The sequence below is a fragment of the Pseudomonas sp. B28(2017) genome (assembly GCF_002113025.1).
Lineage (GTDB): Bacteria > Pseudomonadota > Gammaproteobacteria > Pseudomonadales > Pseudomonadaceae > Aquipseudomonas.
Genome location: NZ_NEJH01000006.1, coordinates 173,014 through 230,684, shown reverse-complemented (window position 1 = coordinate 230,684; position 57,671 = coordinate 173,014). Strand labels below are relative to the sequence as shown.

Annotated in this window: 44 protein-coding genes and 2 tRNA genes (1 of these 46 running past the window's edge); 11 read left to right on the top strand and 35 right to left on the bottom strand. The window is 60.1% G+C overall.

Translation table 11 applies throughout. The annotated features are described in order from the left end of the window. Nucleotides 1-31 precede the first annotated feature (31 nt). A complete protein-coding gene (locus CAF65_RS17750; RefSeq protein WP_085717446.1) occupies nucleotides 32-1,165 on the top strand; it encodes an AGE family epimerase/isomerase in 1,134 nt (377 codons plus the stop codon). A 45-nt stretch (nucleotides 1,166-1,210) separates the two neighbouring features. Here the strand turns inward: CAF65_RS17750 and CAF65_RS17745 are convergent, their stop codons facing one another. From CAF65_RS17745 to CAF65_RS17700, 9 genes are all read right to left on the bottom strand, one after another. Then, nucleotides 1,211-2,116 (bottom strand): cation diffusion facilitator family transporter, encoded by a 906-nt coding sequence (locus tag CAF65_RS17745; protein ID WP_085717445.1) that lies wholly within the window; start codon nucleotides 2,114-2,116, stop codon nucleotides 1,211-1,213. A 172-nt stretch (nucleotides 2,117-2,288) separates the two neighbouring features. Next, the gene (locus tag CAF65_RS17740) at nucleotides 2,289-3,050 is read right to left on the bottom strand and encodes an SDR family oxidoreductase (protein ID WP_085717444.1); all 762 of its coding nucleotides are present in this window, start codon (nucleotides 3,048-3,050) and stop codon (nucleotides 2,289-2,291) included. Nucleotides 3,051-3,824: 774 nt separating this feature from the next. Continuing rightward, on the bottom strand, nucleotides 3,825-4,541 hold the full coding sequence (locus tag CAF65_RS17730; RefSeq protein WP_085717443.1) for an ABC transporter ATP-binding protein: 717 nt from the start codon (nucleotides 4,539-4,541) through the stop codon (nucleotides 3,825-3,827). After that, the gene (locus CAF65_RS17725; protein ID WP_085717442.1) at nucleotides 4,538-5,410 is read right to left on the bottom strand and encodes an ABC transporter ATP-binding protein; all 873 of its coding nucleotides are present in this window, start codon (nucleotides 5,408-5,410) and stop codon (nucleotides 4,538-4,540) included. Before CAF65_RS17725 ends, CAF65_RS17730 begins: the two co-directional genes overlap by 4 nt. Beyond that, complete coding sequence (gene livM / locus CAF65_RS17720) at nucleotides 5,407-6,693, bottom strand: high-affinity branched-chain amino acid ABC transporter permease LivM (protein WP_085717441.1); 1,287 nt, start codon at nucleotides 6,691-6,693, stop codon at nucleotides 5,407-5,409. The genes CAF65_RS17725 and livM overlap by 4 nt, the downstream gene beginning before the upstream one ends. A gap of 3 nt (nucleotides 6,694-6,696) precedes the next feature. Further along, the gene (locus CAF65_RS17715; RefSeq protein WP_085717440.1) at nucleotides 6,697-7,611 is read right to left on the bottom strand and encodes a branched-chain amino acid ABC transporter permease LivH; all 915 of its coding nucleotides are present in this window, start codon (nucleotides 7,609-7,611) and stop codon (nucleotides 6,697-6,699) included. Nucleotides 7,612-7,855: 244 nt separating this feature from the next. Further along, nucleotides 7,856-8,989, bottom strand: a complete 1,134-nt coding sequence (locus CAF65_RS17710; protein ID WP_085717439.1) for an ABC transporter substrate-binding protein — start codon at nucleotides 8,987-8,989, stop codon at nucleotides 7,856-7,858. Nucleotides 8,990-9,354: 365 nt separating this feature from the next. Beyond that, nucleotides 9,355-10,638, bottom strand: coding sequence for an FAD-binding oxidoreductase (locus tag CAF65_RS17705; protein ID WP_085717438.1), 1,284 nt, complete (start codon nucleotides 10,636-10,638; stop codon nucleotides 9,355-9,357). 154 nt (nucleotides 10,639-10,792) lie between these two features. Beyond that, nucleotides 10,793-12,283, bottom strand: coding sequence for an aldehyde dehydrogenase family protein (locus tag CAF65_RS17700; protein WP_085717437.1), 1,491 nt, complete (start codon nucleotides 12,281-12,283; stop codon nucleotides 10,793-10,795). Between the two features lie 174 nt (nucleotides 12,284-12,457). Here CAF65_RS17700 and CAF65_RS17695 point away from each other — a divergent pair, with 174 nt between their 5' ends. From CAF65_RS17695 to nadE, 3 genes are all read left to right on the top strand, one after another. Then, nucleotides 12,458-13,369 (top strand): LysR family transcriptional regulator, encoded by a 912-nt coding sequence (locus tag CAF65_RS17695; RefSeq protein WP_085717436.1) that lies wholly within the window; start codon nucleotides 12,458-12,460, stop codon nucleotides 13,367-13,369. A 115-nt stretch (nucleotides 13,370-13,484) separates the two neighbouring features. After that, complete coding sequence (gene pncB, locus CAF65_RS17690) at nucleotides 13,485-14,711, top strand: nicotinate phosphoribosyltransferase (RefSeq protein WP_085717435.1); 1,227 nt, start codon at nucleotides 13,485-13,487, stop codon at nucleotides 14,709-14,711. Nucleotides 14,712-14,715: 4 nt separating this feature from the next. Beyond that, nucleotides 14,716-15,543: an ammonia-dependent NAD(+) synthetase gene (nadE, locus tag CAF65_RS17685; protein ID WP_007991175.1), complete on the top strand. Its 828-nt coding sequence runs from the start codon at nucleotides 14,716-14,718 to the stop codon at nucleotides 15,541-15,543. 199 nt (nucleotides 15,544-15,742) lie between these two features. Here nadE and azu read toward each other — a convergent pair whose 3' ends face one another. Continuing rightward, entirely contained in the window at nucleotides 15,743-16,189 is a 447-nt protein-coding gene (gene azu, locus CAF65_RS17680; protein WP_085717434.1) for an azurin, read from the bottom strand. Nucleotides 16,190-16,547: 358 nt separating this feature from the next. Between azu and CAF65_RS17675 the strand changes: the two genes are divergently transcribed. Together CAF65_RS17675 and CAF65_RS17670 are read left to right on the top strand one after the other, a co-directional pair. Further along, nucleotides 16,548-17,135, top strand: coding sequence for a TIGR00730 family Rossman fold protein (locus CAF65_RS17675; RefSeq protein ID WP_085717433.1), 588 nt, complete (start codon nucleotides 16,548-16,550; stop codon nucleotides 17,133-17,135). A 68-nt stretch (nucleotides 17,136-17,203) separates the two neighbouring features. After that, nucleotides 17,204-17,395 (top strand): hypothetical protein, encoded by a 192-nt coding sequence (locus CAF65_RS17670; RefSeq protein ID WP_085717432.1) that lies wholly within the window; start codon nucleotides 17,204-17,206, stop codon nucleotides 17,393-17,395. A 70-nt stretch (nucleotides 17,396-17,465) separates the two neighbouring features. Here the strand turns inward: CAF65_RS17670 and CAF65_RS17665 are convergent, their stop codons facing one another. The 12 genes from CAF65_RS17665 to rnr form a co-directional block, all read right to left on the bottom strand. Next, on the bottom strand, nucleotides 17,466-17,843 hold the full coding sequence (locus CAF65_RS17665) for an NUDIX domain-containing protein (RefSeq protein WP_085717431.1): 378 nt from the start codon (nucleotides 17,841-17,843) through the stop codon (nucleotides 17,466-17,468). A 56-nt stretch (nucleotides 17,844-17,899) separates the two neighbouring features. Further along, entirely contained in the window at nucleotides 17,900-18,790 is an 891-nt protein-coding gene (locus tag CAF65_RS17660; protein ID WP_085717430.1) for a transglutaminase family protein, read from the bottom strand. Then, nucleotides 18,790-21,276, bottom strand: a complete 2,487-nt coding sequence (locus tag CAF65_RS17655) for a circularly permuted type 2 ATP-grasp protein (RefSeq protein ID WP_085717429.1) — start codon at nucleotides 21,274-21,276, stop codon at nucleotides 18,790-18,792. The genes CAF65_RS17660 and CAF65_RS17655 overlap by 1 nt, the downstream gene beginning before the upstream one ends. An 88-nt stretch (nucleotides 21,277-21,364) precedes the next feature. Then, nucleotides 21,365-24,640, bottom strand: a complete 3,276-nt coding sequence (locus CAF65_RS17650) for a DUF2126 domain-containing protein (protein ID WP_085717428.1) — start codon at nucleotides 24,638-24,640, stop codon at nucleotides 21,365-21,367. A 312-nt stretch (nucleotides 24,641-24,952) separates the two neighbouring features. Continuing rightward, complete coding sequence (locus CAF65_RS17645) at nucleotides 24,953-27,256, bottom strand: YgiQ family radical SAM protein (RefSeq protein ID WP_085717427.1); 2,304 nt, start codon at nucleotides 27,254-27,256, stop codon at nucleotides 24,953-24,955. A 147-nt stretch (nucleotides 27,257-27,403) separates the two neighbouring features. Then, nucleotides 27,404-28,801 (bottom strand): replicative DNA helicase, encoded by a 1,398-nt coding sequence (dnaB, locus tag CAF65_RS17640; protein WP_007921486.1) that lies wholly within the window; start codon nucleotides 28,799-28,801, stop codon nucleotides 27,404-27,406. Between the two features lie 123 nt (nucleotides 28,802-28,924). After that, nucleotides 28,925-29,371, bottom strand: a complete 447-nt coding sequence (gene rplI / locus CAF65_RS17635; protein ID WP_007973276.1) for a 50S ribosomal protein L9 — start codon at nucleotides 29,369-29,371, stop codon at nucleotides 28,925-28,927. A 19-nt stretch (nucleotides 29,372-29,390) separates the two neighbouring features. Beyond that, entirely contained in the window at nucleotides 29,391-30,284 is an 894-nt protein-coding gene (locus tag CAF65_RS17630) for a hypothetical protein (RefSeq protein ID WP_085717426.1), read from the bottom strand. Nucleotides 30,285-30,320: 36 nt separating this feature from the next. Beyond that, nucleotides 30,321-30,551, bottom strand: a complete 231-nt coding sequence (gene rpsR / locus CAF65_RS17625; protein ID WP_002551829.1) for a 30S ribosomal protein S18 — start codon at nucleotides 30,549-30,551, stop codon at nucleotides 30,321-30,323. Nucleotides 30,552-30,579: 28 nt separating this feature from the next. Next, nucleotides 30,580-31,002 (bottom strand): 30S ribosomal protein S6, encoded by a 423-nt coding sequence (gene rpsF, locus CAF65_RS17620; protein ID WP_062379020.1) that lies wholly within the window; start codon nucleotides 31,000-31,002, stop codon nucleotides 30,580-30,582. Nucleotides 31,003-31,300: 298 nt separating this feature from the next. Then, on the bottom strand, nucleotides 31,301-32,068 hold the full coding sequence (rlmB, locus tag CAF65_RS17615) for a 23S rRNA (guanosine(2251)-2'-O)-methyltransferase RlmB (RefSeq protein ID WP_085717425.1): 768 nt from the start codon (nucleotides 32,066-32,068) through the stop codon (nucleotides 31,301-31,303). After that, the gene (rnr, locus tag CAF65_RS17610; protein ID WP_085717424.1) at nucleotides 32,065-34,689 is read right to left on the bottom strand and encodes a ribonuclease R; all 2,625 of its coding nucleotides are present in this window, start codon (nucleotides 34,687-34,689) and stop codon (nucleotides 32,065-32,067) included. The genes rlmB and rnr overlap by 4 nt, the downstream gene beginning before the upstream one ends. Nucleotides 34,690-34,913: 224 nt before the next feature. Between rnr and CAF65_RS17605 the strand changes: the two genes are divergently transcribed. From CAF65_RS17605 to CAF65_RS17590, 4 genes are all read left to right on the top strand, one after another. Beyond that, a tRNA-Leu gene (locus CAF65_RS17605) sits at nucleotides 34,914-35,000 on the top strand. Nucleotides 35,001-35,168: 168 nt separating this feature from the next. After that, a tRNA-Leu gene (locus tag CAF65_RS17600) sits at nucleotides 35,169-35,255 on the top strand. Between the two features lie 272 nt (nucleotides 35,256-35,527). After that, nucleotides 35,528-36,538 (top strand): extracellular solute-binding protein, encoded by a 1,011-nt coding sequence (locus CAF65_RS17595; protein ID WP_085717423.1) that lies wholly within the window; start codon nucleotides 35,528-35,530, stop codon nucleotides 36,536-36,538. Continuing rightward, nucleotides 36,538-38,103, top strand: a complete 1,566-nt coding sequence (locus tag CAF65_RS17590; RefSeq protein WP_085717422.1) for an iron ABC transporter permease — start codon at nucleotides 36,538-36,540, stop codon at nucleotides 38,101-38,103. The genes CAF65_RS17595 and CAF65_RS17590 overlap by 1 nt, the downstream gene beginning before the upstream one ends. A 96-nt stretch (nucleotides 38,104-38,199) precedes the next feature. On the opposite strand, the gene CAF65_RS17585 is transcribed toward CAF65_RS17590, so the two are convergent. The 12 genes from CAF65_RS17585 to CAF65_RS17530 all read right to left on the bottom strand — a co-directional run bounded on the left by CAF65_RS17585 (nucleotide 38,200) and on the right by CAF65_RS17530 (nucleotide 53,198). Then, the gene (locus CAF65_RS17585; RefSeq protein WP_085717421.1) at nucleotides 38,200-40,134 is read right to left on the bottom strand and encodes a methyl-accepting chemotaxis protein; all 1,935 of its coding nucleotides are present in this window, start codon (nucleotides 40,132-40,134) and stop codon (nucleotides 38,200-38,202) included. Nucleotides 40,135-40,283: 149 nt separating this feature from the next. After that, nucleotides 40,284-41,576, bottom strand: a complete 1,293-nt coding sequence (locus CAF65_RS17580; protein WP_008016891.1) for an adenylosuccinate synthase — start codon at nucleotides 41,574-41,576, stop codon at nucleotides 40,284-40,286. A 54-nt stretch (nucleotides 41,577-41,630) separates the two neighbouring features. Next, nucleotides 41,631-42,818, bottom strand: coding sequence for an ATP phosphoribosyltransferase regulatory subunit (locus CAF65_RS17575; protein WP_007983998.1), 1,188 nt, complete (start codon nucleotides 42,816-42,818; stop codon nucleotides 41,631-41,633). A gap of 311 nt (nucleotides 42,819-43,129) precedes the next feature. Beyond that, complete coding sequence (gene hflC / locus CAF65_RS17570) at nucleotides 43,130-43,999, bottom strand: protease modulator HflC (RefSeq protein ID WP_085717420.1); 870 nt, start codon at nucleotides 43,997-43,999, stop codon at nucleotides 43,130-43,132. Then, nucleotides 43,999-45,168 carry an FtsH protease activity modulator HflK gene (gene hflK / locus CAF65_RS17565; protein WP_085717419.1) on the bottom strand — a complete coding sequence of 390 codons (1,170 nt, stop codon included), beginning with the start codon at nucleotides 45,166-45,168 and terminating at the stop codon, nucleotides 43,999-44,001. The genes hflC and hflK overlap by 1 nt, the downstream gene beginning before the upstream one ends. A gap of 96 nt (nucleotides 45,169-45,264) precedes the next feature. Continuing rightward, nucleotides 45,265-46,566 (bottom strand): ribosome rescue GTPase HflX, encoded by a 1,302-nt coding sequence (gene hflX, locus CAF65_RS17560; protein ID WP_085717418.1) that lies wholly within the window; start codon nucleotides 46,564-46,566, stop codon nucleotides 45,265-45,267. A 12-nt stretch (nucleotides 46,567-46,578) separates the two neighbouring features. Next, nucleotides 46,579-46,839, bottom strand: coding sequence for an RNA chaperone Hfq (gene hfq, locus CAF65_RS17555; RefSeq protein ID WP_003221112.1), 261 nt, complete (start codon nucleotides 46,837-46,839; stop codon nucleotides 46,579-46,581). Between the two features lie 92 nt (nucleotides 46,840-46,931). Further along, on the bottom strand, nucleotides 46,932-47,903 hold the full coding sequence (gene miaA, locus CAF65_RS17550) for a tRNA (adenosine(37)-N6)-dimethylallyltransferase MiaA (protein ID WP_085717417.1): 972 nt from the start codon (nucleotides 47,901-47,903) through the stop codon (nucleotides 46,932-46,934). Then, the gene (mutL, locus tag CAF65_RS17545) at nucleotides 47,903-49,801 is read right to left on the bottom strand and encodes a DNA mismatch repair endonuclease MutL (RefSeq protein WP_178076714.1); all 1,899 of its coding nucleotides are present in this window, start codon (nucleotides 49,799-49,801) and stop codon (nucleotides 47,903-47,905) included. The genes miaA and mutL overlap by 1 nt, the downstream gene beginning before the upstream one ends. An 8-nt stretch (nucleotides 49,802-49,809) precedes the next feature. Then, nucleotides 49,810-51,240: an N-acetylmuramoyl-L-alanine amidase gene (locus CAF65_RS17540; RefSeq protein WP_085717415.1), complete on the bottom strand. Its 1,431-nt coding sequence runs from the start codon at nucleotides 51,238-51,240 to the stop codon at nucleotides 49,810-49,812. Continuing rightward, complete coding sequence (gene tsaE, locus CAF65_RS17535) at nucleotides 51,241-51,711, bottom strand: tRNA (adenosine(37)-N6)-threonylcarbamoyltransferase complex ATPase subunit type 1 TsaE (protein WP_085717414.1); 471 nt, start codon at nucleotides 51,709-51,711, stop codon at nucleotides 51,241-51,243. Continuing rightward, the gene (locus CAF65_RS17530) at nucleotides 51,699-53,198 is read right to left on the bottom strand and encodes an NAD(P)H-hydrate dehydratase (protein ID WP_085717413.1); all 1,500 of its coding nucleotides are present in this window, start codon (nucleotides 53,196-53,198) and stop codon (nucleotides 51,699-51,701) included. Before CAF65_RS17530 ends, tsaE begins: the two co-directional genes overlap by 13 nt. 63 nt (nucleotides 53,199-53,261) lie before the next feature. On the opposite strand from CAF65_RS17530, the gene queG reads away from it, so the two are divergent. After that, the gene (queG, locus tag CAF65_RS17525; protein ID WP_085717412.1) at nucleotides 53,262-54,332 is read left to right on the top strand and encodes a tRNA epoxyqueuosine(34) reductase QueG; all 1,071 of its coding nucleotides are present in this window, start codon (nucleotides 53,262-53,264) and stop codon (nucleotides 54,330-54,332) included. Between the two features lie 7 nt (nucleotides 54,333-54,339). Here queG and CAF65_RS17520 read toward each other — a convergent pair whose 3' ends face one another. Then, on the bottom strand, nucleotides 54,340-57,671 hold the 3' portion of the coding sequence (locus CAF65_RS17520; protein WP_085717411.1) for an RHS repeat domain-containing protein. The gene runs 1,462 nt beyond the window's last position; the window shows 3,332 of its 4,794 coding nt (coding positions 1,463-4,794); its start codon lies beyond the right edge, outside the window; the stop codon is at nucleotides 54,340-54,342.

Genomic DNA, 57,671 nt, shown 5'->3' with positions numbered 1-57,671 from the left:
GCAATCGCCCCTGCCGTGACGACGCCAGCCAATGCCGCCTGTTTCCCGCTCTGCCTCTCAGCCTGAATTGACCGCCCTGTTCGCCTCGGTGCAACAGCATTTCCTGAACGTCATCGTGCCGCTCTGGCAAGGTCCGGGCTGGAATGCCGACATGGCGTTGCCTTACGAGGCGCTGGATGCCGAACACCAGCCGCTGCCCCCGCAACGCTACCGGGCCATGGCCTGTGCGCGGCAGTTGTACCTGTTTGCCAGCCTGATCGGTCAGGTGCCTGGTGCCCAAGAACGCGCCGCCGCGCTGTTCCGCTCATTGCAGCGCCACTTCCACGATGCCGAGCATGGTGGCTGGTTCTACAGCGTTGATGCACAAGGGGCGCCGCTGGACTCACGCAAAGACCTCTACACCCACGCCTTCATCCTGTTCGCCTGCGCCCATTACTGGGACAAGGTCCGCGAGCCATTGGTCGAGTCGGTACTCAACGCCTCGCTGGAAGTGATTGCCCAGCGTTTCGCCACGGACGACGGTCTGTACGAAGCCACACTCGACCGCGACTGGTCATCGCTGGACAGCGGCCCTTTGCAAAACCCGCTGATGCACCTGGCCGAAGCATTCCTCGCCACCCTCTCGGTGCGTGAAGATCTCGATGTGCAACACGCACTCGTCGAGTTATGCACAGCCATGCACGCGCGCTTCATCGATCCGCAATGGGGTGTGTTGATGGAAAAGCCGCTGGGGTCTGTGGATAACTGGTTTGAACCGGGGCATCAGTTCGAATGGTATTTCCTGCTGGAATCCTCGGCGCTGCTACGCCATTCGACGCTGCATGCCGATCTGGAGCGGGCTTTTGCCTTTACCGAACACGTGGGCGTCGATCAGCAGACTGGTGCGGTGCGGGCGATGCTCGACTTCACAGCGGATGGCGGCATCCGGGACGCCACGCAGCGTATCTGGGCGCAGGCCGAATACCTGCGCGCGTTGACGCTGCGACCGGACAGCGAAGCGGATGTACTGCGCCAGTTGCAGGCGTTGCAGCAGCGCTCGCTGCATGCCGGTGGCTGGTACGAATGCCGTGACGAACAAGGGGAGGTCAGCCGCCGCGACATGCCTTCGACCACGCCCTATCACCTGGCGACCTGCTATCGCGGGTTGGCAGAGTATCTCGGCTGACTGTGTGGCGAGGGGGCAAGCCCCTCGCCACACAGTGGCGTCCCATCACTCAATCCACTTGCGGTCCCCGGTAAAGCTGATGGTCAGCCATCGCGCGGCGTCCGGCTCACCAAGCTTTGTGGAAATTTGCTCGCGCAGACTGTCCAGTTGCCCCACACCGTCCAGCCAGTAATCCTTCGGCAATACGATGTGAATCTCGATGAAACAGGCCCTGCCGTGTTTCTGCACGTAGGAAATGTAATCGTCGAAACCATGCTCGACCTTCGCCACGTCCATGACCTGACGCACCTTGTCGTCCAGTTGATCCGGGACAATTCCCAACACATCGCGCAAGGCCGGCCCGAGGATTTTGAATGCCGGGGGAAGCATGCCCAAGGCCAGCAGAATCAGGATCATCGGATCGACATACACCGCCCACTTGTCGTACCCCTGAGTCTTGAGCAGCAGCGCGATCAGGAAACTCACCAGCAGTCCCGCCGACAGCATCGCGTCCACCAGCCAACTGATGTTGTCGAACTGAATGAGCGATGATTTGAGTGTGCGATTGCGATGGCGGACGTAGAAAAAATAAATCAGTTCAACGACGGTAAACACCGCCGCATAGAGGATTACCAGGCCGAGCTCGACCTCGCGGCCTCCATTGATGATGCCGAACACACCGTTGAGAAACGCATAAACGGCCACCAGGAATATGAAACAACCTTCGATCACCAGCACCATGGGCTCCAGGTGCCAGGAACCGAACTGGAAGCGCTGGTTGCTTTCCTTGGCGATCAGCCGGGCGGTGATCAGCATCAAGACCTTGATGAAGGCTGCGATTAACGAAAAGAAGCCATCGAACAGGATGGATTGGGCGCCTGAAACAAAACCGGTGATGATCCCGGCAAATGTCACGGCGAGCATCAGGAAGGTCGATTGCTTGAGCAGGGACTGCTCGCCTCGATTACTCACTTGATCTCCTCTAATACCTCTAGACCGCCGGGTGTGGCGGGTTGCTTGAGGGAGGAGTCTAGCTGATGTCCTGTTTTGTCTGTTCCGGCCCCTTCGCGAGCAGGCTCGCTCCCACAGATTCAACGCGATCCTTGTGGGAGCGAGCCCGCTCGCGAATAGCCGTTACACGATCTTATGATTTACGGTCGATGGCAAACCCGGCCCAGGTCTGGCTCACCGGCATCAATTCCAGGCTGTTGATGTTGATGTGCGCCGGGGCGTTGAGCACCCAGAAGATGGTTTCGGCGATGTCTTGCGGCTGAATCGCCTCCGCGCCGGCGTAAGTGGCGTTGTAGCGCTCCTGGTCACCGGCAAAACGCACCAGCGAGAACTCGCTCTCGCACAGGCCCGGCTCGATGTTGCTGACCCGTACGCCCGTGCCTTGCAGGTCGCAGCGCAGGTTCAGGGAGAACTGTTTGACGAACGCCTTGGTCGCGCCATACACGTGGCTGCCCGGGTACGGATAGTTGCCGGCGATGGAACCCAGGTTGACGATGCCGGCACCACGACCGTGGGCAATCAGGCGTGGCAACAGCAGACGGGTGCTGTACATCAGGCCTTTGACGTTGGTATCGACCATGGTGTCCCAATCGTCCAGGTCGCACTTGGGCGCCGGATCAACACCCAGGGCCAGTCCGGCGTTGTTGATCAACCCGCGCAGTTTGGCGAAGGATGGCGGCAGATTGGCAATCGCCTCCTCCATGGCCTTGCGATCACGCACATCGAGCACCAGGCCATGGACTTCCGTTTGCTTGGACAGCTCGGCGCACAGCGCATTGAGCCGCTCTTCACGACGGCCCGTCAGCACCAGTTTCCAGCCGGCCTCGGCAAAACGACGGGCACAGGCTTCACCAAAACCGGAGGTCGCGCCGGTAATAAACAGGGTGTTGGACATCGTGTTCTCCTTGCTTCGGCTGATCGCCAGCCATTGGAATAGAAAATCAGCAGGCAGCATGCCCGGCCTTGTTCGCAGCGGCAACCACCACTCAAACTGTTCAAAAAACGCTCAACCCCGACAAGCCCTTGACCTGCGTAGCCTGCAGCCATGTGCCCGCACGTTATCCACAGGCCGGTCCACAGTCTTTGGGGGCAAGTGGAAAAGCTGCAAGCCGCTATCCACAAGGCTTTGCGTGGGGTTTTAAAACTTTTTTGCTTGACCCTCAAGCGCCTGCTGTGTAGCCCTTGGCCATTTTCATGACTGACGGGTCAAACCGGCGATGGCGCCAAGCCAGTAACCACGGCCTTCAGCGAAGTCTTTCCAGAGTTTAATCACAGACTTATCCACAGGCTTATCCACGCTGATTCAGCACACTTTCATCACGAACAAAAAGGTTGACAAAGCGACCTTGAAGTTGCGCAAAACCACCTGATCAAAAAACAACCACATCTCTGCGGACCACGGAATCAAAGGCTTCCAGACAGCTACTCCCACGTTATTCACAGCTGGTTCCACAGCAAACGGGGACAAGTCAAAACCGTGACAAAACAACTATTTGCAGCGGCTTTATGTCGCGCTTCGGGAGCTTGGAAATATTGTTTTCCACAATTTCCCGGAGGCACGCCAAGAACCCTGTGGGAGCAAGCCCGCTCCCACAGGGTTTTGTGGTGTCAGGAGAAATAAAAAAGCCCCGGCGATTGCGCGCCGGGGCTTGTGCATAACCACTGAAACTCAGTGCCCGCCGAGGTAGGCGTTGCGCACATCCTCGTTGACCAGCAGCTCCTTGCCAGTGCCGGTCATGCGGATTTCGCCGTTGACCATCACGTATGCCCGGTCCGACAGACGCAGGGCGTGGTTGGCGTTCTGCTCCACCAGGAAGATGGTCATGCCGGTCTTGGCCAGTTCACGCAGGGTCGCGAAGATCTGCTTCACCACGATCGGCGCCAGGCCCAGGCTCGGCTCATCCAGCAGCAGCAACTTGGGCCGGCTCATCAGGGCCCGGGCGATGGCGAGCATCTGCTGCTCGCCGCCGGACATGGTCATCGCCCGCTGGGTACGCCGCTCTTCGAGCCGCGGGAACAGCTCGAACATGCGTTGCATGTCTTCCTTGGCGTACTTGTCACCGATGGGGATGGTGCCCATCAGCAGGTTTTCCTCGACGGTCATGTCGGGGAACACCCGCCGCCCTTCCGGCGACTGCGCGATGCCGTTGGAGGCGATGTAGTGAGACGACTTGTGGGTAATATCCACGCCTTGATAAAGGATCTGCCCGTCGGCTGCCCGAGGCTGGCCGAAGATCGACATCAGCAGGGTCGACTTGCCGGCACCGTTGGACCCGATCAGGCTGACGGTTTCACCTTCGTTGATGTGCAGCGAAACACCCTTGAGGGCCTGGATCGGGCCGTAGAACACGTCCAGTTCCTTGAGTTGGAGGATGGGTTTGCTCATACCACCTCCTCTTCATCGGCGCCCAGGTAGGCGGCAATCACTTTCGGGTCGTGGCGGATCGCGTCGGGACCTCCCTCGGCGATGACGATGCCGTGGTCCAGCACCACGATGTGGTCGGAAATGCTCATTACCATGCCCATGTCGTGTTCGATCAGCACCACGGTCAGATCGTGCTCGTCGCGCAGCAGCCGGATCATCGCGCTCAGCGCTTCGGTTTCCTGAGGGTTAAGGCCGGCGGCCGGTTCGTCGAGGCAGATGATCTGCGGACGGGTGCACATGGCCCGGGCGATTTCCAGGCGGCGTTGCTGACCGTAGGACAGCTCACCGGCCAGGCGGTTGGCGCAGTCCACCAGATCCACAACTTCCAGCCAGTAGAACGCGTGGTCCAGCGCATCGCTTTCGGCCTTGCGATAACCTTTGGTATTGAGGATGCCGGCGAGCATGCTGCGGTTGACCCACATGTGTTGGGCCACCAGCAGGTTTTCCAGCACCGACATTTCCTTGAACAGGCGAATGTTCTGGAACGTACGCGCCAGCCCGGCACGGTTCACCAGATGAGTGCCGCCGAACGCCTTGTAGAACAGCCGGCTGGCAAAAGCTTTCGGCGAGAAGAAGTCGGTCGGCTTGAACGATTCGCCCAGCAGTTTGATGACGTTGGTCTGTTGGCCGCGCACGTTGAGTTCGATCTTGCCGCCGGAGGCCTTGTAGAACCCCGTCAGGCAGTTGAACACCGTGGTCTTGCCGGCACCGTTGGGGCCGATCAGGGCGAAGATCGAATTGCGTTTGACCTTCAGGCTGACATCGTTCAACGCCTTGATGCCGCCGAAGTGCATCATCAGTTTTTCGACACTGAGTACGACTTCGCTCATGGCGCTACTCCTTTACGCGGGGTCACACCGGTACGGCTGATCCGAATCAGGCCGCGCGGTCGCCAGATCATCATCAACACCATCAGGATGCCGAACAACAGCACGCGGTACTCGGCAAAGCCACGCAGCAGTTCAGGGGCAACGGTCAGCACGAAGGCCGCAATCACCACGCCGATGGTCGAACCCATGCCGCCCAGTACCACGATGGCGAGGATCAGCGCCGATTCGAAGAAGGTGAACGAGGTCGGGTTGACGAAGCCCTGGTAGGTGGCGAAGAACACACCGGCCAGCCCGGCAGTCGAAGCACCGATGGTGAATGCCGAGAGCTTGACCAGTACGTGGTTCAGGCCCATGGAGCGGCAGGCGATTTCGTCTTCACGCAGGGCTTCCCAGGCGCGGCCGACCGGCATGCGGGTCAGGCGATGCTTGATGTACAGCACGGCCAGCACCACCAGGAACAGCACCGCGTAAACGAAGTAGTACTTCACATCCGGGTTGTAGCTGAGGCCGAAGAACTCGTGGAACGGTACGCCGCCATCCTTCGCCCGCTTGCCGAACTCGAGGCCGAAGAAGGTCGGCAGCGGCGCCGGCATGCCGTTCGGGCCGCCAGTCAGGGACAACCAGTTGTTAAGGATCAGGCGAATGATTTCACCGAAGCCCAAGGTCACGATCGCCAGGTAGTCACCGTGCAAACGCAACACCGGGAAACCGAGGATGCAACCGGCCAGGCCGGCGGTAATCGCCGCCAGCGGCAACACGGTCCAGAAGCCCAACCCCAGGTATTGGTAGCCGAGCGCCAGGCCGTAGGCGCCGATGGCGTAGAACGCCACGTAACCCAGGTCGAGCAGGCCGGCCAGGCCGACCACGATGTTCAGCCCCAGCCCCAGCAGTACGTAGATCAGCCCGAGGATGACCACGCCCAGCAGATAGGAGTTGGAGAAAAACGGGAACACCACGGCAATCGCAATGACCAGCGGGATGACCCAGCGCAGCCGCGACTTGTAGTCCGGTGCCCGCACGTGTACGCCGGAACCGGTGACTTCAAAGCCTTCGAGGATTTTCAGGCCCTTGGGGGTTTGCAGGAACAGGCTCAAGGCAAACCGGCCGCCCATGACGATGGCAATGATCCAGGCGACCCGGGTTGGCTCCAGGTTGAAACCGTAGCCGTCGAGCACGACGCCAACGATCGGCCCGAACACGATCAGGGCAATGAGGCCGGAGAGAATCGCGTCAACCAGGCTTTTTTTGATATCGATTGTTTTATGAGTGGTTGTTGAAGACATCGCTTACACCTTCGACACAAGAGGACGGCCGAGAAGGCCTTGGGGCCGAAAGACCAGAACGAGGACCAGCAGCGAGAAGCTGAAAACGTCCTTGTAGTCCGAGTTGACCAGGCCCGAGAACAGCGACTCGGAGATGCCGAGGATGATCCCGCCGAGCATGGCGCCAGGCAGCGAGCCGATCCCGCCGAGTACCGCTGCGGTGAAGGCCTTGATGCCAATGACGAAGCCTGCGTAGAAGTCGAAAGTGCCATAGTTCATGGTGATCAGCACGCCGGCCAGGGCCGCCATGGCTGCACCGATGATGAACACGTAGGAGATCACCCGGTCGGTGTTGATCCCCAGGATCGAGGCCATCTTGCGGTCTTGCTGGGTGGCGCGGCACATGCGACCGAGCTTGGTGTACTTGATGACGTAGGTCAGCAGGCCCATCCCGACAAAGGCGGCGACCAGAATGAAGATCTTGGTGTAGGTGAGCTGCACGAAGCCGCTCCCGACATCGATTCGCCATGCACCGGTCAGCAGGGTCGGAACGCCCTGTTGGCGAGCGCCCTGGGAGATCTGTGCATAGTTTTGCAGGATCAGCGAGATCCCAATGGCACTGATCAGCGGTGCCAGTCGGGTGGAGTTGCGCAGCGGCTTGTAGGCGATGCGCTCGATGACCCAGCCATACACCCCCGTCACGACGATGGTGAAGACCAGTGTGCCGAGCATCAGCAGCGGGAAGGATTCAATACCGAAGTAAGCCAGCAGAGCCAGACTGATTGCCGCGAGGTAAGCGGAAATCATGTAAACCTCGCCGTGGGCGAAGTTGATCATGCCGATGATGCCATAGACCATTGTGTAGCCGATGGCGATCAGGCCATAGACCGACCCGAGGGTCAGGCCGTTGACCATTTGCTGCAGGAAAATACCATCCATAACGCAATCTCACGCAATGAGAACCTGCACAGGCGGCTGTGCGGTTCTTCTAAGAAAAATACAGATATACGTCGGAGCAATGTCAGCCACGATCAGCTCGACCACCACCGCTCCCCCTTGTAGGAGCGAGCCTGCTCGCGATAGCGGTTGAACATTCAACACATGTGTTGTCTGCCAGTCCGTCATCGCGAGCAGGCTCGCTCCCACAGTGAGACCTGTGGGGCTCAGCCGATCAAGTCAGCCCTTACTTCTGTTTTTCCAGCTGGTGGTATTTGCCGTCCTTGTCCCACTGGTAAACCACGTAGTCGGAGATTTTCAGGTCGCCCTTGCTGTCCCAGGTCTTCTCGCCCATGACAGTCTTGACCGGGTTGGCTTTCAGCCACTTGGCAGCGTCTTCGCCCTTGTTGGACTTGGCGCCATTGAAGGCTGCGGCCAGGGCTTGAACCGAAGCGTAGGCATACAGGGTGTAGCCTTCAGGCTCGTAGCCAGTCTTGCGGAACGTGTCCACCACGGCCTTGCTGTCCGGCAGCAGACGCGGGTCGGCGCCGAAGGTCATCAACACGCCGTCGACGTATTGCGGGCCACCAGCAGTGGTCACCAATTCGTCGGTCACGATGCCGTCGTCGGACATGAATTTCACGTCTTTGAGGCCTTCGGTGCGCAGTTGTTTAACCAGTGGACCGGCTTCCGGGTGCAAACCACCGAAGTAGACCACGTCGGCACCGGCCGCACGGATCTTGGTCACGATGGCGCTGAAGTCTTTCTCGCCGCGGGTCAGGCCTTCATACAGCACCGGCGTGACGCCGCGCTTGATCAGTTGTGCCTTGGTGGCATCCGCCAAGCCCTGACCGTAGGTGTCCTTGTCGTGCAGCACGACAACCTTTTTACCCTTGAGCACATCGACGATGTAGTCGCCGGCGACAATACCCTGCTGGTCGTCACGTCCGCACATACGGAACATGGCACTCAGCCCACGCTCGGTGACCTGCGGATTGGTGGAACCCGGAGTGATCGCAATGATCCCTGCCTCGTCGTAGATTTCTGAGGCGGGAATGGTGTTGGAAGAGCAGAAGTGACCGACTACACCGGCGACTTTCTGGTTGGTCAGGTCCTTGGCGACCGTCACAGCCTGTTTCGGTTCGCAGGCGTCATCGCCCTTGACCAGTACGATTTTTTCCCCGTTCACGCCGCCCGCTGCGTTCACCGCATCGGCTGCTGCCTGTGCACCCTTCATGTACTGCTCGCCAAATGCCGCGTTGGCGCCTGTCATCGGGCCCGCCACACCGATTTTCACGTCAGCTTGTGCAAATGCAGAAACACCCAGCGCAGTTGCCACTGCGAGAGCCAGAAAGCCTTTCTTGTAAAACGTATGGGACATGAGGTGGTGCTCCATGGTTTTTTTTAATTGGCACTGCGACTTCACTGAATGCTCAGAGCAAGGGCCGTGCCATCGGTTTTTTATTCTGAGAAAAGTCGCTGCTTTCTTGTTATTTGGACTGTTTCGGGCCCATTTTCATTGGGCGTGCAACCGTCTAAACCGCGGAAGGTAAAACCATTATTTTTTTGAGGCGCAACCCGCCTGCGCCATCATTGCAACCGCAGCATTAAACGACGTGCAACCAGCCTGTAACAACGTGCGTCACCGAAGTGCACACTGCTGGTGCGGGGACTGCTACAACCCGCACCATTGACAGGCTAGCTGCAGATCGAAAAAGCGCCGCTTCCCGCTGCAAAAATCAACATTCAGATCACGATCCGCAAGCACTGGCCTGCGTGATACAGCGAGAATCCCGCCTCATACAAACAGCTGCGCAAGCCCACCCCGGCCAGTGGCTGCATGGGGGCAAAGGGGATCGGTAGCGCTTGAGGATTTCCGTTACACAAGTAGTCGGCAAAGGCCTTGCCGACCACCGTCCCCGTGGTCACGCCCCGCCCGTTGTAACCGGTGACGGCCACCAGACCGGGCGCCGGTTCGAACAGGCGCATCAAATGATCGGGGGTGAAGGCGATGCGACCGGTCCAGGTGCATTCCCACTCCACAGGCTTGAGGTACGGGAAATAGTGTCGCTGTACCCGATCGGCCCAGGCCTTGAGAAACCACGCCGGCTTCTGATTGCCATTACCGAGGCTACCCAGCAGCAACCTTCCGTCTTTATCACGACGGATGCTGCTCAGGACCTGGCGGGTATCCCAGGAACCCTGGCCGCCGGGAAGAATCTGCCGGGCGGCCTCTTCGGTCAGCGGGACCGAGGCCACCTGATAGTAATAACCGGGGAAGAAATTGCGCCGCAGCTCCGTCCAGTCGCCTTCGGTGTAAGCATTGGAGGCAATCACCACTTTCTCGGCCATGACCGACCCTTGGGCGGTTTGCACTGACCAGCGCTGCCCTTGGCGTTCGAGCCGGATGACCGGAGAATGATCGAATAATTGACCGCCGAGGCCGATGGCCGCTTTGGCCAGCCCCGTGGTGTAGGCCATCGGGTTAAGCGTGCCGGCACGGCGATCGAGCAGCGCAGCGGCGATCTTTTTGGTGCCCGTGGCTTGCTCGCAAGCCTGACCGGTCAACAATTCTACCGGTGCCCCCCGGCGCTTCCATTGCTCTTCACGACTTCGCAAGTCGGCCTCGCCACGGGCGTTATGCGCCATGTGCAGCGTGCCTTCGCGACGTAACTGGCAATCGATGTTGTATTTGTCCACAAGGCTGAACACCAGGGATGGCGCCGCGCCCAGCATGCGGTTGAGCTGGCTGCCGACTTCCGTGCCAAACCCGGCTTCAATCTCGTCCGGGGGAATCCACATCCCGGCATTGACCAGCCCGACGTTGCGCCCCGAACCACCGTGGCCAGCGCGATGGGCCTCCAGCACACAAACTGTCTTGCCCTGCTCCAGCAGATGCACCGCCGCCGACAAACCGGTAAAACCGGCGCCGATGACACAGACATCCACCGTGACCTCACCCTTGAGGGCCGAATTGTCCGGCCTTTGCGGCGTCAGTTTTTCCCACAGACACTCTTCGCGTAACGGCATTGCCAGACTCCAACAGAAACCTAACAAACACATTCATTCAATGTGGGAGCGAGCCTGCTCGCGAATACGGCTTGTCAGTCACATTGATGCCGGATGTGCCGACGCCTTCGCGAGCAGGCTCGCTCCCACAGGGATATCACTTCGACCCTGTTCCTTAATCGAACGTAATCCCCTGCGCCAACGGCAACTCCAGCGAATAGTTCACGGTGTTGGTCTGGCGGCGCATGTAGCCGCGCCATGCATCGGAGCCGGACTCACGACCACCGCCGGTTTCTTTCTCGCCGCCGAATGCGCCGCCGATTTCCGCGCCGCTCGGGCCGATATTGACGTTGGCGATGCCGCAGTCGCTGCCGACGGCCGACATGAACTGCTCGGCTTCACGCACATCAGTGGTGAAGATGCACGAGGACAGGCCTTGTGGAACGGCGTTGTTCAGGCGCAGGGCTTCCTGGAAATCGCTGTAACCGACCACGTAGAGGATCGGGGCGAAGGTTTCGTGGCAGACCACGTCGCTCTGCTCCGGCATTTCGACGATGGCCGGCGACACGTAGTAGGCATTCGGGAATTGGTCTTGCAGTTGGCGCTCACCGCCAAACACCCGGCCGCCTTCGCTCAAGGCCTGCTCCAGCGCATCCTGCATGTTGTCGAAGCTTTGCTTGTCGATCAGCGGGCCGACCAGATTGCCTTCCAGCGGATGACCGATACGTACTTTCGAGTACGCGGCTTTCAGGCGGGTGACGATTTCTTCTTTCACCGATTCATGCGCAATCAGGCGACGCAGGGTGGTGCAGCGCTGACCGGCGGTGCCGACGGCGCTGAACAGGATCGCGCGAACGGCCATGTCCAGGTCGGCGCTCGGGCCGAGGATCATCGCGTTGTTACCGCCCAATTCGAGAATGCTGCGGGCAAAGCGAGCGGCCACTTTCGGTGCCACTTCGCGGCCCATGCGAGTGCTGCCGGTGGCACTGATCAGGGCCACACGCGGGTCATCCACCAGCGCTTCACCGGCGTCGCGGCCACCGATGACCACCTGGCACAGGTGCGCAGGTGCATCACTGAAGTTTTTCAGAACACGGTCGAACAGTGCCTGACAGGCCAATGCGGTGAGCGGAGTCTTTTCCGATGGTTTCCACACCACAGGGTTGCCACACACCAGCGCCAGCGTGGTGTTCCAGGCCCAGACCGCGACCGGGAAGTTGAAGGCGCTGATCACCCCGACGACGCCCAATGGATGCCAGGTTTCGCGCATGTGGTGGCCAGGACGCTCGGAGGCGATGGTCAAACCGTACAGTTGACGGGACAGGCCGACGGCGAAGTCGCAGATGTCGATCATTTCCTGAACTTCACCCAGGCCTTCCTGAGTGATCTTGCCGGCCTCCCAGGAGACCAGCTCGCCGAGGTCGGCCTTGTATTCGCGCAACACTTCGCCAAATTGGCGCACCAGTTCGCCACGGCGCGGTGCCGGGACTTTGCGCCACAGTTCGAACGCATGATCTGCGCGACTGATGTGTTGCTCGACTTCAGCGGCACCTTCCCAGTTCACGGAGGCGATGCGACTGCCGTCGATGGGCGAATGCACCGGCACTTTGCCGTTCTGGTACAGGGCCGGGTTCACACCAAGACGATCAAGCAATGCGGCAACCATGGGTCACTCCTCAAGCAAAAGACAGAACACGTGCAGTCGGAAAATCACGACTGATCAGGCACGTAGTTTTAGCTGCCCGGAGGTGACTCAACAAACGACCTTTAAGAGAGATATCATTCCGTTTATTCATGCTGTGCATTGCTGGCAATAAGAAACAAGAACCAAGGACCGCCCATGCTGAATAAACGCTACTTGCCATCGATCGCTGCGTTGCAGTGCTTCGAAGCCGTCACCCGGCACTTGAGCTTCACCCGGGCCGCCGAAGAATTGAACCTGACCCAAAGCGCCGTGAGCAAACAGGTCGCGCAACTCGAAGAGTTGTTGCAACACCTGTTGTTTCGCCGGGTGCGCCGCCGCCTGCAGATGACGCCGGCCGGCGATCTGTACCTGGTTGAGGTGCGCAAAATCCTCACCCAGGTCGAGATGTCGACCCATTACCTGCGTTCCTACGGTGGTGAAACAGAAGTCCTGCGGGTTTCGACGCCCCCCACCTTCGGCGCGCGCTGGCTGGTGCCGCGCCTGAAAGGCTGGCGCCTGCGGCACCCGTCGATCCACCTGGATCTGTGCAGCGAGCAGGAAGCCGACGATCTGCTGCAAGGCCGCAGCGACCTGGCGTTCTACTTCGGCCAAGGCTCGCGGCCCGGTACCGAATGCCTGAAGCTGTTCGGCGAAGAGCTTGTTCCTGTATGTGCCCCCGGCAGCCTGCCGGACACGCCATTTACCGACCCGACGCAACTGACCGACCTGGTCCTGCTGCAAAACGCTTCCCGCCCCCAGGCCTGGCATGACTGGTTCGACCACCAGGGTTACCACACCGAGCACAGCTACCACGGCCCGCGTTTCGAAACCTTCTATATGTGCATCCGCGCCGCCCAGGTTGGCTGCGGCGTGGCGCTACTGCCACGGTTTCTGGTGGAGGAGGAACTGGCCGACGGCAAGCTGGTCATTCCCTGGCAGCATGCAATGCCCAGCAGTGATGCCTATTACCTGGCGTACCCGGAGCACTCGGCGGAGGTCCCCAAGGTGCGAGACTTCGTGAAGTGGATGCTGGAGCAGATAGACAGCCCGGAGGCTCCACATATTTAGAGTTGCCCCCCCACAAGGATCTGCGACTATCCAAAAAACTGCTGGCAATCCTTGTCATTGATATGCGCCACTAGCGCCATTGATCAATACCGCTGCAACGCTGGAGATTCCCGTTATGAGCGAGAGTGTGTTTGCCGATCGCATCGTGCAGAACCTGCTCGACACCGACTTCTACAAACTGACGATGATGCAGGCGGTGCTGCACAACTACCCGAACGTCGAAGTCGAATGGGAGTTTCGTTGCCGTAACAGCGAGGACTTGCGCCCCTACCTGGCGGAAATCCGTTTCCAGATCGAGCGCCTGGCCGAACTGAGCCTGAGCGCCGATCAATTGAGCTTTCTGGAGCGCATCAGCTTCCTGAAGCCGGATTTCCTGCGTTTTCTCGGGTTGTTCCGCTTCAACCTGCGCTACATCCACACCGGTATCGAAAACGGTCAGCTGTTTATCCGCCTGCGGGGCCCCTGGCTGCATGTGATCCTGTTCGAAGTGCCGCTACTGGCGCTGGTCAGCGAGGTGCGCAACCGCTATCGCTACCGCGAAGTCGTGCTGGAGCAGGCCCGCGAGCAGCTCTACCGCAAGTTCGACTGGCTGAGCGCCAACGCCAGCAGTGATGAATTGTCTGAATTGCAGGTGGCCGATTTCGGCACGCGCCGTCGTTTCTCGTATCGCGTGCAGGAAGAAGTAGTGAATGTGCTCAAGCACGATTTTCCCGGACGCTTCGTCGGCACCAGCAATGTGCATCTGTCCCGGGAACTGGACATGAAACCGCTGGGCACCATGGCCCACGAATGGATCATGGCGCACCAGCAACTCGGCCCACGGCTGATTGACAGCCAGATCGCCGCACTTGATTGCTGGGTTCGGGAATACCGTGGCCTGTTGGGGATCGCCCTGACCGATTGCATCACCATGGATGCCTTCCTCGGCGATTTCGATCTGTTTTTCGCCAAGCTTTTCGATGGATTGCGCCACGACTCGGGCGATCCGGTGGTCTGGGCGGAAAAAGCCATTGCCCACTATCACAAGCTCGGCATCGACCCGATGAGCAAGACACTGACCTTTTCCGACAGCCTGACCCTGCCCAAGGCCCTGGAGATATTCCGGGCGCTGCGCGGTCGGATCAATGTCAGCTTCGGCATCGGCACCAACCTGACCTGTGATATTCCGGGTGTCGAACCGATGAGCATCGTGCTTAAAATGACCGCCTGCAACGACCAGCCGGTGGCGAAGGTCTCCGACGAGCCTGGCAAGACGCACTGCAAAGACCCGAACTTCGTCGCTTACTTGCGACACGTTTTCCAAGTACCTGCCGCCCTTTCAAGTACATCAAGCAAGGAGTGAATTCATGCAAGCCGTACAGCGTGAGATTGCTGAACAGCTCAAGGTCCAGCCGCCATTCGCCGACGAGGCCGCCCTCGAGGCCGAAGTCGCCCGGCGGGTGACCTTCATTCAGGACTGCCTGGTCAACTCCGGGCTCAAGACCCTGGTATTGGGCATCAGTGGCGGTGTCGACTCCCTGACCGCTGGTCTGCTGGCCCAACGTGCCGTCCGTGAGCTGCGCCAGCGCAGCGGTGATGCCGCCTACAAATTCATCGCCGTGCGCCTGCCCTACGAAACCCAGTTCGATGAGCACGACGCCCAGGCTTCAGTGGATTTCATCAAGCCGGACGAGCGCCACACCGTGAACATCGGTCCGGCGGTCAAATCCCTGGCCAATGAAGTGGCGGCCTTTGAAGGCAAACATGCGGTGTCGGTGGATTTCGTGCTCGGCAACACCAAGGCACGCATGCGCATGGTCGCCCAGTACACCATCGCCGGCGCGACCCATGGCCTGGTGATCGGCACCGATCACGCGGCGGAAGCGGTAATGGGGTTCTTCACCAAATTCGGTGACGGCGCCTGCGACCTGGCGCCACTGAGTGGCCTGGTGAAAAACCAGGTCCGCGCCATCGCCCGCAGCTTCGGTGCGCCGGAGTCGCTGGTGGAGAAAGTCCCGACCGCCGACCTTGAAGACCTGTCGCCCGGCAAACCGGACGAAGCCTCCCACGGCGTGACCTATGCCGAGATCGATGCGTTCCTGCACGGCAACCCGGTGCGCGAGGAAGCGTTCAAGATCATTTGCGACACCTACAACAAGACCCATCACAAGCGTGTGATGCCGTTTGCGCCTTGATTGGTGATTGAATGAAAAAGCCCGCTGAGGAGTGATTCTCAGCGGGCTTTTCTTTGGCCAACAGCTCTATCAATGCTGATGCCCCCTTCGCGAGCAGGCTCGCTCCCAAAGGGTTTCAGGTGTTCACAAGATTTGTGTCCGACATAGAACCTTGTGGGAGCGAGCCTGCTCGCGAAGAACGGTGACGCGGTGTGCCTGATTACTTCAGGGTCACGGTACCTTTCATCATCGAGATGTGGCCCGGGAACGAGCAGAAGAAACCGTATTTTTCAGCGGCGTCGAGCTTCGACACGTCGAAGGTCACCGAATCGGTTTCATTGGCGCCAATGATCTTGGTGTGGGCGATCACGCGGGCGTCGCCTTCCTTCAGGTAGTTCTTGTCGATGCCGGCGCTCAGGCCGTCGGTGGCGATCGGCTGCATGTCGGCTTCTTTGCTCAGCACCCAGTTATGGCCCATGACGTTTTTCGGCAGGTTGCCGGAGTGCTTGAGTTCCACGGTAAACGTCTTGCAGCTCTTGTCGATTTCAATGGCCTTCGTGTCGAAAGACATCTGGTCGGTGGAGTCGATGGTGACTTTGCACTCTGCAGCCATCAATTGGCTGCTGGCCAGTGTCAGCAGGGATACCGCAACAAGTTTGGCAAACATGGTGAATCTCCAAGGCAGGGTTAGCAGAAATGCGAATGGACAGAAGACTGCCTGAAAACTTCGCAAGTTCATATGACTTGAATCAAAAATTGTATACAACTTTCAGGCTATAGGCACGATGCAAACAATCTACCGGCCAAGCGTCTGGTCCGGCCCTATCATCAGGCCGTCCCCTTCTCTTTCCCCCAAAAAAGCCGGAGCACTGATCATGTCCATCAACAGCCTGCTGTGCAGTTTACTCGCCGCCTACGCGTGCGGCGCCAGCGGTACGTACGAAACGCCGAAACACGAAGTCTAGCCCTTGGAGTGCCGTGCGCCTGCCTTTACTCTGTGGCCCTGATCGACCGAGGAGCAAGGCATGTCTTTAACATCCGTTTGTGTTTTTTGTGGTGCCAGCACCGGCACCAACCCGGCTTACCGCGAAGCAGCCGTGGCCCTTGGCCGGGCTTTGGCCGAACGCAAGCTGACCCTGGTGTACGGCGGTGGCGCCGTGGGCCTGATGGGTATTGTCGCCGATGCGGCCCTGGCGGCCGGCGGTGAAGTGATCGGCATCATCCCGCAAAGCCTCAAGGACAAGGAAATCGGCCACAGCGGCCTGACTCGCCTGGAGGTCGTCGATGGCATGCACGCGCGCAAGGCCCGGATGGCCGAGCTCAGCGATGCCTTTATCGCGCTGCCCGGTGGCCTTGGCACCCTCGAAGAACTGTTCGAAGTCTGGACCTGGGGCCAGCTCGGCTACCACGGCAAACCGCTGGGTTTGCTGGAAGTGAACGGTTTCTACAGCAAATTGACGTCTTTTCTCGATCACATCGTCGGCGAAGGCTTCGTTCGCGGGCAGCACCGTGACATGCTGCAAGTGAGCGAATCGCCGCAAACCCTGCTCGATGCCCTGGATGCATGGCTGCCGTCCATAGCGCCAAAATGGGCCGAGCAAAAACCCAGCTAACGGCTCGGCACCGATACAGGGCAGAATATGCGCCGCTCAACCTCACCTTCGACCCCAGAGGATCGCCCATGGCCAAACCTAATTATTCCTTCGCCAAACGTCAGAGAGACTTGGCCAAGGAGCAGAAGAAAGAGGAAAAGCTGCAGCGCAAGAAAGCGATGGCTGAAGAAGATGCAGCGGCACTGAACCCGGATGCAGAAGGTGAAGTGGCGGCACAAAGTGATGTTGATGCACCGAAAGACCAGGTGCCCGACGCCTGAGACCCTCAGGGTCGGATGACTGATCGGCCCACCGGTTCTGTGTCCAGGGTCAGCAGCACCTTGCTGACCCTCACAGGCCCAACGCCTTGTTAATCGAATCGCGATAACCTTTGGGCAAATTGACTGGTAACCGCGCCGGATCAAACAACCCTATCTCCTTGTGTTCATGACTGATCTTTGGCACAAACGCGCCCAGCAACTGGCAGCGGTAAGTCGAGATGAACACGTGTTTACCGGGGATTACCTCGAACAAGTAAGAATCCAGCGGCTCTCCTACCATCACGCCAACATCCAACTCCTCAGCAATTTCCCGTGCCAGACAGTCCGGTGCCGTTTCGCCCAGCTCGATTCGGCCGCCGGGTAACTCCCATTCGTCTCGCTCGTTGAGCATCAGCACGATCAGGCCGTCGGGAGATTGCAGTACGCCTTTGATTGAAATCGGGTACATCAGGCTTCCTCCTTTTCGCTGACGCCAACCAATCCCGCTCCATAGAGGGATTTCGATTAATCCAGCGGCATCACGGTGACACGGACCTCCGGATCATGGTTGCCACCGCCCAGAATCACCCCGCGCAGCGGTGAGACATCGGAAAAATCCCGGCCCCAGGCCAGGGTGATGTGCTCCAGTGCCGGTTGCACGTTGTTGGTCGGATCGAAATCGACCCATCCCAACACAGGGCAGAACACCGACACCCAGGCATGGGACGCATCGGCGCCGATCAATCGAGGTTGCCCCGGTGGTGGCTGGGTCAAAAGATAGCCGCTGATATAGCGCGCCGCCAGCCCACGGGAGCGCACGCAGGCGAGCATCAGGTGAGCGAAGTCCTGGCACACCCCGCGCCGTCGCTCCAGCACTTCCACCAGCGGCGTTGCCACTTGGGTGGCTTCGGCGTCGAAGGTGAATTCATTGAAGATTTTTTCCATCAATGCTTGCACACCCAGCAGCAGTGGTCGGCCCGCTGGAAAGCAGCTTTCTGAAAACTCCACGAAGTTGCGCTTTAAATGCACGTAGGGCGATTGAAACCGATAACGACAGGCATCCAGCGTCTGAGCTGAAAGTGGCTGACTGCTGTAGGTCAGCGCGTTGCGGGTGTCTTCCCAGGCTGGCGAACGATTGAAATCCAGGGCTGGCCGAGGCAGCACCTCGACCGTCAGGCTGGCGTTGACCAACAACTCATCGTGGGGACGCTCGAACGACAGCCGCGTGAGCGGATTGCCGAATACATCCAGTTCATCCCGGCGCGACGTCGGGTCAGGACTGATTTGCAACCGCTGCTCGGTACAACGCTGCCACGCGCAAGCACGAGGCCACAGATGCGCCAGTTGCTGGGCCAGGGAGACCGGACTGTCATAATGATAGTGGGTGTCGTGAAAAATCTGGTAATGGGCGCTCATCAGACGGACACCGTGCGCTGGCTGACATCATCGACATGGGCAAAATGGCGCAACGCCAGGCGATCGGACACTTGTCCACTGGCGTCCGCGATGGATTGCAGCAGATCGGCCAACCCTGCGAGCGCAGCACGTACGCTGGCTTCACCGAACAACGGGTTTTCCAGGCAACCGAGGTCGAACCGCACCAGCCTCTCCACCAATTGTGGCAACCCGGCTTCTCGCGGAGCACCGAAATCATCGTTCAGGTGCTTGAGGGTGCGGGTCACCAGTTTCAACTGGAACAGCACCGCGTGGGGGTTCTGCTCGTCCAGCAGCAGGAGGTCGAGCACCGGGATCAATTGCGCCACCGCCAGATAACGCGAGCGGTAGGTGATACTGCTGTTGCCCAGTTCCAGCAACCATTCAAGCCCGGCCTGATCGAAAGCCCCGGCGCCCCGCAGGAACGCCGCCAGGCTGCCGCTGAGAAATTGCAGTCGCTCGATCCGCCGGCCAATCATCAGGAAACGCCAGCCTTCGTCCCGGGTCATGTCGTCCAGGGCAAAGCCGGACAGCGCCGCCAGGGACATCACCAGACGGTTGAGGAAATCCAGCAACTCGCCGAAATCCGGCTCTTCGGTTTCCAGCTCCATGGCTTCACGCTGCAATTCCACCAACGCCTGCCAGTTTTCCCGCGAGAGCTTGCCGCGCACCTGCGAAGCCGCCCACTGCAAGCGTTGCAGGTTGGAACGCAGGCTGAACGGCCAGTCATCGCCGAGTAGCGCCGCCAACAGGCGTTCCGGCAACTCGCCCTCATCGGGCAACAGCATCAGCCGCTCGCCCAGATCCACCGCCGCCTGCAGGGCTTGCGGGTCGTCGCCATCGACATAGCGCGCCAGCATGATGCGCAGCAAACGGGCACTGTCGTCGCAACGTTCGCAGTAACGACCAAACCAGAACAGGTTTTCCACCACCCGCGACGGCAGGTACGGATCGCGTCGCACCAGGTCATGCACACCGATGTTGCGTTGGGCCTTCCATTGTTCGCCGCTGGGCGCACGATCGCCCAGCACCCAAGTGTCCTTGCTGGCGCCGCCGCGCTGCATCGACACCACTTCTGCATCGGCTTCGGCGGCGACCCGGGTCAAGCCACCGGGCAGCACTCGATATCCCTCGCGGCTGGCGACCGCATACACGCGCATGCCGATGGCACGGGGTTGCAACTGACCGTCTTCGGCTTGCCAGATCGGCGCCTGGGACAATTGCGCAAGTTCTTGCGCCACATAAGCGTATGGCCGTGCCTGCATGCGCTCGGCGAGCTCCTGGCGCTGTTTTTCACTCAAGTCACGGCCAAATACCGGTGCAAAGCTCTGGGACGGAAACGCCGGTTTGATCAGCAGCTCCGGCAGCTTTTCCAGGGCCTGGGCCAATACCGGCGCCTCGCCGCACCACCAGGTGGCGATGGACGGCAGAATCAGCTCTTCGCCGAACAGCAATTGATTGATCTTCGGCAGGAAACCCAACAAACCTGGCGACTCCAGCACTCCGCTGCCCAGAGCGTTGGTCACCAGCACCCGCCCCTGCCGCACAGCCTCAAGCAGCCCCGGCACACCAAGGGCCGAGTCGGTACGCAGCTCCAGCGGGTCGCAGAAATCATCGTCGAGCCGGCGCATGATCGCGTGGACCCGACGCAGGCCACTGAGGGTCTTCAGGTAGACCGTGGCGTCGCGCACCGTCAGGTCGCCGCCCTCCACCAGTGGGTAGCCAAGCTGACGCGCGAGGTACAGATGTTCAAAATAGCTTTCGTTGAAACGCCCCGGCGTCAGCAGCACGACCAACGGCGCATCCCCGTCACTCGGGGCCTGACGAGCCAACGTTTCCTGCAGGGTGCGGAAGAACCCGGCCAGGTGCTGCACTTTCAAATCGCGGTACAACTCGGGAAAGGCCCTGGACACAATCGTGCGGTTTTCCAGTGCATACCCGGCACCCGAAGGCGCCTGGGTACGATCCGCCGTGACCCACCAGCGGCCATCGGGCGTGCGCGCCAGATCCACGGCATACAGATGCAGAAAGGCTCCGTCAGGCGGGCTGATGCCCTGACAAGGCCAAAGGAAATTATTGTGACCGAACACCAGCTCTGCCGGCAGCAACCCCTCGGCAATCAGACGCTGCGAGCCGTACAGGTCAGCCAGCACAGCGTTGAGCAACCTGGCCCGTTGCGCGATGCCGGCCGCCAGGCGCTCCCACTCATCGGCGGCAATGATATGCGGCAGCAGGTCCAGCTCCCATGGCCGGTCAGCGCCCTTGGGATCGGCATAAACGTTATAGGTCACGCCGTTTTCCTGAATCTGCCGGGTCAGCAGGGCCTGACGCTGCACCAATTGCGCCGGTGTGCTGCGTTGCAGCTGCTCGAACAACCGGCGCCAGTGCGGGCGCACGGCGCCACTGTCGTCGAGCAGTTCATGAAAGGTGCCCGCCGTCAGCGGGTAGCGGTCTAGCAGGTCAGGCATGGAAAGCTCGGCAGACAGCAGTGAACGGTCAGACTAACGCAGGCTCGTGACGCCCGGATATACGAAAAATCCGAGCGTCGCGCACGATTCAGAAACGTCGCAAATCGAGCGTCATCGGCAGCTCGTCGTTAATGTCCATGTTGGGTACAGGAAGCGTCCCTGGCGTGTGTCCGATGCGGAAGAAACGCGCCATGCGCCGGCTCTCGGCCTCATTGGCATTGACTGGCAAGCTGTCGTAATTGCGCCCGCCCGGATGAGCGACGTGGTACTGGCAGCCGCCCAGCGAACGCTGCATCCAGGTATCGAGCAGGTCAAATACCAGTGGCGCATGGACCGGGATGGTCGGTTGCAGGCAGTTGGCCGGTTGCCAGGCCCGAAAGCGCACGCCGGCCACGAACTCGCCGACCCGCCCCGTGGGGTGCAATGGCACCGGGATGCCATTGCAGGTCAGCAGATAACGCTGGGGCGGCAAGCCGCTGAGCTTGACCTGCAAGCGCTCCAGCGACGAATCCACGTAACGCACCGTACCGCCCATGACGCCCTCTTCGCCCAGTACGTGCCAAGGCTCGAGCGCCTGGCGCAGTTCCAGCGCAATACCACTGACGACGTAATCACCAACCTTGGGAAAGCGGAACTCCAGATGTGCGGCGAACCATTCGGCCCGCACCGGATAACCGGCGGCGTTGAGGTCAACGATGACATCGGCGAAGTCTTGCTCGATAAAGTGCGGCAACAGGAAGCGATCGTGCAGATCCGTACCCCAGCGCGCCAGTTTCTGCGGTGCATAGGGCTCGCGCCAGAACCGCGCCACCAACGCCCGCAGCAACAATTGTTGCGCCAGACTCATGCGGGCATGGGGCGGCATCTCGAACGCACGCAGCTCCAGCAACCCGAGGCGTCCGCTGGCACCGTCCGGCGAATAGAGCTTGTCGATGCAGAACTCGGCGCGGTGGGTGTTGCCGGTCACATCGATCAGCAGGTTGCGCAGCAGTCGATCCACTAGCCATGGTGGGCACTCCTCGCCCGCCCCAGGCATTTGCGCGAAGGCAATTTCCAGTTCGTACAAGGCATCGTTGCGTGCTTCGTCGACACGAGGCGCTTGGGACGTCGGGCCGATGAACAATCCGGAAAACAGGTAGGACAGCGAGGGATGGTTGTGCCAGTAGCTGATCAGGCTGCGCAGCAGATCCGGGCGGCGCAGAAACGGTGAGTCCCCCGGGGTCGCGCCACCGAGCACGAAATGGTTACCGCCACCCGTACCGGTGTGTCGGCCGTCGATCATGAATTTCTCGGTGGTCAGCCGGGTCTGGCGCGCTTCTTCGTAGAGGAATTCGGTGCGTTCGACCAATTCATCCCAGGTTGCGGAGGGCTGCACGTTGACCTCGATCACCCCCGGATCCGGCGTGATACGGAAGTTGCTCAGGCGTGGATCGCTCGGCGGCTCATAGCCCTCCAGCAATACCGGGCACATCAGCTCTTCAGCGGTGGCTTCGATGGCAGCGACCAGTTCGAGGTAATCCTCGACCCGCTCCAGCGGTGGCATGAACAAGTACAAACGGCCTTCCCGCGCCTCGGCGCAGAAGGCGGTGCGGGTCAGCCAGTCGGCGGATTCGTCGATCTTCGGTACGCGCTCCTGCACCTCGGCAGTCTCACCCTGGCTTTGCAGTTGCGCGGTGTCGGGCAACGGCGGGAAATCCTGATTCGGGTCTTGCGGATGAATGAACGGATATTCCGCCGCTTTCACCCAAGGCTGCGAACCCAGCGGTAAGCGATAACCCAGCGGCGAGTCCCCCGGCACCAATCGGCAGTGCTCGTCGCGCAGATACCAGCGGCCGCTCTGCCACTGATCGCCCTTGGCGGTGCGCGCCAGCGGAAGGACCTGGCCGACGACCTTGTCCAGGCCCTGACTGAAAACCTTGCGCAGACGCGCACGTTCCAAAGGCTCTTCCAGGCGCGAATCTTCGGCGCTGACGTTTTGCGGCAACATCCCTTCGCGCCAGAGGTAATAAAAATTGTCTTCGTAGGCTGGAAACACAAAACGTGTCGGAATGCTCAAGCGCTCGGCCACGCTGGCCAGAAAACGCCCGGCCAGTGCGCCATCGGCACCGTAGTCTTCCTGCTCATCGGCGATCAGCGCGCTGTTGTGCCAAATCGGCACGCCGTCACGGCGCCAATGGCAATTGAGCGACCAACGCGGCAATTGCTCGCCGGGGTACCACTTGCCCTGCCCGAAATGCACCAGCCCCTTGGGCGCGTAGTGTTTACGCAGGCGCTGGAACAGTTCGGCGGACAGCCGCCGTTTATCCGGCCCCAGTGCCGCGGTGTTCCACTCGGCGCCGTCCGGGTCATCAATGGACACAAAGGTCGGCTCGCCGCCCATGGTCAGGCGCACATCGCCTTCCAGCAAATCGGCATCGATCTGTCGGCCCAGGGCTTGAATCGCCAGCCACTGGTCGTCTGTGTAGGGCTTGGTGACCCGTGGTGCTTCCCAAACCCGTTCCACGGACATTTCATGGCTGAATTCGCACTCGCACGGTTCCACCAGGCCACTGATCGGCGCCGCAGAGGACGGATCGGGACTACAGGCCAACGGTACATGTCCTTCACCGGCAAACAGCCCGGAGGTCGCATCCAGGCCGATCCAGCCGGCACCGGGCAAGTACACCTCGCACCAGGCGTGCAGGTCAGTGAAATCCACTTCGGTGCCGGACGGCCCGTCGAGACTTTTGACGTCGGCGGTCAGCTGGATCAGGTAGCCCGACACGAAACGCGCCGCCAATCCGAGGTTGCGCAGCAGTTGCACCAACAACCAGGCAGAATCGCGGCACGAACCGGAGGCCTGTTCGAGGGTATGTTCAGGTGTTTGTACGCCGGGCTCCATGCGAATCAGGTAGTCGATGTCTTCGCTCAGGCGCTGGTTGAGCGCGACGAGAAAATCCACGGAGGGCAACGGCGTGCGGTCGATGCCGTCCAGATAGGCCTTGAGCTTCGGCGTCAGGGGTAAGGTTTCCAGGTACGGCGCCAGTTCCTTGCGCTCGTCAGCGGCATAGGTAAAGGGGATTTTTTCCGCATAGGGCTCAAGGAAGAAATCGAACGGATTGAATATCGCCATCTCCGCCAGCAGGTCGACTTCGATCCGCAGCTCTTCAGTCTTCTCCGGGAACACCAGCCGCGCCAGGTAATTGCCTTGAGGGTCCTGCTGCCAGTTGATGAAGTGCTGCTCGGGCGAGACTTTCAGCGCATAGGACAGAATCCGCGTGCGGCTGTGAGCGGCGGGCCGCAGGCGAACAATCTGCGGGCCGAGCTCGACAGCGCGGTCATAGCGGTAATGCGTGACATGGTGCAATGCGACATGAATCGACACGGCGTGCCTCCTGCGAGCCTTGAGCGTTCTGGAAAGCGCGCAAGACTTATGCCATCCAGCAACGCTGGCGCTTTCTGCGGTTGCCTGAGGCAGTACAGCACCAAAATCGGGCGATGGGAGAGTTTGGTTTGTGGGAGCTGCACGTATTTGTGGCGGCGAGATCAACCAGGGAAGTTTCTGGTGACCGAACCGGCCTGCTCGCGAAGAGGCCAGTTGCCACAACTCACTATCAGGCTTTGATACAGTTTTAACTCTTCCAGAAACGCAAAACGCCAACCCGAAGGTTGGCGTTTTGTTCAGCTCAAGCGCGGCTTAGCGCGGCACGACCGGCTTGCGAGCCGGCTTCGGCCCCTTGCCCTTGGCCGCTTCCTTGCGCTCCTTGGCCGCCTGCTGGTTGCGGGCAAACGCCGCAGCCTTGGCCTGTTCACGCTTGTCCCACGGGTTGCCGCCATCACTGGCGCGCGGTGGCAGGCCTGTGTGCTGGGTGAGGATCTTGGTGGTCTTTTCCTTGGCCACTTTATGGCTGCCGGCCGGCGTCGAATTCTTGCGGCGGGCGCTCTGGTAGCTGTCGGTCGACGGCTGGTGCAAAGGAATCAGCTGGTTCTTGCCCGGCCCGATCAGGTCGGCGCGGCCCATGCGGGTCAGTGCCTCACGCAGCATCGGCCAGCCTTTCGGGTCGTGATAACGCAAGAACGCCTTGTGCAGACGACGCTGCTCTTCGCTCTTGACGATGGTCACCGCGTCACTCTTGTAGGTGACCTTGCGCAGCGGGTTCTTGCCCGAGTGGTACATAGCAGTGGCGGTGGCCATCGGCGACGGGTAGAACGCCTGCACCTGGTCGGCACGGAAACCGTTGCCCTTGAGCCACAGGGCCAGGTTCATCATGTCTTCGTCGGTGGTGCCCGGGTGGGCGGCGATGAAGTACGGAATCAGGTACTGCTCTTTCCCGGCTTCCTTCGAATACTTCTCGAACATGCGCTTGAACTTGTCATAGCTGCCGATGCCCGGTTTCATCATCTGGTTGAGCGGACCTTCCTCGGTGTGTTCCGGGGCGATCTTCAGGTAGCCACCGACGTGGTGGGTCACCAGTTCCTTGACGTACTCCGGCGACTCGACCGCCAGGTCATAGCGCAGGCCGGAAGCGATCAGGATCTTCTTCACACCCGGCAATTCACGGGCACTGCGGTACAGCTGGATCAGCGCCGAGTGGTCGGTGTTCAGGTTCGGGCAGATGCCAGGGAACACGCACGATGGCTTGCGGCACGCGGATTCGATTTCCGGGCTCTTGCAGGCAATGCGGTACATGTTCGCGGTCGGGCCGCCGAGATCGGAGATCACTCCGGTAAAACCCGGGACCTTGTCACGAATTTCTTCGATTTCGCGAATGATCGACTCGTGGGAACGGTTCTGGATGATCCGGCCTTCGTGCTCGGTGATCGAGCAGAAGGTGCAGCCGCCAAAGCAGCCACGCATGATGTTCACCGAGAAACGGATCATTTCGTAGGCCGGGATCTTTTCCTTGCCGTACGCCGGATGCGGAATGCGCTGATAAGGCATGCCGAACACGTAGTCCATTTCTTCGGTGGTCATCGGAATCGGTGGCGGGTTGAACCAGACGTCCACTTCGCCGTGCTTCTGGACCAAAGCGCGGGCATTGCCCGGGTTGGTTTCCAGGTGCAGCACGCGGTTGGCATGGGCGTAGAGCACTGCGTCGTTACGGACCTTTTCCACCGACGGCAGACGGATCACAGTCTTGTCGCGGGTCATTTTCGGGCTGGCCAGGATCTGCACGACCTTGGCTTCCTGCGGATCTTCGACCGGGCCTTTCTCCTGCTCGATGGCGCAGGCGGCGGTGTCTTGGGTGTTGACGTACGGGTTGATGATCTTGTCGATCTTGCCCGGACGGTCGATACGCGTGGAGTCGACTTCGTACCAGCCTTGCGGCGTGTCACGACGGATGAACGCAGTACCGCGCACGTCGGTGATGTCTTCGATCTTGTGACCGTAGGACAGGCGCTGGGCCACCTCGACGATGGCCCGCTCGGCGTTGCCGTACAGCAGGATGTCGGCGCTGGCGTCGATCAGGATCGAGTTGCGCACACGGTCCTGCCAGTAATCGTAATGCGCGATACGGCGCAGGGACGCTTCGATACCGCCAAGCACGATCGGCACGTGCTTGTAGGCTTCCTTGCAGCGCTGACTATAAACCAGGCTGGCGCGGTCCGGACGCTTGCCGGCCAGGCCGCCCGGCGTGTAGGCATCGTCGGAACGGATTTTCTTGTCGGCGGTGTAGCGGTTGATCATCGAGTCCATGTTGCCGGCCGCGACACCGAAGAACAGGTTCGGCTCGCCGAGCTTCATGAAGTCGTCTTTGGACTGCCAGTTCGGCTGGGCAATGATCCCGACGCGGAAGCCCTGGGACTCCAGCAGCCGGCCGATGATCGCCATGCCGAACGACGGATGGTCGACGTAGGCATCACCGGTGACGATGATGATGTCGCAGGAATCCCAGCCGAGCTGATCCATCTCCTCCCTGCTCATGGGCAGGAACGGCGCTGGCCCGAAACATTCGGCCCAGTACTTGGGATAGTCAAATAACGGCTTGGCTGCTTGCATGTCGATAACCGGTGTTGGCTTTCATTGAATTTCGCGGGCGCGGAATATAGCACAAATTTTGACCAATTCCGACGACCATGGTCGGAAATCGGCGGTGCCCCTATCGCGGGCAAGCTCGCGAAGTGACCAGCTCAGATGACAAATATCTTATTCGTCATCATCGAAGTTGTAGCTGCCCGGCGCCAGATTCTCGAATCGGGTGTATTTACCGATGAAGGCCAGCCGGATAAAGCCGATCGGGCCGTTCCGCTGCTTGCCGATGATGATCTCGGCAATGCCCTTGTGCTCGGTTTCCGGGTGATACACCTCGTCGCGATAAACGAACATGATCACGTCGGCGTCCTGCTCGATCGCTCCGGATTCCCGCAAGTCGGAGTTCACCGGGCGCTTGTTCGGCCGCTGCTCCAGGGAACGGTTGAGCTGCGAGAGCGCCACCACCGGACAGTTGAATTCCTTGGCCAGGGCTTTCAGGGACCGGGAGATCTCGGAAATCTCGTTGGTCCGGTTGTCACCGCTGGAGCCCGGAATCTGCATCAGCTGCAGGTAGTCGATCATGATCAGGGCAATATCGCCATGTTCACGCACCAGGCGGCGGGTCCGGGCGCGCATCTCCGAAGGGCTGATGCCGGCGGTATCGTCGATGAACAACTTGCGGTCGTTGAGCAGGTTGACGGCCGAGGTCAGGCGCGGCCAATCGTCGTCTTCCAGCTGACCGGAACGAACCTTGGTCTGATCGATGCGGCCGAGGGACGACAACATACGCATGATCAGCGATTCACCTGGCATTTCCAGCGAGTAAACCAGAACGGCCTTATCGCTGCGCAGCACGGCGTTTTCCACCAGGTTCATCGCAAAGGTGGTCTTACCCATGGACGGACGGCCGGCAACAATGATCAGGTCGGCCGGTTGCAGGCCGCTGGTCTTCTCGTCGAGGTCGGTATAGCCGGTAGACAGGCCGGTGATCGCGTTATCGGTGTTGAACAGGGTGTCGATGCGGTCGATGGCCTTGGTCAGCAGTTCGTTCACACCCACCGGGCCGCCGGTTTTTGGCCGGGCCTCGGCGATCTGGAAGATCTGCCGTTCAGCTTCATCGAGGATTTCTTCAGCCGTGCGGCCTTCGGGGTTGAAGGCGCTGTCGGCGATTTCGGTGCTGATGCCGATCAACTGGCGCAAAGTCGCACGCTGGCGGACGATCTGCGCATAAGCCTTGATGTTGGCGACGGACGGCGTGTTTTTCGCCAGCTCACCGAGGTAACCGAGGCCGCCGACTTGCGAAGTCTGACCTTCCTTGTCCAGTTGTTCGGACAGGGTCACGACGTCGATCGGCATGTTCTGATCGGCCAGCTTGGCAATCGCACGGAAGATCAGGCGGTGGTCATGTCGATAGAAATCGCCGTCGGAGACTTGATCGAGCACGCGTTCCCAGGCGTTGTTGTCCAGCATCAGACCACCGAGCACAGCCTGTTCGGCCTCGATGGAGTGCGGCGGCACCTTCAGGGCGGCGGTTTGCAGATCGTATTGCTCGGGAGCGGAGATATCGTTCATGGCCACTTGTGTTTTGGGTAATGAAAAGCAGGGGGTTCAGAAAGACAAAGGGCACGACCTGTAAACAGGATCGTGCCCGATGTTACCGGCAAGCACCCAAGGGTGCCAGCCGACAAGTGCTGCTTAAGCTGCTACCACGACAACGCGTACGGTGGCTTCAACTTCGGCGTGCAGGTGCACGGCTACGTCGAATTCGCCTACGTTGCGGATGGTGCCGTTCGGCAGACGAACTTCGCTCTTCTGCACTTCAACGCCGGAGGCGGTCAGTGCGTCAGCGATGTCGTGAGTACCGATCGAACCGAACAGCTTGCCTTCGTCGCCAGCGGTGGCAGTGATGGTCACTTCCAGCTCGGCCAGTTGGGCAGCGCGGCTTTCAGCCGATGCTTTGCGATCTGCTGCAGCTTTTTCCAGCTCGGCACGACGCTCTTCGAACGCAGCCAGGTTGGCTGGGGTCGCAGCGGTAGCTTTGCCGTAAGGCAGCAGGTAGTTACGACCGTAACCAGCCTTAACGTTCACTTTGTCACCCAGGTTGCCCAGGTTGGTGACTTTTTCCAGAAGGATCAGTTGCATGTGAAAATCCTCTTAACTTTTAACCTTCACCGTTCGCGTTATCGGCATCTTTCGGTGCCGAACGACCGCGAAAATCAATCAGGCTGTCGACGATGGCCAGGACCACCAGCAACGGATAGATCAGCTGCATGAACAGCAACAGCGTGACGTACAACCCCACCAGCCAGAACCTGGCCAGTCGCTTCTGCGCCACCAGCCCGTGAATCAGGGCCAGCCCGGCGAACACCAGCGGTACGCTGCACAATGGCGTCAACATGGCCATCTGCGGACCGATGTTCGGCCCCAGAAGCATGCACGCCAGCAGCAACATCGCCGGCAACAGCGGGAAGCGGATGGCGCGAAACTCGCGACCAAAACCGCCCGGGTTGTACAACAACGCCTGCCAGTAGCGCCCGACAAGCAGGCTCAGCAAGCTGACGATTTGCAACAACGCCGCAATCAGGCCGGTCAGGACCGGTGCAATCAGGGACGCGAAACGCGCTTGTTCGTCTACCGACATCTTCTGGTAGACGTCACCGAGCAGCGACGGCATGACTTTGATCAAAGCCTGCGCCAGCATCTCGATCTGGGGAGCAAAAGCTGTCCCCAACACCACTGAAAACACCACTCCCATCGCTATGCTGACCAGCAGCACGCGGTTCCAGGACTCGCTTGCGCGCAAAACCAACGCAAGGCTCGCAGACCCCAGCAGCACCAGAAGTGCCCGTGGGTCGTCGGAGTACAGCCACCAGGCCAATGCCGGCAGCAGTCCCGGAGCAAGAACGCCCAGGGCGTCCCTCAATCCGCGCCGCAGGAGCACAAGGCATCCGGCGGCAGCACCCAACCAATACAACAACGGCATCGCCGCGCATCCAGCCACTACGAGAGTGGCCTGCATACGGCCGCGCATGATGAACTCAGCTATGGCCCGCATGCATTCAATCCTTTGCTACGAGTCGACTGCCCGGTCTCAGCGGCCGTGGCTGTCGGTGTAGGCCAGCAGGGCCAGGAAGCGGGCGCGCTTGATAGCGGTGGCCAGCTGACGCTGATAACGAGCTTTGGTACCGGTGATGCGGCTTGGAACGATTTTGCCGGTCTCGGATACGTAGGCTTTCAGAGTGTTGAGATCTTTGTAATCGATCTCTTTCACGTCTTCAGCGGTGAAGCGGCAGAATTTACGACGACGGAAGAAACGTGCCATGTAATTGGCTCCTCAAAAGGTCCGTGGATTACTCGTCAGCGTTATCGCTGTTGTCGCTGTCATCACTGTCAACGCCTTCAGCGTCGGAGTGCTCAGGACGGTCGCGACGCTCACGGCGCTCACTGCGGTTTTCTTCAGCCTTGAGCATCTCGGACTGGCCGGTAACGGCTTCGTCGCGACGGATGACCAGGTTACGGATCACTGCATCGTTGTAGCGGAAGTTGTCTTCCAGCTCGGCCAGGGCCTTGCCAGTGCACTCAACGTTCAGCATCACGTAGTGAGCCTTGTGAACATTGTTGATTGCGTAGGCCAGTTGACGACGGCCCCAATCTTCCAGACGGTGGATTTTGCCGCCGTCTTCTTCGATCAGCTTGGTGTAACGCTCAACCATGCCGCCGACTTGCTCGCTTTGATCCGGGTGGACCAAAAAGATGATTTCGTAATGACGCATGAATGCTCCTTACGGGTTGTAGCCTGCCGCTCAAAAGCGGTCAGACAAGGAGTGAATGACACTTATGGACTTGCGTGGGTAAGGCACATGAATGCCTGCCGTCACAGCAAGGGGCGCAATTGTAGAGAAGGGGCGAGGGAGGCGCAAGGTAATTGGTGATTATTTGAACAGCCCTCGACACCGCAGGAGCGAGCCTGTTCGCGAAGGTCATCAACGATAACGCGGGAGAAGCTGATGCTCCGCGGTGATCTTGAGTCCTTCGCGAGCAAGCTCGCTCCTGCAGTGGATCGTGTGCCAATCAGGTTTTCTTGGCGGCAGCCGCGGCTTTCGCACCACGCTGACGCTGCGCCTCGAACAGGCACACGCCAGTCGCCACCGACACGTTGAGGCTGCTGACACTGCCGGCCATCGGCAGATGCACCAGGTAGTCACAATGCTCGCGGGTCAGGCGGCGCATGCCCTTGCCTTCGGCCCCCATGATCAGGATGGTCGGGCCGGTGAGGTCCTGGTCATACAGACTGACCTCAGCCTCCCCCGCCGTACCGACAACCCACAAGCCACGCTGCTGGAGCTTTTCCAGGGTGCGCGCCAGGTTGGTCACGGCAACCAGCGGAATCACTTCCGCCGCACCGCAGGCAACCTTTCGCACGACCGGCGTCAGGGTCGCGGACTTGTCCTTCGGCACGATCACCGCCAGCGCGCCCGCCGCATCGGCAGAACGCAGACAGGCACCGAGGTTGTGCGGATCGGTCACGCCGTCGAGCACCAGCAACAACGGTGCGCCTTCAGTGCGATCAAGCAGCTCGTCGAGCATCGCCTCGCCCCAGACCTGGCTAGGACTTACATCCGCCACCACGCCCTGGTGCACGCCTTCAACCCAGGCGTCCATTTCACGACGCTCGGCCTGACCGACCTGGACACGGTTTTCGTTGGCCAGTTCGATCAACGTCTGCACCCGCGGATCACCGCGACCTTCGGCCAGCCAGATCTGCTTCACGCGTTTCGGGTGATGACGCAACAACGCTTCTACGGCGTGTACGCCGTAGATCTTTTCCAACTGACTCATGGCTTGGCCTTAGGTTTACGCGCCCCGCCAGTCTTGGCTGGAGCCGAGCCCGCTTTTGGCGGACCTTTACGATGTTTGCTCGGTTTGGCTGGTTTGCCGCCGACAGCCTTGTCAGGCGCCGACCGACTGGTCTTTCCCCCAGACGCCGCTTTACCGCCGCTTTTCGCACCGGCCAGCAACGCCTGTTTCATTTCACGGCTCTTGCGCACTTCGGCGTTTTTCGCCGCCGCATCGCTTGGACGATAGGCCTCGACAGCCATTTCCTTGGCAGGACGACGACCGGTTTTCGCCGGGGCCGGTTCTGCTTCGGTCTTAGTCGCAGGCACTGCTTCGGTGCCACGTTTCTTGCGGCCGATCGGCGCGCTGATGGTTTTTTCAGCCATCTCGAAATCGATCTTGCGTTCGTCGAGGTCGACGCGCATGACCCGCACTTCCACAGTGTCACCCAGGCGGAAACTGCGACCGGTACGCTCACCGGCCAGGCGGTGGTGCACAGGATCGAAGTGGTAGTAATCGCCCGGCAGCGCGGTGACGTGCACCAGGCCTTCGACATAAATGTCTGTAAGCTCGACAAACAGACCAAAACCGGTCACCGCGGTGATCACGCCCGGGAACGATTCGCCCACGCGATCCTTCATGAACTCGCACTTGAGCCAGTTCACCACGTCGCGGGTCGCCTCGTCGGCGCGGCGCTCGCTCATCGAGCACTGCTCGCCGAGCTGCTCCAGGGCCGCTTCGTCGTACGGATAGATGCGCGCCTTCGGAATGGTCATCGCACCGGCACGACGAACGTGCGGGGTATCCTGCTTCGAATGGATCACGCTGCGAATCGCCCGGTGCGTGAGCAAGTCCGGGTAGCGGCGGATCGGCGAAGTGAAGTGTGTGTACGCCTCGTAATTCAGACCGAAGTGGCCCTGGTTATCGGCGCTGTACACCGCCTGACTCAACGAACGCAGCATGACGGTCTGGATCAGGTGGAAATCCGGACGATCCTTGATACCGGCCAGCAGTGCCTGGTAATCCTTAGGCGACGGACCATCCTTGCCCTTGTGCAGGGACAGGCCGAGTTCGCCGAGGAACGCGCGCAGCTTTTCCAGGCGCTCCGGTGGCGGACCATCGTGAACGCGGTACAGCGCAGGGATTTCGTGCTTTTTCAGGAACTCGGCGGTGGCCACGTTGGCCGCCAGCATGCATTCCTCGATCAGCTTGTGCGCATCGTTGCGCACGGTCGGACGGATTTCGGCGATTTTGCGCTCGGAACCGAAGATGATCCGGGTTTCCTGGGTTTCGAAATCAATCGCGCCACGCACATGGCGAGCGGCCAGCAATACCTTGTACAGCGAGTAGAGCTGCTTGAGATGCGGCACCACGTCGGTGTACTCACCGCGAAGCTTGCGCCCCTCGGTGGCTTTCGGCGTTTCCAGCATCGCGCTGACTTTGTTGTAGGTCAGGCGGGCATGGGAATGGATCACCGCTTCGTAGAAGCAGTAGTCGGTCATCTCGCCGGATTTGGAGATGGTCATCTCGCAAACCATGGCCAGGCGGTCGACTTGCGGGTTCAGCGAGCACAAACCGTTGGACAACTGCTCAGGCAGCATCGGAATCACGCGCTCGGGGAAGTACACCGAGTTGCCGCGAACCTGCGCTTCGGCATCCAGCGCCGAACCGAGCTTCACGTAGCTGGATACGTCGGCAATCGCCACGTACAGCTTCCAGCCGCCGGAGAACAGACGCAGCTTGCCCGGGCGGGCTTCGCAGTAGACCGCGTCATCGAAGTCGCGGGCATCTTCGCCGTCGATGGTGACGAACGGCAGATGACGCAGGTCGATGCGCTTCTCTTTGTCTTTCTCTTCGACTTCCGGCTTGAGCTTACCGGCTTCCTTGAGCACGGCCTCAGGCCAGACGTGAGGAATGTCATAAGTACGCAGGGCAACGTCGATCTCCATGCCCGGCGCCATGTAGTTGCCCACGACTTCGACCACGTCGCCTTGCGGCTGGAAGCGTGGTGTCGGCCAGTGAGTGATCTTCACTTCGACGAACTGACCGATCTGCGCGTTGGCGTTACGACCCGGTGTGACCAGCACTTCCTGCTGGATCTTCGGGTTGTCGGCAACCACGAAACCGATACCGCCTTCCTCGAAGTAGCGACCAACGATGCTTTCGTGAGCGCGGGACACCACTTCGACGATCATGCCTTCGCGGCGACCGCGACGGTCCAGGCCGGAAACACGAGCCAGGGCACGGTCACCATCGAACACCAGACGCATCTGCGCCGGGCTCATGAACAGGTCGTCACTGCCGTCGTCCGGCACCAGGAAGCCGAAGCCGTCGCGGTGACCGCTGATGCGACCCAGGATCAGGTCAAGCTTGTCCACCGGCGCGTAAGTGCCGCGACGGGTATAGATGAGTTGAGCATCGCGCTCCATGGCGCGCAGGCGGCGGCGCAGGGCTTCGATCTGGTCTTCCGTGGTCAGACCAAACTCTTCAACCAGTTGCTCGCGGTTAGCAGGCGAACCTCGATCAGCAAGGTGCTGAAGGATCAGTTCGCGGCTAGGAATGGGGTTTTCATATTTTTCCGCTTCACGAGCGGCCTCGGGATCGAGGGACTGCCAATCGGCCATTAGAGAGTTTTCACCTTGTCTATATGCGGGTTAGTTTGGCATAGGCGTAATGAAACGGGAAATTTCAAGCTAAGACGACCCATCTAAAGCCCTGTATCGACACCTCAAAGCTGAATTGCAGACCGCTGGTGAATTTTTTCAGGTTTTTTTGAGGCCGGGGGTTTACAGTTAAAAAGACGCTCCGTATAGTGCGCGCCATCGACGACGCAGACGTTGCCGATAATGCCCAGATGGTGAAATTGGTAGACACGCCAGCTTCAGGTGCTGGTGACCTTACGGTCGTGGAAGTTCGAGTCTTCTTCTGGGCACCAATTTCGAGCTTGAGATTAGATCAATTTCAAGGCTCACACAAAAACCCGCGAAAGCGGGTTTTTTGCATTTTGGACCCCTGATTTATTAATTTTAAAATCAGGGGTTTACAGATCAAAACGCTCTCCGTATAGTGCGCCACATCAACAGCGGCAACGCTGAAGATGAATGCCCAGATGGTGAAATTGGTAGACACGCCAGCTTCAGGTGCTGGTGGCCTTACGGCCGTGGAAGTTCGAGTCTTCTTCTGGGCACCAATTCAAATTCAAGGTTACGGCCTTGAATTTCACAAAAACCCGCGAAAGCGGGTTTTTGCGTTTCTGGCTTCGGCTTATCTGTAGGAGCGAGCATGCTCGCGATAGTCGTCAACGATAACGCTGGCTGTCTGACGCCCCGCGATGACCCTGCCTCCATCGCGAGCATGCTCGCTCCTACGGAAAACAGAGCGATCACGCAAGGCGCATTTGAGAACAAATATCGTTTATCATTGTTGCAAGTTTTTGCAATGCGACAGTGAGGAACCCTGCGAATGATGTTTCGAAATACCCTGCGCCGAAGCCTGACCATTACCCTGCTCGGCCTGGCAGTCGCCACGCCCCTCACCCAAGCCGCCGACCCGGTTTCCCTGACTCTCTACAACGGCCAACACAAGGAAGTCGGCGACGCGGTCGCCAAAGCCTTCGAAGCCAAGACCGGCATCCACGTCAATGTGCGCAAAGGCAGCAGCAATCAGCTCGCCAGTCAGATAGTCGAAGAGGGCGATCGCTCTCCCGCCGACGTCATCTACACCGAAGAATCGCCGCCACTGAACAAACTCGGCGAACAAGGCCTGCTGGCCAAGGCGGATGACGCCACGCTGGCCGTTCTGCCCAAGGAATACGTGGCCGGTAACGGCACCTGGATTGGCGTGACTGCCCGGGTGCGCGTCGTCGCCTTCAACCCCAGGCTGATCGATGAAAAGGACTTGCCCACCTCGGTGATGGAGTTCTCCAACCCCAAATGGCAAGGCAAAGTCGGCTTCGTGCCTACCAGTGGCGCCTTCCAGGAACAGGCCGTTGCGATTATCAAGGTGCACGGCATGGACGCCGCCGAAGAATGGCTGACCGGACTGCGCGCATTCGGCAAGACCTACAGCAACAACATGGTTGCACTGAAATCCGTGGAAAATGGCGAAGTGGCCACCGTGCTGGTCAACAACTACTACTGGTTCGCCCTGCAGCGTGAAAAAGGCCAACTCGATTCGAAACTGCATTACTTCAGCGGCGGCGATGTCGGCGGGCTCATCACCGTTTCCAGTGCTGCAGCCCTCAAATCCAGCAAACACCCCAAAGAAGCACAGCAATTGCTCGCCTACATGGCCAGCGAGGAAGGCCAGCGCGTGATCACCCAGACCACCGCCGAATACCCTCTACACAAAGGCATGGAATCTGATCGCGGGCTCAAGCCATTCAGCGAACTGCAAGCGCCGAACGTGACACCAGCCGACCTCGGCAATGCCGAAGAAGCCCTGGACCTGGAACGTGACGTTGGCTTGAACTGATGGGCGCATCGCTATCTGTCACCAGCCTGCGCAGCAACAACGCGCCCCGCCGCAAGCGCCCTCCCATCGGGTTGGTGTTGCCGGTATTGCTGCTGGTCGTACTCAGCTTCCTGCCGCTGGCCTATGTCGGACTCAAGGCCTGGCAAGCAGGCTGGGCCGAAGCCTTGCATCTGCTATGGCGGCCCTACGTTTTCGGCCTGTTGCGCAACACCCTTGCATTGATGCTGGGCGTCACCCTCGCCTGCGGCGCGATCGGCCTGTCACTGGCGTGGTTGCTCGAACGCAGCAATCTTGCGGGACGCAGGCTTTGGGGCGTGATCCTGTGCCTGCCGTTTGCCGTACCAGCCTTTGTCAGCAGCTTCACCTGGGTTTCACTGAGCGCCCATTTTGAAGGACTCGGCGGGGCGATCCTGGTGATGAGCCTGTCCAAGTACCCGCTGATTTTTCTGCCTGTGGCGGCCACCCTGCGCAACCTTGATCCTTCCCTTGAAGAATCAGCCCGCACCCTGGGCCAGAATCGCTGGGGTGTGTTTTTCCGCATCACCCTGCCCCTGCTCTGGCCATCGCTGCTGGCGGGTTCGTTACTGATTGCGCTGCACATGCTGGTGGAATTCGGCGCCTTGTCGATCATCGGCCTGCAAACCTTTACCACAGCGATCTATCAACAGTTCGAGCTGGAGTTCAGCAATGCCAACGCGGCGATGCTCTCCGCCGTACTGCTGATGTTGTGCCTGGCGCTGCTGTGGCTGGAGCTGCGCGTGCGCGGCAATGGTCGACACGTGCGCACCGGCCAGGGTGCGGCGCGACACGCGGAACAGGTTCAACTGGGGCCGTGGGCAGTGGCGGGACAGCTTTATTGCCTGCTGCTGGCAATCATTGGCAGCGGGATTCCGCTGGGCATGCTGGCTTACTGGTTGGCGGTGGGATCATCGGCAGCCTTTCCCATGGCGGCGATCGGCGAAGCATTGCTGTCATCCCTCGCACTGTCGCTGGGTGGCGCCGGGTTTTGCCTGGTGCTGGCGGTGCCGGTCGGCCTGCTGGTCGTACGCTACAAAGGCCGACTGGCGATCTGGGCCGAGCGCTTGCCGTATCTGTTGCACGCACTGCCGGGGCTGGTCATTGCCCTGACCCTGGTGTATTTCGCCCTGCACTACGTGCCGATGCTTTACCAGACTTCGGCATTGCTGCTGATCGCCTACGCCCTGCTGTTTCTGCCGCTGGCCCAGGCGCCGATCCGCACCGCCCTGAACAAGGCGGCGCCGCAACTTGAGGAGGCAGCCCGCACACTCGGAGCCTCGTCATTCAGTGCTTTCTGTCGAGTGACACTGCCGATTATCTTTCCGGCGCTGGGCGCGGCCTTTGCGCTGGTATTCCTGGATGCAATGAAGGAACTGACGGCGACACTGTTGTTGAGTCCCACCGGGCTGAACACCCTGGCAACGGAGGTATGGGCACATACCGCGAATGTGGAATTTGCGGCGGCGGCGCCTTATGCGGCGCTGTTGATTCTGGTGTCGGGGTTGCCGGTTTATCTACTGACGACCCGGATGTACCTGAGTCGCTGAGACCGCTTTCGCGAGCAGGCTCGCTCCCACAGGAAAACGCATTCCATTGTGGGAGCGAGCCTGCTCGCGATGACGTCAGACCATTCAACACAAACCCTAAGCCCTGAACTGCCCCAGGCTCGCCTTCAACTGCGCTGCCAGGCCATCGAGAACTTTGCCGCTCGCCGTGGTCTCCACCACAGCCTGCGCCGCCTTCTCGGCCTGGGCGTGAATGGTCTGGACCCGCCCTCGCACGGCCTGCGCGCCCTGCGCCTGATGCGCCGCAGCCTGGGTAGCCAAACCGATCGCCGCATGGACCTGCTCGACGGATGCCTGCACCGACTGCTGCAACCGGGCACTGTCGCGCAGTACCAGCAAACCTTCACTGGCCTGGCGCCCGGCCTGACCAATCGCCGCCACCGCCTCACGCGCACCTTGCTGCAACGCAACGATGTGCGCCTGAATATCGCCGGTGGAGCTCTGCGTCTTGCTCGCCAGCGCCCGTACCTCATCCGCCACCACCGCAAACCCGCGCCCGGTCTCACCGGCACGTGCCGCTTCAATAGCCGCGTTCAGCGCCAGCAGGTTGGTCTGCTCGGCGATGCCGTGAATCACCGTCAACACCACTTCAATCTGCTCACTTTGTTGTGCCAGGCGCTCAATCACTTGCGCACCGGTGTTGACCTGCCCCGCCAGCTCTTCGATCAGGCTGCCGACTTTCGCCGAGGTCCGGGTGTTTTCATCGGTAGCCTGACGTATGTCCACGACCTGCTTCAGCGCCGCCTGCATGGCGTGGCTTTCCGACTGCGCTTCATCAGCCATCTGCGACAAGGCACGCAAACTCTCCGCCACCTCGTCGCGCTGCATGCCTGCCGCCGCATCCGCACCGGCATTGCGCAAGGTCATGGCGCCAATTTCCACACCGGTACGCTGGGCCACATCGCCCGCCTCGCGCACGATCGGCTGCAACTTATCCACAAAGCGATTGACCGCCGAGGCCATGTCGCCGATCTCATCCTTGCTGTTGATCTGCACACGCTTGGTCAGATCGCCCTCGCCCGCCGCCAGGTCATCCATGGCAACGATCAGCATTTTCAGGCGATTGACCACCCGGCGACCGAGCACCACCGCCAATAACAACAGGACACCGAAACCCACCACCGCCAGACACACACCGATGCGCCAGCGCAAGGTCGCAGCTGCTTCCTGTACGGTGCCGGTGGTGTTGGCTTTCATTTCAGCCGCTGTTGACTGAGCCGACTGCAGACGCGAGCGCATGGCGGCTGCGCTGTCGGCGGCCGCGCCTTTAAGGCTGTCGCCCACCAGTTGATCGCTGCTGGCGATCAAGGCCGAGAAGCGCTTGTCGAGGGCCGCGAGATCAGTCTCCACCGAAGCAGTCGAGACCCCCATCAGGACCTTGCCGATTTCCACGCCATTGGGGTTGATCGAAGCCTCGACGTAGAAGACCGAAGGGTCGCTTTTCGCCGCCTCCAGCACCTTGTCGAGCGCCCGCTCACCCTGGCCTTTTTCCAGCAGAGCCTTGTTGATCGGGTTTTCCCGGTTGAGGTAGCGCGTCAGGTGCTGGCCGGTGGCGTCGTCATACACCACGAACAGCACATTGGGATTGCGCTGGGCCCGACGGGCGAACTCGGACAGTGTCGGAACGTCGTTGTCCCACATGGCACGGGGCGCGACTGAAGCCAGAAGCTGCGCCATATCGCTGGCGGAGTCCTTCAGGTCCTTTTCCAGAGTCGAACGCAATTGCGCCTGCTCTTGCTCAAGACGCGAGGACAAGCCGGCCGTGAGGCGTTGACGAGTGCTGGTAGAAAGGCTGTCCAGACTGGACGTGACTTCGCGCCCTGCCTGCTCGAGCTCAGCGGAGAGCTTTTGACTGTCCGCGCCCAGGCGCATGCCGAGATCGGCTTCCAGTGCAGTCACCGTGCTCCTGGTCAGAGCAACAGCCACCAGCACCTGCACCAAAAGGGCGATACCAAGGGTAACGAACACGGGCCGCAACAAACGGCTTTGTAACAATGAGAGAACGGCCGACATCTGAAATCCCTCTGCTTTGGCGCCATTAAATTGATAGCACGCCGGAAGCAATGCTTTTTTAATGTTCACAGCAAAGGTCATGCCGTTCGACAGGCATAAACGACAAAGGGCCCGATTATGGGCCCTTTGTGTTTCACATCAATGACTTATCAAGCGAACGGATGACGCAGAACGATGGTTTCGTTGCGGTCAGGACCTGTCGAAATAATGTCGATCGGCGCGCCGACCAACTCTTCGACGCGCTTGATGTAGTTACGCGCAGCCTGCGGCAGCTCTTCCAGAGTCTTGGCGCCGAGGGTGGATTCTTTCCAGCCCGGCATCTCTTCGTACACTGGCTCCAGGCCGATGTAGCTGTCGGCATCGGTCGGTGCGTCGATTACTGCACCGTCAGCGTTCTTGTAGCCGACGCAGATGTTGATGGTTTCCAGGCCGTCCAGAACGTCGAGCTTGGTCAGGCACAGGCCCGAGATGCTGTTGACGTCGATGGCGCGGCGCAGGATGACGGCATCGAACCAGCCGCAACGACGGGCACGGCCGGTGGTCGCACCGAACTCGTGGCCACGCTTGGCCAGGAATGCACCCACATCGTCGAACAGCTCAGTCGGGAACGGACCCGAGCCAACACGGGTGGTGTAGGCCTTGGTGATGCCGAGGATGTAATCCAGGAACATCGGACCCACGCCCGAACCGGTAGCGATACCGCCAGCGGTGGTGTTGGAGCTTGTGACGTACGGGTAGGTACCGTGGTCGATGTCCAGCAGGGAGCCCTGGGCGCCTTCGAACATGATGTCTTTGCCGGCGCGGCGCAGGTTGTGCAGCTCGGCAGTGACGTCCAGCATCATCGGCTTGAGCAGCTCGGCGTATTCCATGCACTCGTCCAGAGTCTTCTGGAAGTCGATGGCTGGCTCTTTGTAGTAATTGACCAGTACGAAGTTGTGGTAATCCAGCAACTCGCCCAGCTTGGCGGCGAAACGCTCGCGGTGGAACAGGTCACCGATGCGCAGGCCGCGACGTGCAACCTTGTCTTCGTACGCCGGGCCGATGCCGCGACCGGTGGTGCCGATCTTCAGCTCGCCACGGGCCTTTTCACGGGCCTGATCCAGCGCTACGTGGTAGGACAGGATCAGCGGGCAGGAAGGGCTGATACGCAGGCGCTCGCGCACCGGTACGCCTTTCTCTTCCAGCTTGACGATTTCACGCATCAGGGCGTCAGGTGCAACCACCACGCCATTGCCGATCAGGCACTGAACGCCTTCGCGCAGCACGCCCGACGGAATCAGGTGCAAGACGGTCTTTTCACCGTCGATCACCAGGGTGTGTCCAGCGTTGTGGCCACCTTGGTAGCGCACTACGGCGGCAGCATGTTCGGTCAGCAGATCAACGATCTTGCCTTTGCCCTCATCACCCCATTGGGTGCCCAGGACTACGACATTCTTACCCATAACACTTGTCCTCATTCGCGCAAACTTGGTGCCGGCGGCAGCCGGCAGGAAAACTCAAGAAGCCAGTGGCGATACTTGCCAAAGCCCGTTCTGCTGAATCAATTGCCGGTCGCAGTCCGCTTCACGGGCGGCGGCCAAAGGTTGTCCAGGCAAGGCCTGAACGACACGCTGACCCTCACTGCGCAACTGGCAAACCTGCTGCCAGAGTGCTGCATCCGTACTGTCAGGCATCCAGATACCGCCAGACGGTAGCTCGATCTCAGCACGCCCCAGGGTCACCAGGGTTTTCAAATCGGTGGAAAAGCCGGTTGCTGGACGGGCGCGACCGAAGTCGGCACCGATGTCGTCGTAACGACCGCCCTGGGCAATGGACTGGCCAACACCCGGTACGAACACGGCGAACACCACACCGGTGTGGTAGTGATAACCGCGCAGTTCGCCCAGGTCGAAATACAGCGGCAGCTCAGGAAAACGCACGGACAGCCGCTCGGCGATCGCCAGCAAGTCGTCCAGCGCTGCCGTCACCTGCGCCGGCGCCTTGGCCAGACGCTCACGGGCCGCAGCCAGCACTTCACGGCCGCCACACAGGTCGACCAACGCGCGCAACATGCCCGACAGATCGGCAGGCAAGCCCTCGGTCAAGGTAATGACCTCATCGATGGCCTTGCGTTGCAATGCGTCGAACAACTGTTGTTCGACTTCACCGGACAAACCGGCGGCGCGGGCCAGGCCGCGATAGATGCCGACATGGCCGAGGTCCATGTGCACATCCGGCACATCGGCCAGTTGCAGCATGGCCAGCATCAGACTGATGACCTCGACATCGCTGCTCGGGCTACCATCGCCATATAGCTCGGCACCCAGTTGAATCGGGCTGCGCGAGGACGACAAGGCACGAGGTTGAGCATGCAGCACGCTACCGGCATAGCAAAGACGGCTCGGACCTTCGCGGCGCAGGGTGTGCGCATCGATGCGCGCCACTTGCGGCGTGATGTCGGCACGGAAACCCATCTGCCGACCCGACTGCGGGTCGATGACCTTGAAGGTCCGCAGGTCCAGGTCCTGGCCCGCGCCAGTCAGCAGGGATTCCAGGTACTCGATATGGGGAGTCACGACAAACTCGTAACCCCAGCTCTGGAACAGATCCAACACCTGACGACGCGCGACTTCAATACGCGCCGCTTCCGGTGGCAGTACTTCTTCGATGCCATCTGGCAGAAGCCAGCGGTCTACCGTTGCCATTACGCCTTCCCCTATATCCGGGCGACCAGCCTGTCGGCGAGCCTTGAGTGAAGCAGAAAATGATCGGCTTATGCACAAATCCACGCGCATGAGCGACGGAGCGAAAAGCCCTTCTACCGGCTTCGCCAATCACTTTCCTCGAAAAACTGTCGAGCCAATCGGCCCGGCGTCCGCTTAAAAACAGCAATCAAACATGCAGACGCAAAAAAGCCGGGAATTTCCCGGCTGCCGCATCATACACACGTTTTCCCAAAGGATCACCCCGCCAGAGGTTTTAGCCGCCCGGCGGGAGGATCCAGGTCAACGCCGTATCATGGCTTGGCTTTTTCCAGGTAGTGGAAGAAGTCGCTGCTTGGGTCGAGGACCATGACGTCGGATTTGTTCGCAAAGCTTTCACGGTAGGCGCGCAGGCTACGGTAGAACGCGTAGAACTCCTGATCCTGGCCGTAGGCCTTGGAATAGATCGCAGCAGCCTGGGCATCGCCGTCACCGCGAACCTCTTCGGATTCACGATAGGCTTCAGCCAGCAACACGCGGCGTTGACGATCAGCGTCGGCACGGATGCCTTCGGCCAGTTCGTTACCCTTGGCGCGGTGCTCGCGGGCTTCACGCTCACGCTCGGTGCTCATACGCTCGAACACGCTGCGGTTCACTTCTTTCGGCAGGTCGATGGCCTTGACCCGAACATCGACAACTTCGATGCCCAGTTCTTTTTCAGCCATCTTGTTCAACGAAGCAGTAATGTCCGCCATCAGCGCATCACGCTCACCAGAGACCACTTCGTGCAACGTGCGCTTACCGAACTGGTCACGCAGGCCCGACTCCAGACGACGGGACAGGCGCTCGTCGGCGATCTGCTTGAGGCCGGAAGTCGCGGTGTAGTAACGCTCTGCGTCCTTCACGCGCCACTTGGCGAAGGCATCGACCATCACGGCTTTCTTTTCCAGCGTCAGGAAGCGTTGTGTCGGTGCATCCAGCGTCATCAGACGTGCGTCGAATTTGCGCACCTGGTTGACGTAAGGCACTTTCACGTGCAGGCCTGGCTGAACATCGGTCTGGACCACGCGACCGAACTGCAGCAACACCGCACGCTCGGTCTGAGCCACGATGTAGAAGCAGTTCCAGGCAGCGATCGCCACGACGACGCCGACAATAAGGGCGATCAGCGATTTATTGCTCATCAGCGACTCTCCCTGGTACGTGCTTGCTGCTGCGGATCTGCTGCCGCACGCGTATTCGCTTCATTGCTGACGGCTGCCGCACTGCTCATCGGAGTGCTGGTGCTGCGACCACTTTCGACCATCTTGTCCAGCGGCAGGTACAACAGGTTGTTCTGGCCATTCTTGTTGCCGGTCACGAGAACCTTGCTGGTGCTGCTGAAGACTTCCTGCATGGTATCCAGGTACAGACGCTGGCGAGTGACTTCAGGAGCCTTGCGGTACTCGGCGACCAGTTTGGTGAAGCGATCGGCCTCACCCTTGGCGCGCGAGACGGTTTCGTCACGATAACCGTTGGCATCCTCAAGGATGCGCTGGGCCTGACCACGAGCTTCCGGCACGACGCCGTTGGCATAGGTTTCGGCCTGGTTGCGCGAACGCTGCTCGTCTTCCCGGGCACGGATCACGTCATCGAAGGCTTCCTGGACTTCGCGCGGTGCCGCTGCGCTCTGAACGTTGACCTGGGTAACGGTGATACCGGTGCGGTAGGTGTCCATGAAGCGTTGCAGACGCTCCTTGATTTCGCTGGCCATCAATTCACGACCTTCAGTCAGTACCTGGTCCATCGCGGTGGAACCCACCACATGGCGCAAGGCGCTGTCGGTCGCGTGCTGCAGGCTGATTTCCGGCTGATCGACGCTCAGCACGAAGTCCTGCAGGTTGCTGATCCTGTACTGCACGGTCAGTGGCACTTCGACGATGTTCTCGTCTTCAGTCAGCATCTGGCCCTGCTTGGTGTAGGCACGCTCACGCGTGACGTTTTCCATGTACTTCCTGTCGATCGGCGGGAAGTAGATGTTCAGGCCAGGACCCACGGTTTCGTAGTACTTGCCGAAGCGCAGCACCACGGCTTGCTCCTGCTCGTCAACGACATAAACCGCGCTGTACAGCCAAACGGCGGCCAGCACGACCAGGCCGATGCCGAGCAGGCCGCCAAAGCCGCCACTCTTGCCCGGACCACCGCCGTCGTCACCACGTTTCTTACCACCACCGAACAAACCGTTCAGGCTTTCCTGCAGCTTTCGGAAGGCCTCGTCGAGATCTGGTGGTCCCTTGCGGTCGCCGTTGTTACGACGCTTGCCACCCCAAGGATCCTGATTATTCGAGTTGCCACCCGGCTCATTCCAAGCCATAGCGCTCTCCATCTGATAAAGCAAAGACGCACCCACGGCGCGCCGACCAATGCTACAGAATGCCTGTCACCGCGACACAACCGCTTTCTCAGGCTTTTATTGCAAAGTGTGTTGCTCGATGAATTCCATCGGCTGCAAACCTTCGCGGCTCACCAGCCGATTCAATTCGGCCCGTGGCAAACGAACGGCCAGTAAACTGATGCCTTCGTCATCGTGTTCTTCTTTCTGTACCGCACCGAGTTCGAAAAACTGCGCACGCAGTCGAGCAAATCGGTTCGGCAATCGCAAGGTGCCAACAAACAATTCATCGCCAAGCAACTCGGCCATGGCCTGCTTGAGCAGGTCCAGCCCTGTACCGTCTTTCGCCGAAAGCCAGACCCGCTGCGGCTTGCCATCGGCATCACGCTGGATCTGCGGCTCCACGCCTTCGAGCAAATCGAGTTTGTTATAGACCTCCAGGATCGGCAAGTCTTGCGCCCCGATCTCTCCGAGCACCACCATGACCTGTTCAATCTGGGCCATGCGCTCGGGTTCATGGGAGTCGATCACATGCAGCAGCAGGTCGGAGTTGCTCGACTCTTCGAGCGTAGCCCGAAATGCTTCAACCAGTTTGTGCGGCAAGTGGCGAATGAAGCCCACGGTGTCTGCCAGCACGATCGGGCCAAGGTCCTCGAGTTCGAGTCGGCGCAGCGTCGGGTCGAGGGTGGCGAAGAGCTGGTCAGCGGCGAAAACGTCGGAATCAGTCACCGAGTTGAACAGCGTCGATTTGCCGGCGTTGGTATAACCCACCAGCGAAACCGTCGGAATGTCAGCCCGTTTGCGGCCACGGCGCGATTGCTCGCGTTGACTGCGGACCTTTTCCAGGCGCCCCTTGATCTGCCGCAGGCGAATCCGCAACAGGCGCCGGTCGGTTTCCAGCTGGGTTTCACCGGGACCGCGCAGGCCGATACCGCCTTTCTGCCGTTCAAGGTGAGTCCAGCCGCGAACCAGCCGCGTACTCATGTGCTCAAGCTGAGCCAGTTCGACCTGGAGCTTGCCTTCATGGGTACGGGCGCGCTGGGCGAAAATATCGAGAATCAGACCTGTGCGGTCGATCACGCGACACTCGAAAACACGTTCGAGGTTACGTTCCTGACTGGGCGTGAGAATGTGATTGAAAATCACCAGTTCTACCTGCTCGGCTTTGACCAGGTCGCGCAACTCCTCGACCTTGCCGCTGCCAATCAGGTATTTGGCAGTTGGCCGATTACGCGGCACGTTGAAAAACGCGACGGTCTCGGCGCCAGCCGACATTGCCAACTCCTGAAACTCCTGCGGATCTTCGCGCGCCTCAGGGTCCTGACCATCCAAGTGAACGAGAATGGCTCGCTCACCACCACCGTGGCGCTCAAAGAACAAAGGAGACTCCTATCAGGCGTTACCTGGCTCAGCGTCACCTGCGTCGGATTCGGTTGCGCTAGGCAGACGAATTGGACGAACCGGCACCACTGTAGAGATCGCGTGTTTGTAGACCATCTGGCTGACGGTGTTTTTCAGCAGGATAACGAACTGGTCGAAGGACTCGATCGTGCCTTGCAGTTTGATACCGTTGACCAGGTAGATGGACACCCCAACTTTCTCTTTACGTAAAGTATTCAAGTAAGGGTCTTGTAGCGAATGCCCTTTTGACATGTGCCGCACTCCTTTAAGGATTCAATATAAAAATAGGTAAACAGATGGCTTTGGCCGTCACACCCCCAAGGATAGACGGCAATTGCAAGGACTCAGCTCAATATGGAGATGGCCCCAAGGTATTTCAAGGCGCGCGGCAGATTGTCGCAATCCAGACTATCCAGCCAATGCAGATCAGTCCAGCTGCGCAGCCAGGTGAACTGGCGTTTCGCCAATTGGCGCGTGGCAATGATTCCACGCTCCTGCATCTCGGCTGACGTCAGCTTGCCATCCAGGTAGTCCCAGACTTGGCGGTAGCCTACTGCACGTATAGACGGCAACCCGGTATGCAGGTCACTTCTCTTACGCAGGGCTACGACCTCGTCAATGAATCCCTGTTCCAACATTAAAGTGAATCTTTGTTTAATTCGCTCGTGCAGTACCTGGCGATTTGCCGGAGCAATGGCCAAGTTCGCAACAGTATAGGGCAATTGTTGCTGTCCCGAAGCGGCTGCTTCGGTACTTTGCACAGATTGTCGCAAACGCAGGGCAGTCATGCTTTGACCGCTGACACGATAAACTTCCAGTGCTCGACTCAACCGCTGGGGATCGTTCGGATGTATTCGAGCCGCAGACTCCGGATCAATCACCGCCAATTGTTCGTGCAAGGCTTGCCAGCCAAGGCGTGCAGCCTCTTCTTCAATTTGCGCACGAACGTCGGAATCGGCGGCCGGCATATCCGCCAGGCCTTCAACCAAAGCCTTGTAATAGAGCATGGTGCCGCCCACCAGCAACGGAATTTTTCCACGCGAGGTGATATCGGCCATGGCTTCCAGTGCGTCACGACGGAAATCCGCCGCCGAATAGCTCTCGGCCGGGTCGAGAATATCGATCAGACGATGCGGATATTGCGCCAACAGTTCCTTGGAAGGCTTGGCGGTGCCAATGTCCATGCCACGGTAGACCAGCGCCGAGTCGACGCTGATCAACTCGCAGGGCAGGACTTTGGTGAGTTCGATGGCCAGGTCGGTCTTGCCGGCGGCGGTCGGCCCCATCAGGAAAATCGCAGGTGGGAACTGGTTCATCAACGACCGCGCAAGAACAGTTTGTCCAGATCGTCCAGGCCCATCTGGGTCCAGGTCGGTCGGCCATGGTTGCATTGACCGCTGCGCTCGGTGTTTTCCATGTCACGCAGCAGACCGTTCATTTCCGGCAGGGCCAAACGCCGATTCGCCCGGACCGCACCGTGGCAAGCCATGGTCCCGAGCAATTCGTTCAGGTGTGCCTGAATGCGGTCGCTGGTGCCGAACTCCATCAAGTCGGCCAGGACGTCGGCGACCAGCCGGTTGGCTTCGGCCTGCTTTAGCAGTGCCGGAATCTGCCGGATCGCCAGGGTTTCGGGGCCCAGGCGCTGCAATTCAAAGCCAAGGCGCTGGAACCAGGCGACGTGCTCCTCGGCGCAATCGGCTTCACGCTGGCTGACAGCCAGGGACTCCGGCACCAGCAACGGCTGGCCACTCAGGCCCTCGCTGGCCATCGCCACCTTCAAACGTTCATACATGATCCGCTCGTGGGCGGCGTGCATATCCACCAGCACCAGGCCTTGAGCGTTTTCCGCAAGAATGTAGATGCCCTTGAGTTGTGCCAGCGCATAACCCAGCGGCGGGATGTCGTCTTGCCCGGCCGGTAGCGCGATGGCATTGGCCTCGGGCAGCGGCGCAAAAAACTCGCGATAGGCGGCCTGCGCCTCGGCGACAGGCACACCGGACTGCGGACGCGGCGTGTATTGATACTGATAACCCGCGCCAGAACCCGAACCCGCCGGCGTATTGAACGACGGCCGGGCCTGAGGCTGCTCCAGCAGCGCATTGGCGGCCAGGCGCATTTCGCCCTGAGGTCCGAATTCACCGGCTTCAAGGCCGGTAGGCCGGACAATGGCCGTGGCAACCGGCGTCGCCAGATGATCGTCGGGCCGCACATCGCCCAAGGCGCGGTGCAAGGTGCCATAGAGGAAATCGTGGACCATGCGTCCTTCACGGAAGCGCACTTCATGCTTGGTCGGGTGTACGTTGACGTCGACGCCAGTCGGATCGACTTCGAAAAACAGTACAAAGGTCGGGTGCCGACCGTTGAACAGCACGTCGCGATAGGCCTGGCGCACGGCGTGGGCCACCAGTTTGTCGCGTACGGCACGGCCATTGACGAAGAAATACTGCAAATCGGCCTGGCTGCGGTTGAAGGTCGGCAATCCGACCCAGCCCCATAGGCGCAGGCCGTTGCGCTCGATTTCGATCGGCAATGCCTGCTCCAGGAAGCCCGGCCCGCAGATCGCCGCAACGCGTCGGGCACGGGCCGCATCGTCATGGGCCTCGTGCAGGCTGAGGATGGTCTTGCCATTATGGCGCAGATGGAACGCCACATCGAAGCGCGCCAGGGCCAGGCGCCTGATCACTTCCTGCAGGTGATCGAATTCGGTCTTTTCGCTTTTGAGAAACTTGCGCCGCGCCGGCGTATTGAAGAACAGGTCGCGCACTTCAACCGACGTGCCCACCGGGTGGGCCGCTGGCTGCACGCGGGGCGCCATGTCACGCCCCTCGGTCTCGACCTGCCACGCCTGATCGGCGTCACGGGTACGGGAGGTCAGGGTCAGGCGCGCGACGGAGCTGATCGATGCCAGGGCCTCACCACGAAACCCCAGGCTCATGACCTGTTCGAGGTCTTCCAGATTACGGATCTTGCTGGTGGCGTGACGGGCCAGGGCCAGCGGCAGGTCATCGGCGGAAATGCCGCTGCCATCGTCACGTACCCGCAGCAGCTTGACGCCGCCCTGCTCCACATCGACATCGATACGCCTGGCGCCGGAGTCGAGGCTGTTTTCCAGCAGCTCCTTGATCACCGAAGCCGGGCGTTCGACCACCTCACCCGCCGCTATCTGGTTCGCCAGTCGCGGGCTGAGCAGCTCGATTCGAGCGCCACTGCTCACGACCTGATTCATTCTTTGGCCGCCAATTCAGTGCCCGGAATAGTCAGGTGCTGACCGATCTTGAGCTCATCGCTCGACAGGTTGTTGGCGCTGCGCAGGGTCGCGGGTGACACCTGATAGCGCACGGCGATCATCGCCAGGGTCTCGCCCGGGTTGACACGGTGGTCACGTGGGCCTTGTACGATCTTGCCGGAGTCGCGCAGCCAGGCAATGTAGGTGCCCGGTGGCGGGTTCTGCTGGAAGAACTGGCGCACGCCGCTGCTGATCGAACGTGCCAGCGCCTGCTGGTGATTCGACGCGGCAAGTTTCGAGGCTTCGTTGGCGTTGGAGATAAATCCGGTTTCCACCAGGATCGACGGAATATCCGGCGACTTCAGCACCATGAACCCGGCCTGTTCGACCCGCTGTTTGTGCAGAGGCGTCACCCGGCCAATGTTGCTCAGCACCTTCTGGCCAACGTTCAGGCTGGACGTCAGGGATGCCGTCATCGACAGGTCAAGCAGCACGCCAGCGAGCATGCGGTCCTTGTCATCGAGGCTGACGTTGCCGGCACCACCGATCAGGTCGGAACGGTTTTCGCTGTCGGCCAGCCAGCGGGCCGTCTCCGAAGTGGCACCGCGATCAGACAAGGCAAATACCGAGGCACCGAAAGCGGCGGCAGAAGGCGCGGCATCGGCGTGGATCGAGACGAACAGGTCCGCGCCTTTCTTGCGGGCAATTTCGGTACGGCCGCGCAACGGAATGAAATAATCGCCGGTACGAGTAAGTTCGGCGCGGAAACCTTTCATGCCGTTGATCTGGCGTTGCAATTCGCGGGCGATCTGCAACACCACGTCTTTTTCGCGTTGGCCGCGAGAACCCGATGCACCCGGGTCTTCGCCACCGTGTCCGGCGTCGATCACCACAATGATGTCGCGCTTGCCGGCCGGGGCCGGCGGCAGCTTGATTGCAGGTTCCGCAGGCGTGACCGGCACGGCGGGCACCGTGGAGACCGATGGCGTTGGTGCTGGAGGAGGTGCGGCATCTGCGGCGTTATCGAACAGATCGACCACCAACCGGTTGCCGTACTGGGCGTTCGGCGCCAGGGAGAAGCTTTTCGGTGTCACGGCCTTTTTCAGGTCGATGACCACCCGCAGGTCGGTCGGCGTGCGTTGAGCCGAGCGCATGGCAGTAATCGGGGTGTTCGAGGTGTTGACGTTGAGTGGCGCACCGAGGGTCGCGCCATTGATGTCGATGACCAGGCGATCCGGTGCTGTCAGGGTAAAGACGCTGTGTTGCACCGGGCCGGTCAGGTCAAACACCAGTCGTGTGTTGTCCGGTGCCCGCCACAGACGAACACTGTTGACCTTCGAATCGGCCACAGCGTCGACGGTTACCGCCAAAAACAACACCCCTACGGCAGCCACCAACGCGCGAAAGCGCATACCTAACCCCATCATCTATTTGGATTCCAATGCCAAAGCGGCACACCAGGCCTCGCCACGCGAGCCCTGGGATAAAATTTTCAGCGAACGCCCGCTGTCTTGCGGGCTAATGGTAATGGTCAGGTCCGGCTTTGGCAAAAAGCCTGCACCTTTGTCGGGCCACTCGATCAGACACAGGGCATCGTCTTCGAAATAGTCACGGATACCGAGGTACTCCAGTTCTTCCGGATCGACCAGACGGTACAAATCGAAATGGAAAGCGCGAATGTCGCCGATTTCGTAGGGTTCGACCAGGGTGAAGGTCGGGCTTTTTACTGCCCCGGTATGCCCCAGACCGCGGATGATGCCTCGGGACAACGTGGTTTTGCCCATCCCCAGGTTGCCCTCGAGGAAGATCAGGCCATGGCCTTGGGTGATTCGGGCAATGCGTGCGCCAAAGTCGCTCATGGCCTGCTCATCGGCCAGGTACAGGGTTACTTCAGACACGGTACTTGCTCCTCCAACAACTGACGAATGGCTGGAATCAGATCACTGGCCGCCAGCCCACGGCCGAATTTACCTTGTTGTTCACCGGCATTGGCGTGTAGCCAGACCGCCAGGCAGGCCGCGTCGTATGGCTCCATGCCCTGGGCCAGCAATGCACCGAGCAAACCGGCCAGTACATCGCCCAAACCGCCAGTGGCCATCGCCGGATGCCCCTGATGACACAGCGCCAGACGTCCGTCGGGATGGGCGATCAGGCTACCGGCACCTTTCAGCACCACCACTGCTGAGTATTTCTTGCTCAACGCCAGCGCTGCGGCCAGGCGATCGGCCTGCACTTCGGCAGTGCTGACCCCCAGCAAGCGCGCCGCTTCGCCCGGATGCGGAGTGATCACGCAATCCTTGGGCAAACGGGCGAAACCACCTGCCAGCAGGTTCAATGCGTCGGCATCCCACACTTGCGGCAATGGCGCGTTAGCGGCGGCCGACAACAATGAACGCCCCCAACCCGCTTGCCCGAGGCCCGGACCGACCACCAGCACCGAGACTTTCTCCAGCAGCCCCATCAACTGATTGGCCGACGAAGTGCCAAGTGCCATGACTTCCGGCACCCGGCTCAACGCTGCTGGCACATGCTCGGGACGGGTTGCCAGAGAAACCATTCCAGCGCCGCTGCGCAATGCGCTTTCGGTGCTGAGCAGGATCGCTCCACCAAGGCCATGATCGCCGCCGATCAACAGCACATGCCCGAAACGCCCCTTGTGAGACGTCGGTGGGCGAGCCGCCGGGCGCGGAAGATTAGCTGCGTTGAGACGTCGGGCGCGAATAGGAACATCACTGTATGTTTCAGCCGTGGCTTGCAGATCGTTGAACACCAACTCGCCGACGTGATCCGCTGCGTCGCCCGTGAACAAACCCGCTTTCAGCCCGATGAAAGTCACCGTGAGATCGGCGCGCACCGCGACACCCAATTTTCGCCCGGTGTCGGCACACAGTCCGGAAGGAATATCGACCGCCGTCACCGACAGGCCACTGGCATTGATCGCCTTAATGGCAGCAGAGTAAGGCTCGCGCACTTCGCCGCTCAGGCCGGTGCCGAGCAAGGCATCGAGGACAACACCACGCAACTCGCTCTGGCCACTCCAGCCCTGTACCGCGACGCCTTCAGCCAGCGCTTCGGCATAGGCCAGCGCTGCATCGCCCTGCAAGCGCTGCGGATCACCGACCGCCAACACGCGCACCTGCCACCCGGCACGCCGTGCCAGCACAGCCACCAGATAACCGTCGCCAGCGTTGTTGCCATGCCCGGTGAGCACGGTCAATTCATTCACCGACGGCCATTGCCGTACCAGCGCCCGCCACGTTGCGCGCGCTGCGCGTTGCATCAATTCGAAGCCAGGCGTACCCGCGGCAATCAGCCGTGCGTCGAGCGCACGCACCTGTGCGGCACCATACAGCGCGTCGGGTAATTCATCTTTAATGTGCGGCATGCGTCTTCAGGCTCCGATGTCTGGCAGAATTATACGCACCTCAGCTCCGGTTTCTCTCGCCTCATGTCCGCCATCACCACAGATCTGCCTGCCCTCGCCCAATCCATCAAGGACTGGGGTCGCGAGCTGGGCTTTCAGCAAATCGGCATCAGCGGCCTCGACCTGGGCGAGCATGAGCAACACCTGGAGCGCTGGCTCGCCGCCGGCTATCACGGAGAAATGGACTACATGGGCGCCCACGGCAGCAAACGCTCGCACCCGGAAGAACTGGTGCCCGGCACTTTGCGGGTGGTTTCGCTGCGCATGGACTATCTGGCGGGCGACACCCACATGGCGAAAATGCTCGCCCAGCCGGAAAAAGCCTACGTCTCGCGTTATGCCCTGGGTCGCGATTACCACAAATTGATCCGTAAACGCGTGCAACAACTGGCGGAAAAGATTCAGGCGGTCATAGGGCCTTTCGGCTATCGCGCTTTCGTCGATAGTGCCCCGGTGCTGGAAAAAGCCATCGCCGAACAGGCTGGGCTGGGCTGGATCGGCAAAAACACTCTGGTCTTGAATCGCAAGGCCGGCAGTTATTTCTTCCTCGCCGAACTGTTCGTTGATTTGCCGCTGCCGGTAGACCCGCCTCACGCCACCGAACACTGCGGACGGTGCAGCGCCTGCCTCGACATCTGTCCGACCAACGCTTTCGTCGGCCCCTATTTGCTGGACGCCCGACGCTGCATTTCCTACCTGACCATCGAACTCAAGGGCGCGATCCCTGAAGACCTGCGGCCGCTGATCGGCAATCGGGTGTTCGGTTGCGACGATTGCCAGATTGTCTGCCCGTGGAACCGCTTCGCCCGCCCGTCCGGGGAAAGCGACTTCAAACCCCGACACAACCTGGATAACGCCGAACTGGCCGAGCTGTTCATGTGGGATGAAGACACATTCCTGAGCAGCACCGAAGGCTCGCCGTTGCGGCGGGCAGGGTATGAGCGCTGGCTGCGCAACCTGGCGGTGGGGCTGGGAAATGCGCCTTCAACGATTCCGGTACTGGAAGCCTTGAAGGCGCGACAGGAGCACCCGTCAGAGCTGGTGCGCGAGCATGTGGAGTGGGCGCTCAGGCAGCATGCCGGGCGAGTCGGTTAGCCAGTCACTACCAAACAGGATCGTGCCTCCCGACTTGCTTGACCACCACGGTCAATTCGTCCGCAAACTCCATCAAAAATACGCGATCCGCGCCTCCTATTCGAAAATGGGTGTGACGCCCTACCAGGTCAGGCTTGCCTTCAAGGCGATAGGCGTTTGCGGACTTATAGTTCGGATAAGGGTCGTACCCGGCGCCACCTTTTGAACCGCCTGCACCTGCAGCATTCCTCGGACTATCACCGCTTTCAACCGCACTTTTAAACTCGGCGTATTTGCTTCGCGCTACATTCCCAGGCTTGCCTTCTGGAATGAAGTCGTTACTACCAACCTCCTCCACCAGCGTCCACTTAGTAGGTTTAGGAGGTGCATCTGCGCCTTTGGCTCCTTTTGCTGCTGCCTTTGCTCCTTTTCCTCCCGCTTTGCCACCAAATGCCCCACCCTGGTTTTTCCCTCCAGCAAGAAAGCCGATCTTGCCATTTTCCTTAACCAGCTTGCCTGAACTGGTAATGGCCGAGGATAATTTACGCGCCGCAAAGGCACTTAACCCCGCCCCCAGCGACGCCACCCCAAGCCCCAGACTCACCCACCCCAGAATCGCCCCCGCCTGAGAATCCGGGGCCAGTTCCTGGGCGATAATGCCGGCAATTCCCGTTACCCCGGAGGCCACACCAAACGCGACCCCCGCGATTGCGAGCGGTGTCGCCGCGCCCAGGGTCACGACACTGAGCGCGACACCGACAACCGCGGCAACAATCCCCAGTATCGACTGCCAGGAAAAATGTCCGGTGGGGTCTACTCGGTTGATCGGATCGCCCAGGCAATAGGCGTAAGGGTTGAGTCCGCCCGCACCGAACGGGCTCATACTGTCCGGACAGTGGAAACGCATCAATGCCGGACTGTAGGCCCGGTAACCATTGCCCAACAAATACAAGCCGGTAAGCGGGTCAAGCTGCTCGCCATTAAAACCCGACAGGCTGAACAACCCGCCTTCTGCCGGACGATGGCCGTAAGGGCTGTAGGCAATGTCTTTCGGTGGGCTGGCGCTGAACTCCCTCAGCACGCTTTGTTGCTGATCGGTGCCGAACAATCGAGTCGCACCCTGCTGGCCCTGCTGTTGCTCGCCGAGCAACAGCCCGTCTTGACGCAGGCAGGTCGTCTTGTCGCTACCCCGTAACTCATTGGCCACTCGTGCGCCACGGTAGTAACGCTCGGTCGTCGCACTGCCGGGCTGCGACAGTTCGACCAGTCGGTCCCGTGCATCGTAGTGATAACCTCGCACCACGGTACCCACGCCGAGGGCAACCTGGGTCAGACGCCCCAAGGGGTCGTAGCTCAACGCTCGACCCTGTTCGTCCTTGATGAGTTGACCGTTGGCATCGTAACCAAGGGTCACGGGGGCGGGGTAATCCTTATGGGTATGCCTGATACCGATCAATTGCGTCGCATCGGAAGAACTGTAGGTATAGGTTGCGATGTTACTGCCGCCGGGAAACCGGGTTTCCAGGCTGACAATATTGTCCAGTGCATCGAACTGATACAGCTGCTGGATGATTTCCTTACCGTAGGGATCCCGTGGCCGCTGCGTGCCTGTGCATTGGTAGTCGATCAGGCGGCCGCGCGCATCATAGGTAAAGGTTTCGCCACGCAGGGTGGTCACTCCCTGCTTCAAGACTCGTGTCGCAAGTTTACTGGCCTTGGTGTAGCTCGACGTCAGGATTTGCGTACTACCGCCACTCACCGCGAAAGCCCGGGACACCTCGCGACCCAGGTCGTCATAGGTCAGATGGGTGGTCAGTGTGCGTTTGCTGGCGGGCTCCCGGGCGGTGACCGTGGCCAGTTGACCCAGGGGGTTGTAGGCGAAGCTCGCTGTAAGAGCCTTCTGCTTGAAGGTAGTCGGGCGACCGTAGTGGTCGTAAACCGTCTCATGGATATCCCCCAGAATATCGGTGTAGGTGTCCGGGCGCCCTGCCAGTGAGTAGGTATAGCTTGACGTGCGCTTGACCCCTCCCGGGTTTCGCTCTTCGCTTTTCAGCCGCCCCGAAGGGTAGTATTCAAAGGTGCTCTCTTTTGTGCCCTCGTTGCAGCTTTTCAACAGCCCCAGCTTGGGATCATAGGTGTATCGGGCCGCCAGCCCGATAGCGTTGCGGCTCACTATCTGATTACCGAGGCTACGCTCGTAGCCGAACATGATCCGGTCCTTGCCAGGTGTCAGCTGTACGGCGGGCTGACTCATGCCTCCATCGAACTGGAAGGTGGTGACCCGACCGCCGACTTTGCTTTCGGTCAAGCGCCCCAACCCGTCATATGTCTGCTGGCCCAGGCTGCGTCCAGCGACCTTGACCTCGCTCGGTAATGACTCGTCGCTATGACTGGAGTATGTCGTGTCGATGTTGTTGCCGTCGGGCAAGGTGCTGCGACACAGTCGGTCAAACACGTCGTACTCATATCGAGTCAGGTTGCCCACCGGGTCGGTTTCTCTGACGCAACGGCCGAGACCATCATAAGCCTGAGTGGTCTTACCCATACTGACGTTCTTGAGGTCAAACCTCTCGACACTGTCCGGTTTGCCGAAAAGGTTATGCACCGTTACCGTTTTTCCTGCGCCTTCCAGCCATCTCGTCTCACGCAGCGCGACAGGGTCGATGTCTGAATGCTCTTTGCGCCCGTCCTGATGCAGCGCTGTCTTCACCTGCCCCCAATCGTCGTAAATGAAGGTGGTTTTCAGCGCCGTGGCCTTGTCCAGCAGCCAATCGGTGCGGGTTTCTTCAGCAACCCGGCCGAGGGCATCATGCTTGGCGGCATACACCTGGCGCAAAGGACCGTTGGCCTGACGGGCAGAGTCCTGCTCCTCGATGCTGATCGTACGCCCCAGCCCGTCATAGCTGACACGCTGCTTCTGGCCCATGACATCAGTGGTGGTCAGGGTCGCTTGCAGCACCTTGTCGCCTGGCAATGCATAGTCGTAAGTGCGGACTGCCGCGTTGACTGTGCCGGCCGCTACCGACTCACTGAGCAGCCGGCCGATCGCGTCGTATTTGAACACCACCGGTGGCTGGTCATCATCCTCCATGGACAACTTCAAACCGTTGAGTGCAGAGCGGGTCTGCTTCATGGTTGCGCGAGTGCCATCGAACCCGATCAGCGTTTGCTCCACACTCAACGTCGTACCCGCCAGGCTATAGTGGTATTCGGTTTGAGTCGCCTTGCCATTGCGGGTGATGGTATCCAGCTTCAACTGACCATGCCTGAAGCCGGTGGCCGGTTCGATGAAATACGTCATGTCCCGCTGCGAGCGCAGGTTCGCGGTACTGATTGTGCCCTCATACAGTTGCTCGCGAA

What these genes read in the sequence shown, in the direction of transcription:
- CAF65_RS17705 (WP_085717438.1), bottom strand. Translation starts at nt 10,638, where the DNA reads ATGCCGTTACGCGAAGAGTGTCTGTGGGAAAAACTGACGCCGCAAAGG.
- CAF65_RS17655 (WP_085717429.1), bottom strand. Translation starts at nt 21,276, where the DNA reads ATGCCTGACCTGCTAGACCGCTACCCGCTGACGGCGGGCACCTTTCAT.
- hflC (WP_085717420.1), bottom strand. Translation starts at nt 43,999, where the DNA reads ATGAGCAATAAATCGCTGATCGCCCTTATTGTCGGCGTCGTCGTGGCG.
- nadE (WP_007991175.1), top strand. Translation starts at nt 14,716, where the DNA reads ATGCAAGCCGTACAGCGTGAGATTGCTGAACAGCTCAAGGTCCAGCCG.
- livM (WP_085717441.1), bottom strand. Translation starts at nt 6,693, where the DNA reads ATGTCTTCAACAACCACTCATAAAACAATCGATATCAAAAAAAGCCTG.
- CAF65_RS17730 (WP_085717443.1), bottom strand. Translation starts at nt 4,541, where the DNA reads ATGAGCAAACCCATCCTCCAACTCAAGGAACTGGACGTGTTCTACGGC.
- CAF65_RS17740 (WP_085717444.1), bottom strand. Translation starts at nt 3,050, where the DNA reads ATGTCCAACACCCTGTTTATTACCGGCGCGACCTCCGGTTTTGGTGAA.
- CAF65_RS17675 (WP_085717433.1), top strand. Translation starts at nt 16,548, where the DNA reads ATGTCTTTAACATCCGTTTGTGTTTTTTGTGGTGCCAGCACCGGCACC.
- miaA (WP_085717417.1), bottom strand. Translation starts at nt 47,903, where the DNA reads ATGAACCAGTTCCCACCTGCGATTTTCCTGATGGGGCCGACCGCCGCC.
- CAF65_RS17575 (WP_007983998.1), bottom strand. Translation starts at nt 42,818, where the DNA reads ATGGCAACGGTAGACCGCTGGCTTCTGCCAGATGGCATCGAAGAAGTA.
- CAF65_RS17665 (WP_085717431.1), bottom strand. Translation starts at nt 17,843, where the DNA reads ATGTACCCGATTTCAATCAAAGGCGTACTGCAATCTCCCGACGGCCTG.
- CAF65_RS17580 (WP_008016891.1), bottom strand. Translation starts at nt 41,576, where the DNA reads ATGGGTAAGAATGTCGTAGTCCTGGGCACCCAATGGGGTGATGAGGGC.
- azu (WP_085717434.1), bottom strand. Translation starts at nt 16,189, where the DNA reads ATGTTTGCCAAACTTGTTGCGGTATCCCTGCTGACACTGGCCAGCAGC.
- CAF65_RS17670 (WP_085717432.1), top strand. Translation starts at nt 17,204, where the DNA reads ATGGCCAAACCTAATTATTCCTTCGCCAAACGTCAGAGAGACTTGGCC.
- CAF65_RS17585 (WP_085717421.1), bottom strand. Translation starts at nt 40,134, where the DNA reads ATGTCGGCCGTTCTCTCATTGTTACAAAGCCGTTTGTTGCGGCCCGTG.
- dnaB (WP_007921486.1), bottom strand. Translation starts at nt 28,801, where the DNA reads ATGAACGATATCTCCGCTCCCGAGCAATACGATCTGCAAACCGCCGCC.
- CAF65_RS17715 (WP_085717440.1), bottom strand. Translation starts at nt 7,611, where the DNA reads ATGGATGGTATTTTCCTGCAGCAAATGGTCAACGGCCTGACCCTCGGG.
- CAF65_RS17725 (WP_085717442.1), bottom strand. Translation starts at nt 5,410, where the DNA reads ATGAGCGAAGTCGTACTCAGTGTCGAAAAACTGATGATGCACTTCGGC.
- rpsF (WP_062379020.1), bottom strand. Translation starts at nt 31,002, where the DNA reads ATGCGTCATTACGAAATCATCTTTTTGGTCCACCCGGATCAAAGCGAG.
- rlmB (WP_085717425.1), bottom strand. Translation starts at nt 32,068, where the DNA reads ATGAGTCAGTTGGAAAAGATCTACGGCGTACACGCCGTAGAAGCGTTG.
- pncB (WP_085717435.1), top strand. Translation starts at nt 13,485, where the DNA reads ATGAGCGAGAGTGTGTTTGCCGATCGCATCGTGCAGAACCTGCTCGAC.
- hflK (WP_085717419.1), bottom strand. Translation starts at nt 45,168, where the DNA reads ATGGCTTGGAATGAGCCGGGTGGCAACTCGAATAATCAGGATCCTTGG.
- CAF65_RS17595 (WP_085717423.1), top strand. Translation starts at nt 35,528, where the DNA reads ATGATGTTTCGAAATACCCTGCGCCGAAGCCTGACCATTACCCTGCTC.
- rpsR (WP_002551829.1), bottom strand. Translation starts at nt 30,551, where the DNA reads ATGGCACGTTTCTTCCGTCGTCGTAAATTCTGCCGCTTCACCGCTGAA.
- CAF65_RS17695 (WP_085717436.1), top strand. Translation starts at nt 12,458, where the DNA reads ATGCTGAATAAACGCTACTTGCCATCGATCGCTGCGTTGCAGTGCTTC.
- hfq (WP_003221112.1), bottom strand. Translation starts at nt 46,839, where the DNA reads ATGTCAAAAGGGCATTCGCTACAAGACCCTTACTTGAATACTTTACGT.
- CAF65_RS17540 (WP_085717415.1), bottom strand. Translation starts at nt 51,240, where the DNA reads ATGATGGGGTTAGGTATGCGCTTTCGCGCGTTGGTGGCTGCCGTAGGG.
- CAF65_RS17630 (WP_085717426.1), bottom strand. Translation starts at nt 30,284, where the DNA reads ATGCGGGCCATAGCTGAGTTCATCATGCGCGGCCGTATGCAGGCCACT.
- CAF65_RS17530 (WP_085717413.1), bottom strand. Translation starts at nt 53,198, where the DNA reads ATGCCGCACATTAAAGATGAATTACCCGACGCGCTGTATGGTGCCGCA.
- CAF65_RS17750 (WP_085717446.1), top strand. Translation starts at nt 32, where the DNA reads ATGCCGCCTGTTTCCCGCTCTGCCTCTCAGCCTGAATTGACCGCCCTG.
- queG (WP_085717412.1), top strand. Translation starts at nt 53,262, where the DNA reads ATGTCCGCCATCACCACAGATCTGCCTGCCCTCGCCCAATCCATCAAG.
- CAF65_RS17590 (WP_085717422.1), top strand. Translation starts at nt 36,538, where the DNA reads ATGGGCGCATCGCTATCTGTCACCAGCCTGCGCAGCAACAACGCGCCC.
- CAF65_RS17645 (WP_085717427.1), bottom strand. Translation starts at nt 27,256, where the DNA reads ATGCAAGCAGCCAAGCCGTTATTTGACTATCCCAAGTACTGGGCCGAA.
- rplI (WP_007973276.1), bottom strand. Translation starts at nt 29,371, where the DNA reads ATGCAACTGATCCTTCTGGAAAAAGTCACCAACCTGGGCAACCTGGGT.
- CAF65_RS17700 (WP_085717437.1), bottom strand. Translation starts at nt 12,283, where the DNA reads ATGGTTGCCGCATTGCTTGATCGTCTTGGTGTGAACCCGGCCCTGTAC.
- CAF65_RS17710 (WP_085717439.1), bottom strand. Translation starts at nt 8,989, where the DNA reads ATGTCCCATACGTTTTACAAGAAAGGCTTTCTGGCTCTCGCAGTGGCA.
- CAF65_RS17660 (WP_085717430.1), bottom strand. Translation starts at nt 18,790, where the DNA reads ATGAGCGCCCATTACCAGATTTTTCACGACACCCACTATCATTATGAC.
- rnr (WP_085717424.1), bottom strand. Translation starts at nt 34,689, where the DNA reads ATGGCCGATTGGCAGTCCCTCGATCCCGAGGCCGCTCGTGAAGCGGAA.